This is a genomic window from Enterococcus timonensis (genome assembly GCF_900104595.1).
Classification (GTDB): Bacteria; Bacillota; Bacilli; order Lactobacillales; family Enterococcaceae; genus Enterococcus_J; species Enterococcus_J timonensis.
In genome coordinates this window covers 173,014-230,684 of the sequence record NZ_FNVY01000003.1, presented here as the reverse complement: position 1 = coordinate 230,684, position 57,671 = coordinate 173,014, and the positions used below count along the sequence as shown (strand labels likewise).

The window sequence follows — 57,671 nt, the reverse complement described above, 5'->3', positions numbered from 1 at the left end:
ATTTTCCGGTGGCGTTTCAATCACCGATAAATCACGCACGCCTAACATGGACATATGCAAAGTTCTGGGAATTGGGGTGGCCGTTAACGTTAAGACATCGACTTGCGCCCGCAATTGTTTCAGGCGCTCTTTATGTTTCACGCCAAAACGTTGCTCTTCGTCGACAATTAATAAGCCGAGATCCGCAAATTCTAGATCTTTAGATAATAAACGATGCGTCCCTACTACAATATCGACTTGACCGGTTTTTATTTTTTCCAACGTAACTTTTTGCTGTTTTTTCGTTCTAAAACGACTGAGCATATCGATTTGCACTGGATAATCATGGAACCGTTCCGTCATAGTGTCAAAATGTTGCTGCGCTAAAATGGTTGTTGGCACCAAAAAAGCCACTTGTTTATGATCTTCAATTGCTTTAAAGGCTGCTCTTAAGGCGACTTCCGTTTTCCCAAAACCAACATCGCCGACTAACAGGCGATCCATGGGGCGAGTGCGTTCCATATCTTTTTTAATTTCTTTAATACTTCGCAGTTGATCTTCAGTTTCTGGATATGGAAAATCTGCTTCAAATTGTTTTTGATACGCATCATCCGGTGAAAATGCATAACCAATTTCTGCTTCCCGTTTGGCATATAATTCGATTAATTCATCGGCGATATCTTCAATTTTGGCGGAGATTTTGGCTTTTGTTTTATGCCATTCACTGCCACCAAGTTTATTGATTTTTGGTTGTTTAGCCTCGGCGGCAACATATTTCTGAATTAAATTTAATTGCGTGACGGGAATAAATAATTTATCGGCATTTTGATACAAAATAGTAATGTAATCTTGATGGACGCCGTCAACTTCTAACGTTTGCATGCCAATATATTGACCAATCCCGTGATTGGCATGGACTACATAATCGCCAGGTTTTAAATCAGAATAATCTTTAATCCGCTCCGCATTGGTCATTTGCGTTGGGCGGCGCCGTCGTTTTGTAATCGTATGGAAAATTTCTTTTTCTGTTAACACTACTAAACGGTCTTCCAACATTTCAAACCCATTAGCTAACGTACCTTCTTGGATTTGTATTTGTTGGGGCAAGACGGTGTCGGTGACCAGTGCGGGGATTTCTACTTCTCGTAAGAGTGCTTCGACTTTAGCAAGTCGTTCTTTAGTGGGCACAAGAATAATTGTTGTTTGTTTTTGTTTGTGCCAGCGTTCCATTTCGGTTTTTAAAAGTGGGAGTTGGCCGAAAAATTGTTGCATCGCCCGCATTTGCACCGGGTGAATGGCTTCAAATTGTAAATTTCCCATTCCCTTTTGAAAAAGAGCAAAAAATGTTTGGGCTTCCCGCGTTCTTTTCAAAAATGACCGGAAATCAGCGTGCATAACTTGTTGAGGAAAGACAGCATTTTCCGATAGCTTTTGGGTGAACCATTCGGCGCTCTCTTGTTCCATTTGACTTTCGGTTTCGGAAATCCGTCCGAGGTCATCAACAAAAATCATCGGCTCTTTTAAATAATTGGCGATCGTTGTTTGCTCGCCGTATAAAAAGTCTGGAAATAATTTTACTTCTTCAGTCAACTCGCCATTATCCCAAGAAGTTGCCAGTGCTTCAAAGCGTTCCATCAAAGGTTTTTTCTCTTTTTGATGGGTTACTTTTAAACGAGCAGCTAGCGCTTGCCGTAATTTTTCAGCGGCTTTTTGCAGCGTCGGCAAATCGGCAATCATTTCGGTAATCGGCGCGATGGAAAAAGTTTCAATTTTTTCTACTGAGCGTTGTGTTGCTGGATCAAAGGTCCGCAATGAATCAATTTCCGTATCAAATAATTCTAAACGCACCGGATTTTCAGCATTCAAAGGAAAAATATCGACAATGCTGCCGCGAATGGCAAATTCACCAGGATTGCTAACTAACCCTTCGCGAGTGTAGCCGGCCATCACTAACTGACTCGGCAAATTCGCTAAATCTAGCTCGCCTCCGACGGTTATTTCTAATTGTGCAGCGTGCCATAACGCAGGGTTTGGCAGAAATTTTTTCACCCCGGCAACACTGGTCACAACAATACCAGGACTTCCGCTAATTAAAAAATTCAAAGTTGCCACTCGTTCAGCCCGCGCTTCCGGAGAAGCAAAAGCCATTTCCGCAGCCAATACTTCATCCACAGGGAATCCGTGAACTAAAGCCGGATCAAGAATATTTTGCAAGTCTTCTATTAATTGGTTAGCATAATATAAATTAGGCGTGACGACTAAAATTTGTCCTGGGTGCGCCACAAAAAAACTAGCCATCGCCAACGCCTTAGCAGAGCCTGAGACCCCGACAATTAATTGGCGCCCAGCAGGATCACGGAGCCATTTTTTTAAACTATCACTTTTGGCAAATGTTTCTAAAAGATTCATACAAACTCCTTACTCCTTAGCAGCAAAATTCATTGTTTCATTAAAGGTGTGCCCGCTGGCAAAATATAATGCGGTGTGTTGGGCTTTTTTTAACGCAGGATCAATATCGATTTGTTCATCCACAGAAAATGGAGCCAACACATGATGGACCACTTGGGTTTGACCTTCTTTTTTTGGCCGACCGATGCCGACTTTAATCCGCGGGAAATCCGTCGTTTTAAAATGAGCAATCAAACTTTTCAAACCATTGTGACCCCCAGCTGAGCCATGTTCTCGCAAACGAACTTTCCCCATTTGCATATCTAAATCGTCACAGACAATAATTGCCTCTTGCGGTGTCAAATTATAATAAGTCAAAAGCGGTCCGGCTGCTCGACCAGAATCATTCATAAACGTCAGTGGTTTAATGAGTAAAATCTTTTCCCCTTCGTAAAAAAAATCGCCCACCTCAGCTTCAAAAGTGTGTCGTTTCATAGTGACATTAAATTCTTTGGCAATGGCATCCACTACCATAAAACCGACATTGTGTTTTGTTTTTTCATATTTTTTCCCTGGATTACCCAGGCCAATAATTGCCCGCACGTTAAAATCTCCTTACAAATATTTTTTCTCAATCTCATGAGATGTTTTTCCACGCAAAATTACTGGCGGTTTTAAAAAACCCCCAGGATATACGAAAAAAAAATACTCTTAAATGACTAAATTCCTCTTAATTATAGCATAAATCGAAAAAAATTTGGCGAATTGCCTCTAGGTGGTTTCTTCAGGATTTTCATTTGCTCAATCGTTAGCATATTAAGTGACAGCGAGTTATTAAAGTGATAGCATTATTTTGAAAAAACTATTTATAGGGGGTAAATTATGACAACCAAATCCATTAAACATCAAAAAGTTATTTTAATTGGCGACGGGGCAGTCGGCTCGAGTTATGCCTTTGCGCTGGTGACCCAAGATATCGCCCAGGAAATCGGAATTGTTGATATTAATAAGAAGAAAACAGAAGGTGACGCTCAAGATTTATCCCATGCGTTAGCTTTTACCACCCCGAAAAAGATTTACTCAGCCGAATACTCAGATGCTAAAGATGCTGACCTTGTAGTAATTACCGCCGGCGCTCCACAAAAACCCGGTGAAACTCGTTTAGACTTAGTCAATAAAAATTTAAAAATTATTAAAAGTATCGTAGAAGAAGTCGTTGCTTCTGGCTTTAACGGCATCTTTTTAGTAGCGGCCAACCCCGTAGATATTTTAACTTATGCTGTCTGGAAATTTTCCGGCTTTCCAAAAGAAAGAGTTATTGGCTCAGGAACATCGTTAGATTCCGCTCGTTTCCGCCAAGCGATTGCCGAATTAGTTGGCGCCGACGCTCGTAATGTCCATGCTTATATTTTAGGCGAACACGGCGATACCGAATTTCCAGTTTGGAGTCACGCTAATGTGGCCGGCCTACAGATTTATGAATGGGTGAAAGATCGTCCCGAAGTTGACCAAGAGCAACTCGTTAATTTGTTCTTTGGCGTGCGAGATGCCGCTTATACAATTATCGAAAAAAAAGGCGCCACTTTTTACGGCATCGCCGTGGCTCTAGCTCGGATTACTAAAGCCATTTTAAATGATGAAAATTCTGTTTTGCCGCTCTCAGTTTATTTAGACGGACAATACGGCCAAGAAGGAATTTTTATCGGCGCACCTGCAATTCTCAATCGCGAAGGTATCCGTGAAGTAATCGAAATTCCTTTAAGTGATTCCGAACGCGACCGGATGGATGCTTCCGCCGCTCAGTTAAAAGAAGTCCTAGAATCCGCCTTCAAAAAATTAGAAGAAGACTAAGGATGTGTTTTGACCGTTAAGCAGTGTAGAAAATTAGGGAACTGGCAAATGAACGCTTGCGTTCAGAAGACATTTCATCTATTTTCCTAACTGCTGGTCAAAACACACCGTCAAACTAAGGATGTAGAGAAGGTGGGCTGTGATGTAGAGAATTAGGAAAATTTTTCGGAAATCCCGATTTTGGATTTTCAAAAATTTTATCTATTCTCCTAATCACAACCTTCGAGACACCGTCAAACTAAGGTTGTCGAAAGTGCGTTTAAGGACGTAGAAAAATGGGAATTCTGAAGGCGAATGGCTCATTCGCTAAAAGAATTATCTTTTTTCCTAATCCTTGCACGTGAGCCACCGCTAAACTAAGGATGTCGAAAGTGCGTTTAAGGACGTAGAAAAATAGGAATTCTGAAGGCGAATGGCTCATTCGCTAAAAGAATTATCTTTTTTCCTAGTCCTTGCACTTGAGACACCGCTAAAGTTTCGCTCAAAAAAATCAAAACAGCTCGTTCCAACTGTCTTTCTGGAACGAGCTGTTTTTTCTTTTGAATATTTATTTTCTCGTACGTTTTTTGAAAACAATAGGTTGATTTTACGCCGCTTTTTCACAGTTTTTAAAATTTTACCAACAAAAATCTTTCTATCTTTATTTTTTTTTGAAATGTGCTACAATGTGAAAGAACATTTGTTGCATTTACTTTATGCATTTATTCGCTATGCATTATTACATAAAGAGGAGTTATTCATGACGACAAGACATCGCAAGAAAAAAAAGAAAACATTACTTTTCACTCTGCTGATTGCACTAGGACTAATCGTGGCAGCTTATGGTTATGGCGTCTTTCATTATCAAAATCGATTTTTACCAAATACTAGCGTCAAGAGTCAAGAAATCGGTAATGAAGAAATCGCTACTGCCAATGAGCAAATTAAAAAAAGTATCCCCACCGAGTTATTTACTTTCACTGAAAATGGGCAAACTTTTAAAACCGTTACTTTAGCTGACCTTGGCAAAACGCCTGATTTCACCAGTGAATTAAATAAATTAATGAAAAAACAAAATGCTTGGTCATTTCCTTTAGCATTTTTCCAAAACCATTCGACATCTGTCGGTGATCTGACGGCCACCGATGAAGAATTGGCTGCTTATGTAGAAACCGTGACGCCTGAGTTCACTGCTTTAAATGAAGGACGGACCGACACGACTGACGCTACTTTGGTTTTTGCAGACGGCACTTTTACTATTCAGCCAGAAGTTCAAGGGACAAAGATCGACACTACAAAAATTTTGACTGATTTCACCACGAGCATCAAAGATGGGCAAACCACTTTAGAAATGGCTGATTACACAACGAAGCCTACTGTCACTAAAGACGATACTACTTTGCAAACCCAATTAGCCTCCGCTGAAAAAATCGCTGGTATTTCTGCGAACTATACTATTAACGAAAATTCTTTCACCATTCCAACTGAAACCATTCAATCGTGGCTGACATTTTCCGATGGTGCTGTGAATCTTGATCAAGAAAAAGTAAAATCTTATTTACAAAACATCGCTACTCAATATAATACTTCATCCGTTCCTTACACTTTCAATTCGACAAAACGCGGCCAAGTTTCAGTGCCCGCCGGTTCTTACGGCTGGTCGATCCAAGTAGAAACTGAAACGCAAGCATTGACGGAAGCTATTTTAACTGGTGAAGATTTTACCCGCACGCCCGTCGTTAAAGGATCAGGATCAGCCACTGGTGCTAGAGTGGGCAATACGTATATCGAAGTGGATATGCAAAATCAACATATGTGGTTTTATAAAGATGGCGCTTTGGTTCTAGAAACTGATGTTGTTACCGGTAAACCTACTTCAGCTACACCCGCTGGACTCTTTTATATTTGGAATAAAGAGTCGCCTTCTGTTTTGCGCGGGGCAAATGGTGATGGGACAAATTATGAAACACCAGTGAATTATTGGATGCCAATTGATTGGACTGGCGTCGGGATTCATGATTCCAGCTGGCAACCGACTTACGGTGGCGATTGGTATTTGGCTCACGGTTCCCATGGCTGTATCAACACACCGCCCGATGTTATGAAAAAATTGTACGAAGCCGTTAGTTCCGATACACCCGTTTTAGTATTTTAAAATTTTTAGAAATAATGAAACCAGAGTAGCCGTCGCTATTCTGGTTTTTTTTATTTTATTTAAAAAAAATAAAAATCGTCAAAGATTTGCTCTGTCGCAGATTTTTGGCGATTTTTCACTAGCGTACTAATTTTTAATCTTTGTATAAAATTCCTACTTGGTCTAGAGCTTTTTTAATTTCATTTAACTCTTTAACACTAGGGGTGACGATTGTGTGCAAATGAACGCCGCCAGTTAAAGTTGAAAGTAGGAGCTGCGGCTTTTTTTTAATTTCGCTAATAAAATGATCCACATCTTCTAGCGTTGACAGATATAATCCACCTTTCAGCTCGCCATACAACGGGTGCTCCACTAAAACATCTTGGACCGTTCCCCCGTGTTGGATAATCACTTGTAATTCTAAAGCGGTCTGATCAAAAGTATGCCGACAAGCAATTTGGCTGACAAGTCCGTCCGAGTTAGTTTCTAGCAAATAACCACGACCGGTGGCAATAATTTTTTCGCCGCTAGCTCTAAGTAACGCCACGTCGCCAACAATAATTTGCCGACTGACTTCTAGTTTTTTAGCAAGAGCGGTGGCCGAAGTGGCTGTTTCATTTTCCCGTAAAGCTGTTAAAATTTTTTCGCGGCGCGTATCACCGGTTAATTTATTTTTCATGGTGAGGATCCTTAATGATTTTCGCTTGATATTCTTTAGAAAGTCGCAAAATCTGTTCAAAATTTTCTTTCAAAAAAGGCGTCAGCGCAGCATCGTTACTAGGTACTAGACGCGCCAAAATTTCCTCTTCTCGCCCTTTGTTTAAAATTGGCAATTTGTGTTCAGCTTTATATTGAGCCACATCGCCAACAATTTGCAAACGTTTAGTGAGTAATTCTAGCAGTTGATCATCAATGTGATCGATTTTGGCACGAAGTCCGTCTAACGGATTGCTAGGTTCATTTTCAGTAATTTTTTTAATGACGCGCGCTGGATTGCCGCCTAAAACTACGTTGTCGCCAAATGATTTAGTAACGACACTGCCGGAACCTACCACCACATTATCGCCAAGCGTGACCCCTGGCAAAATCACCACGCCACCACCAAACCACGCATTATCGCCAATTTGAATCGGCTTGCCGTATTCCAAACCAGAATTACGTTTCACTGGTTCCAAGGGATGCGTGGCGGTATAAAGTTGAACATTAGGGCCAAACATAACATTGTCGCCAATAATAATCGGACAAGTATCGAGAAAAATATTATTAAAGTTACAGTAAAAATTTTCTCCCACATGAATGTTAAAACCATAGTCAAACGTAATGTTGGGTTCTACATATAGATGGTTTCCAGATGTGCCGAAAACTTCTTGGACTAGTTGTTGCCGCAGTTGATCGTCTTCTTGGGCATTAATTTTTTTCATTTGGCGCCGAGCTTCTTTACGAGAAGCCACCAGTTCAGTATCTTGGGCAAAATAAAATTGGCCAGCAATCATTTTTTCCTTTTCAGTTTGAGTCATGGGTCCTAACAACCTCCAATTATTTAATCAAAAATTATAGTAAACTTTTCCTTTTTCTTTCATTTATTTTACCATAAGTCATAGGGGGATTGTAGTTAATTCATACGGTAAATACTGGCGAAAAAAAACAGCCCTAGCTAAAAAAAGCTAATTGGGATATACCACAATTAGCTTTTCTAATACATTATTTATTTCACCGCTGCCGTTTTTTTAAAAAACTAGCTGAAACTAAAAGAAATAAGCCTAGAATGCTAGTAAAAAAGGTTATCGTTTCTCCAGTTTGTGGCAATGATCCATGTCCAGGTTTTTTTGGCGGTTGACTAGTTCCGGTTGATGGTAAATTAATTCGAGTCGGATGAAAGAGAAGTTGTGGGAGCTTAAAGCCGGTAGAATCCTCAATGATTGTCATCGTTTCTAAATTACCTTCTCGATTATAATAAGTGGTAAATGCTAACGTAATCTTTACTTCATCTTTTGGAAACACCGTGAAACTATTTTCTTTTGGCGTTAATTCATAAATATAATTACCCACCTGTTCAAATGTAAAATGTAAACCTTGACTAGAATTTCCCGTTAATTGAAAATCTCCCTCATTGTTTAATCCAGTAGGCAGAACTCCTTTAGAAAATGACTCTACATGATAACTAACCGTGAAACTTTGCTGTTTTTCCAGAATTTGTTGTACGTTTATGGATATTTCCGATTGATTTTCAGCAGCGAAGATTTTATTTCCTGGGAAAAAAAGTAAGGCAAAAATAAAGAAAGTAAATGCAAGCCATGATTTATTTTTTAGCATAAGGCCCTCCCTTCTTCGGGTGTTGCCGTTGATAAATTAAAAAGAGATACCAAGAAAGAAGCAGTAAAAAAGTGGCAACTAAAAGTCCAAAACGTTGTAGTTGTGAAAATTTTATTTCTTGAATAAAAGATGCTGCTTGCGTGGTAAATTGTTGGCCATTTTTTAAGTTAGATTCTTTTAAAGCTTCCGGAATTGAAAATGGTTGCTCTCTTAAGACACCCACTAAAATATAACGACCACTTGTAGAATCCTCTGCACACGTACTTAGCAAAATAATTCTATCCTCACTACTTATTGATGTTTCTCGATAATATTTTGCTTTTTCTTTAATATTGGTTAAATATTTCTCTTGATTTTCAGTACCAATAATTGGCGTGGAATAGACAGATTGATCTAACGCATCGACTTGCAAAAAGGCATAAAATTCTAGTCCATAATCACGTCCTTGGAAAAATAAATTCCCATAGCGATGATCTTCAAAAAAACTTTCCTCTTGAAACTTATCTAAATCACCAAACATCGCTGATTCAGCCATGTGATGCCCATAAATAATTGAACTAAAATCAGAAAAATTATTTTTATTCCGATAATCTAGAAACAAACTACCCGACATGGAGTAATTCCCAGTTACATTAGTATTCACGTATTTTTCGTTATCTTCACCTTGAGCTACTGGCAAATCAATACCTGTACCATAAACACTGAGCCAGGAAAAGACTTCGGGGTTTATTTTTTGGAGCTCTTGAAAAGAAAGTGAATTCTCCTCTTGGGGTTTATACGTTTCATACTGACTAGATTGTGCGCTAGTCAATACTTGCTGCCCGTCCCAAATACTGTAAATACCATACGTAAAGAAAATCATCAAAAAAAGGAGAATGAGTAAATTGACTGCTTTATCAAATACACAAATCAGTAATTTTCCAACTTTTTTTGTGCTACTAGAATGGTCATTCAATGTACTCTCCTCCTTTTTCATTTATTCAAAATTATGCGTGCCGACGTTTGTTAATTACATAAAAAGCAATCCCACCTAAACCAACGACAATCATCAAGACATAAGGCAAGTTATTCATAATAATCCCAGTAGGTGTAGTTTGATCCCATTTATTCGTGTAATCAACAATGTTTGCTTTTTCTCCTAAAATTCCAGAAGCACTAGTTGTACCTGCAGCTCCAGCAATACCATGATATTTTTGTGCTAAAGACGGTGTATATTCACCAATTTCACTTTCCACAACAGAAACATTAACACCTGTTGGCAAGTTTTTAATATATGCATCTTCATCGCCTTTCAAGTATAGAGTAACTACTTCTCCGACTTTAATTGTTTTTGCATTTGCTGAATTTGTATTTTTCGTTACGATTTGGTATTCATGTGCTTTATCAACAATTAAATCTGAATCATTCAAAGTTACAGTAAATTTAAATTCATCAGTTTTAGCTGAAAGAGAACCACTAACTACTTTGGTGACTTTCCAACTTGCATCGGGATCAGCAGGATCGGTTGGGTCGGTTGGATCGACTGGGTCAGTCGGATCGGTTGGATCAGTACCCGCATCAACTGTATAAATATTTTTAAAGTTAAAGCCATTTGGCGACTCTACTTCTCCAGGTCCACCAGGATTTGTTGGATCAACTGGATTTGGATCAACTTTATCTCCAGTAGGATCAGTCACTGTGCCAGTTACATCTTCTTCAACCGTACCACCGCCAACGCCGTCGCGACCAACATAAACACGTAAAGTATATTCTTGCGTATCATAAGTCAGATTCGTTTTATGATCAGCTGGTAAAGCTACGGTGTCCAGTGTTTCTTTTACACGATACATATAAATACCAGCTGGAGCACCAGTCCAGTCAACTAATTTTAGTAAATTTTCTGTTTGTTGATGAATCGTTAAGGCACCATTCGTGACCGTCCCTTGATCAGTCGTGAAAGTGAGAGTTTGGTCAGGAATTTCATATTTCGTATAATCGCCCGTTTGTTGAGTTCCGTTACTTAGGAAAAATTCCGGGGTAGTAAATTCAAAAGTAAATTTAATATTGGTTGGATAAGTTGCCAAGGCCGGATCTGGTCCAATAAAAGTTTTCGTAAGGCGAATATCATCCGTGTAATGCGTATCACCTTCTGCGGCAAAAGTTGTCAAAGCAAATGAGGCAGACGCTAAAATAATAATTGCGGCCCCTAAAGATTTCATTTTCGTGTTCATAAGTTTTCCTCTTTTCTTTTTTTAATAAAATAAATCGTAATAAAACTAATAAGTAACGCGCTCATGACTATTGTTAAAAATAAAGCAGATTTCAGTGGAGTCGTCACTCCAGTAATTGGTGGTGCAGGACTTTCCATTCTATTTTGAATTTGAATACTTCTTCCAGCTGAAATTTGAGTTCCAGTTACTGTATAATCTCCTTTAATTTCTGGCGGAAAGGTAATTTGATTATCTGTTGCATTTGGCGGTTTCGGTCCCGAGGTGAGATAACTTGTTTCATATTTTTGAGTAATTGTAAAAGTTGTTCCCACCGGAAGATTTTCAATCGATAATGTTTCAAATTCCTTCATCGTTAACTGAATTGAAGTTCCATCTAAAGCAATGGCAACGACTTGTCCGTTAGAAACTATCCCATTGATTGTTGTGCTAGGTAGTTCCATGCCCGCAGGAATTTTAAAACTCAAAACAAAGTCAAAGCCATCAGAAGTCGGATAGTTACTAATATCAGTTACCTCTAATTTAAAAGGTGCTTGCGGGTACTGATAAACATGCCGAAAATTTAAAATATGATCGGTTTGGACATTGCTTAGCGTAGGTGGATTACTTGGGCTGTATGTTTGCCATAGACCACCGTCTAGTTGATATTCTGTTTTGTATCCATTAATTTGTGTCACCTTAGTAACAAACCCGCCACCAACACTAGGTGTTAATGTTTGATCAAAAACGGTTGGGACTATTATTTGGCCTTGATTAGTAAGTGAAAAATTACCACTTGTGTCTAATACGGGATTCAGACGTTTTGGTTCTAAAAGATTTCCTTTTTCATCTACTGTTTGCATATTGTAAGAAAAATTGGGTTTACTTTGTCCAAGAGGTGCTCCGTAAACATAATTGTTAACCGTTAATTTTTTTTGCTCCAAGGGAATTAAAGAAAAATCAACGATGCCCCCAAACGGATAATTATCCCAACTGTATCGAGGAATTACCTCGCTTGGCGCCTTAATCTGCCAATCCCAAATAGCAATTGTATTATCTGCAGCATCAATACTCGTATTATCTTGACCGACATTAGAAGCTGGTAATCTAATTTTTGTAATGGCATTCGTAAAAGTTCGGCCAATACTTTGGACCCGCAACGTTCTCAATAAAGAATATTTCTGAGGTGCGCCAGTAATTGTTTGCCCAGTACCTATCCATCCCCCATTTATAAATATAGGTAGACTTCCTATTGGAAACAAAGTGGTGATATGATTTTGAGAAAATTGGAAAGTAGTTAACTTGGTCAGCGTTTTTAAAGGATCAACATTGTAAATATTATTTGTGTTAAGCCATAGCTCATTGAGATTAACTAATTTTGCAATATATTGCATGTTGGCATCGTTAATATTATCTTTTATGAGACTCAATTTCTTCAAAGTAGTAAATTTTACTAATGGCGATAAATCCGTAAAACCTGTTGCTTTATTTTCTTCAACATACAATTCTTCCAAAACTGGGAAAGTTCCTTTGCCAAAATCATTAAGCGCTTGTTGCGTGAGTGGGTTATCTTTTAAATAAACTTGTTTTAATTTCGGCATATTGGCTTCAGCTAATGGTGCTAAAGAAGAAATATTAGCATTTTGGAAACTAATTTTTTCAATATTATTTAAGTATTGAATCCCTTGCAAGTTACTGGCAATCCCAAACGACGCTTGTTCAGTCGGGTCAATATATACCGTTGGCGGCGTTCCACTAATGTTGTTTAGCATTGTTTGCGTTACTGAGTCATCTGAATTTATATTTTTTCCTAGGGCGCGGTTTACTGCTCGTCGCACGGCGATATCAGGAAAAATTGCTGACATTTTTTGTGATCCTGTAAAACTAGCTGCAAAACTTTTCGGCGTGGCTACCCAAAAGCTTAATAAAAAAAGGAAACTCACACCAAAAATAAGCCAAAACTTTATTTTTTTCATAGCTCCTCCTTTCTGACGTCTAAAGCCCAGTTTTTCGCAAACTTAAGAATAGTTGACCAGCGGTATCTTTGATTTTGACTGGTCCATAAGCACGAGAATCTTCAGCTTTTTGTCGATTATCTCCAAGAAGAAAAACTTCATCTTTTTTTAAAGTGAGAGGAAACTGAATTTCTCCTTTAAATGGCAAAGTTTCGCCGATTGTATAGGGACTTTCAATTCCAGTTTGCAACGCTCCATTAACAACTAAGCCGGCACTAGTTAGATCCACTACATCTCCAGGTAAAGCAAGGACACGCCTGACTTGCAGCTTACCGTTGACCTTTAGCGCTACAGCATCTAAAACGCGATACTTTTTGTCCAAGCGATAATACATAATTAAATCTTCTGCCTTAAAGTTTGGGGACATATCATTGTCTTGTACTTTACCAATTCCAAAAATAACTATAAATAAAAACCAAACGATAATAAAACTTCCCAAAATTTTTAAGACCAAATTGAGTAAATCCTCAGTTAAACTTCTCTTTGTATTTTTCACCTCTTTTGGGGGTTGATTTTTTTTATTTTTAAAAATTTTAATCATCTCCTTACGCCGAGAAATAATTTTCAAACTGAAAAAAATTCTCAGGTTTTTCTAGACACACAGATTATAATTCATAAAAAAGATAAAAAATTGTCAATTTTTCTTCAAAAATAAAAAATAATGATTTTTTTTGACGCTATTTTCTTTACAACTATTTTTTATTTAAAAACACAAAAAAACAGCAGCTGCTCATCACTTTCTGATGAACAATTGCTGTTTTTAGCAAGTCTTATTTAGCCGTCATAAAATCCTAAAATCGCAATGGCGATTAAAACGAAGAAGACGGCGGTATATTGCTTAGCACTTAATTTTTCTTTTAAGAAAATCCGGGCGAAGATAATCGAAACAACGGAATACGAGGAAATCAGTGGTGCAGCCACAATGGCGTTACCACTCATGGCATAAACATAGAAAAATTGCCCCAACGTTTCAAAAATTGCCGCCATCCCTTTGTCCCGCTCTTTAAAAATTTGGATTTTTTCTTTTTTAACAAAAGTCAGGTAAAGATAAACTAGCATTGCCACAATGAAAAAAGTCAGCTCATAACTCATATTCGCTTGATCTTCTGGTAAAATTTGCCGGTAGTCGAGATAAATGCCATCAAAGAAAGTACCCAGCCCGTCAATCACACAATAAAGGAGCGGAAAAATAATCGCCACTGCGCCAATTCGGTATTTTTTTTCAATCACCGCGCCGCTTTGTTTTAATTCGGCATTGGCTTGTTGTTTTTCAAAAAAAGAAAGGAAGAATAATCCCAACACAATCATGCCTACAGCTACCCACTGTAACGGCGCCATATTTTCTTTCATAATGAAAAAACTTAATAACACCACCACCGCACCTGACGAATTGCTAATCGGTGAGGATACTGATAATTCAATATAGCGCAAGCCCACATAACCTACCGCCATGGATAAAATGTACATGGACGACACTGGTAAGTACACGAGCAAATTTTTAAAATCATAGTCAATTTTTTCAATCAATCCATAATAAATAATCGCGTGCAGTCCCATCACCAGTCCGACCATCATAACTGTTTTTAGAGCGGAGTATCGATCGCGTTCATTATTTCCTTTTTTATAAAATAAATCCGCCGCCCCCCAAGCGACCAATGTAATTAATGCTGGTAAAAACCACATAACAAATCCTTCTTTTCTGTTTATTTTTTCTTCAAAGTCTACTTGAGTCGAGGGAATTCGTCAACACTTTTCCTGAAAAATATTTGTGAAATAATGCAGTCAAAAAATGACAAAACTCCTGATTTCTGTTAAACTATTCACGTATATCAAAAGTGAGGTGAAAAAATTGGTACCCTTCTTTATTTATTGGGCAATTATTTTAGTCTGCATCGTGTGGGCCGTATTTAGCTTAGGCATCTCTATTTTTTATTATGTACGGAGTGAAAATGGAAACTTATGGGCCTTCGCCTTATTTAACGTAATTGCGGCTATCGTTCTAGCGATTACTTTAGCCATTTATCGCACTTGGGGTTGGGGCATCACCCAATATTCGTCTTTAATTTATCTTGTTTTAGGCGTGTTGCTTGTCTTAACAGTTATCCAAGCCATTTTAGGCCGCGAGAAAAAAGTAGTTGCAGCAAAATAATTTATAAAAAAAATGCGCGTCAGTGTGTTGACTTGAAGTCGACACACTGACGCGTTTTTTGTTGTAAAATTTTCTTTTTCTAAAATCGATTTTTCAGTAACAAAAATAAAAAATACGGTGCGCCGATAATCGCGATAATAATCCCCGCTGGAATCTCTCCTGAAGTTAAAGAAATTCGCCCGATAATATCGGCAATTATCACTAACAAACTACCAATCGCGCCGCTTACTAAAAAACTTGTGCGGGTTTCTTGTTTTAGCCACGATTTACTAATATGAGGCGCCATTAGCCCAACAAAACCAAGGCTTCCAGTAAAGGCCACACTACTTGCTCCAAGTCCGACTGCTAAGCTTAATAAAATAATTCGTTGCCGATTGACTTTTACCCCAAGACTCATGGCCTGTTCTTCGCCAAAACCTAAAATCGCTAGCATCGGGATTTTTCGGTAAGCAAGGATTGTAAATAACAAAATAAATGGTACTAAAGTTAAAACCGCCGTCCAAGTCGTTCCCCAAATCGAACCGGCAAGCCACGAGTTTACAAATGAATAGCTGCCTTTAGAAATTTTAATCGTGACAAGCAACGTCAAGGCGCCAAAGCCGGCATTAACGGCGATACCTGCTAACAGAATTTTTTCCATCGATAAAAATTCTTTTCGTTTAAAGGCGATACCAAATACTAAAATAGCCGCGACAATTCCTCCGGCCATGGCAACAATTGGTAAGATCAAAAGCGATCCTTGAGCCAAAAACCCGAGATACAACATCACGAAAAATCCCGCGCCACTATTAATCCCAAGAATGCTGCCATCTGCTAAGTCATTTCGAATCGTTCCTTGCAATAAAAAGCCGGAAAATGCTAACCCACAACCGCCAATTAATCCCATTAAACTTCTCGGAAAACGAAAATTCCAAAAAACCAATTGTTGTGAGGCTGTCCCTTCATTAGTAAAAATCGCTGCGATATCTGAAAAACTTAAACTCGTTTTACCAATCATTAAACTGGCACAAAAAACAATAATCAAAAGACCCGCAACACCAATTATTTTTTTCTTCATCATGTCGTCCTCCTTACTTTGTACAGTAAGAATGGCACGCCAATCGCTGAAATCAATAATCCTAACGGCGTTTCAAAGGGTGGATTAATCATGCGGGAACAAAAATCTGCCAGCATTACTAAAAAACCACCTAGCAAAAGACTTAACGGGACAATTTTGCGATAACTTTCCGAAAAATAACGCGCCAAGTGAGGAATCATTAAGCCGATAAAACTAATCGGGCCCACCATAGTCACAGCCGTTCCTGCTAGTAACACAACAAAAAATAAAGAAATCCCGCGAATAAAAGTTGGATTTTTTCCAAGTCCAATAGCCGTTTCGTCCCCCAATGTTAAAACATTCAATTGGGCAGCCAAAAAAATACTCCCCATGATCGCCACAATAAAAAAAGGCAATAAATTAAAAAATCGATCCCAAGTAATTGCCGCTACACCACCTACAAACCAAAAAGCTAAATCTTGCTGCAAGTCAAAAACGAGCGATAAAGATTGACTCAAGGCTGTAAACAAAGAACTAATAGCTACTCCTGATAAAACTAAACGCACTGGTGAAATTCTAGCTCTTGAAAAACGAGTCAGTAAAAAAATAATCCCCGCCGCACCCGCTGCACCTAAAAAAGAAAAAACGATTGAGCTGTTTTCTTGGGTAGGAAAAAATGCAAAACTAATAGCTAAACCTAAAGAAGCGCCACTATTAATTCCTAACAAACCTGAATCAGCCAAAGGATTTTTGGTGATGGCCTGCATTAAAGCCCCGCTAACAGCAAAAGCTGCGCCAATCAAGAAAGCTGCCAATACTCTTGGCAGGCGTAAATTTCGAATAATTTGCTGCGTTTGATCTTGAGGATCAAATTGGAAAAGCGCATTGTAAATCGTCGCTCGAGAAATATTTACAGCGCCATTGGTCAACGAGAAATAAAATAAAATAAGACAAGCCAACAATAATCCGCCAGTAATGAGGAACATTTTATTTCGTTTCATCGGCAGTGCCTCGCAGTTCATAACTTATAATTAACGGCTTAGCGCTGTCAGGAAAAGTCCCCAAACAAGCATCAATGTCGAATAATTGTTGCAACCATTCATTGGTTAACACCTGTCCTGGCGTTCCGCAAGTCAGAATATCGCCCTCTTTTAAAGCGTATAAATAATCACAAAACCGAGAAGCTAAATTCATATCGTGAATGGACATGACAATCGTTTTTCCATATTTGCGATTAATTTTTTGAAGTAATTGTAAAATTTCCAATTGATGAGCAGGATCTAAAAACGTCGTGGGCTCATCTAAAATAACGATATCTGTATCTTGCGCTAAGGCCATGGCAATCCAAACCCGTTGCTTTTGTCCACCAGAAAGTGTTTTGATGGTTTTATCGGCTAAATTTTCCAATCCCGTAGCTTCAATCGCCCAGTGAATCGCTTCGTAATCCGCACTAGAAAGTTGCCCAAAACCTTTTTGATACGGAAAGCGCCCGTAAGAGATGATTTCTTCAATCGTTAAACCCATTGAACTGTCGCTGCTTTGAGAAAGCATGGCGATTTTTTTGGCCACTTCCTTAGTTTCAATCGTTTGAATGGCTTGATCATCTAAAAAAACATTGCCTTCATGAGGCAAGATAATGCGGGCTAAAGCTTTTAATAAAGTAGATTTTCCGCTGCCGTTAGGTCCAATTAAGCCAATGATTTGCCCTTGGGGAATTTTCAGCGTTAAATTTTTGATGATCATTTGTTTTTGATAACCGACTGATAAATCAATCGCTTTTAATTCCGTCATGAGTCTCTCCTATGTATTATTGACAACCGCTACTGATAACCATTCTCAATTATCCCTTTAATCTTTTCATTCGTCAATAGGCTTAAGTGGAAAATGAATTTCGCTGGCTGCTGCAAAAATTTTAGGTTGACTTTACCACTGAGTTTGTTAATACTGGTAATTGAGAATGATTTTCAATTAGGAAAGGAATTTACGATGAAAAAAATGACTAGAACGATGATTTTCCCGCTCCTTTTGTTAAGCACGTTTTTATTTGCCGGCTGTAGTTCGCAAAATAATAATTCTGCTGGTGAAAGTGAAACAAAAACAGACGCCTTAGATCATGAAGTGAGCGTTCCTGCTAATCCAAAACGAATCATCGCCAGCTACCTCGAAGATTATCTGGTGGCTCTTGATGTTAAACCAGTGGCGCAATGGACCGTTGGCAGTGGATCGATCCAAACTTATTTGCAAGAAGGATTAAAAGATGTCCCCACCATCAACTTTGATTTGCCTTATGAAGACGTCTTAGGTTTTGAGCCAGATTTGCTGCTGATTGACTCCAATTCCATGGTTGAAGGCGGAAAATATGCTGAATACAATAAAATCGCGCCAACTTATGTAGTGAAAAACGGCGACGATGTCTCTTGGCAAGAAAAATTAACAGATATTGCTAATGTCTTAGATAAAGATAAAAAAGGAGAACAAGTCATTGCTGATTACGAAGCACTTGTCAAAGAAGCCAAAGAAAACTTAGCAGATAAAATTGCTGGCAAATCGGCGGCTGTTTTATGGGTGACTAATAATTCTGCTTTTATGGTGGCTGAAAATCGCTCCAGCGGAAATTTACTTTATGAACAACTAGGCTTTGAAGTGCCTAATCTGACTAAAGAAATCAGTGCGTCGGCCACTTCCGATTGGTCGGCAGTCTCCTTAGAAAAACTTGCTCAACTTAATGCCGATTATCTGATTTTAGTAAATAGCGACAGCGGTGCTAGCATGTTTGATGATCAAATTTGGCAAAATATTCCGGCTGTGAAAAATAATAATTTGTGGACATTTGGACCTGAAACGAGTTGGCTTTATAACGGGCCAATCGCCTATACTAAGATGATTGAAAATATTCAAGATAAACTAAAATAAAATTTCTACTCAAAAAAATCCCGAAAAATGAATTCACATCATTTTTCGGGCTTTTTTATTGTAAAAATTTTAATAATTTTTGAATTTATTTTTGCAAAGGTAATTTTAACTGGGCTTGATCAAGGTCTAACGTATAAACAATTTCCTGATTGCCGCGAACAGTCATGCCAAAGTCCGTGGCGTAAACCACTAAGCCCAATTTATGACCTTTCGGCACTTTATAAATGGTCGGTTGCAGTTGTAAAGAAATTTCTACCATTTCATTTGCTTTTAAATCATCCACTTGATAAGCATTATGACGATTTTGCAAATTCAGATGTCCTTTAGTAATCATTTTAAAAGGTGTTTTTTCTGCCAGTTGAAATTCTCTTAGCGCATCGCTGCGCCATTGATAGCCGAGATGCAGACCTTTAGAAGAAAGCATTGCGGGTGTGACGCCTAAACGTTTTTTCTCACCATAATCTACCAATTGCACACTTAATAATCCGATGTTTTCGCTTGAAGAAACTTTTAGGCTGAGTTCTGGTGCCCCGCTTAAAAATAAATCTTCCGTTAAAGTCGCGGACTGAACTAAAAAGCGATTTTCAGTCATGGGCGAGGCAGCTTCCAATAATTCAGTGGCCCAAAGCTGGTTGTTTTTGGCATATTTTTCAAAAACTTTCGCTGGCAAATGGTCTTTAAATGTCACTTTCGCTGGTGCTAAAGGCGCGGTTTGTAATTGATCGGCCCCAAGGTACCAATTTTTTTTGTGTTCATTTTCCCAATTATCTAGTCCTTGCCATTTTTCAACTTCTAAATTATCTTCAAAAATCACTGGCGGTAAAATTTCTGTTGCTTGATTTTGGCAATCGTACAATTTTTCGCTGAGCCAGAGATTTACCACATCATGAAAATCAAACGACGGCATCCCGTTAATATAAATATGTTGCCCTTGATGCAAAATAATTTTTTTGGCGACATGTGCTTTTTCTAAGGCGTTCCACAGTTGATAAACTTGCCGAGGTTTGACATTCCAGTCATTTAAACCGTGAACTAAAAGCACGTCGCATTTGATATTTTTCACGTGTGGCAAATAATTCCGTTCATCCCAAAATGTATTGTAATTGCCGGTAATGCGATCTTGAGCACGTGCCATTGCTAGTTGTTTCTCGTCAAAAAAGTTTTTCATTTTCAAATAATCGCCTGCTTGCATAGAGCGAGAGAAAGTTTCTTCGGCTAATACGTCGCAATCTTCGCCGGGAAATCCACCGGGGGCCACCACCAAACCATTGTCGCGATAATATTGGTACCAATTGGAAATCGCCGCTTCTGAAATAATTGTTTCCAGTCCTTGTACGCCAGTTGTCGCCACAGCCGTTGCTAATGTTCCTAAGTAAGAACGACCGGTCATGGCAACTTTTCCATTTGACCAAGTAGCCGCAATTTCAATTTGATCCACCCGATTAGTAAATGCCCGCCGATTGCCGGCTAGCCACTCAACAATATTTTTCATGCTTTCCGTTTGTTCCACCGATCCGCAAGTTTGAATTCCGTCAGAATCTTTGGTGCCAATTCCAGCCGCATACACGCTAGCAAATCCGCGGGCCAACAAATAATCATTCAAGCTGTAGACTTTTTCTTCAAAGAAAGTTTCCGTCGCCTTTTCAGCGGTTCCTAAAACTTCACGTTCTGCCGGAAGTTCTACTGGCACTTTTCCAAATGCAATCTCTTCGTAAGAAACTTTCTGCGGCGTTTTGCGTGTTAAAGGTACATTGACCTCGTGCATTTTCGTATCCCCAGTCAAATGATTAATTCCTTGGTCATAAGGACTAGCAGTAAAAAGTACGGGCACTGGACTAATATCCGATTCTTTCGGGCGAATGATTTCTACTTTTAATAAATCCCGCACGCCGTCTTCATCAGAATCCAAACTAGACTCCACATAAACGACTTCCCGAATCACCCCAGTCATATCAAAAACGGCTTGGCTTTTGCCATTAAAAAAGTACGGCTGCGGTAAATTTTTCCCCGCCAAAAATCCGCGACTGGCTAACTCATCTAAGAAAGTTAATCCTTTCGTGTTATGGGTAGTAAGTAGCTGATACCAAGCTGTTAAGACCGTTTCGCTTTTTGTAAAATCACCATCGATAACCGACACACCAGAATCTTTAGCGGCCTTCAAGAAATCTTTGACTGTTAAAAAATTATCTTCATAAAACTCTAACAGTTGCAAAGCTACACAATAAAAAACTTCCTCTGATAAATTGGCATCACCGGCGAAAAAATCAGCCAAAGTTTCTTCTGTGCTAGCTAACATCCGGGTGAAATAATCTTCAATACTACTTTTATTTTGAAATTGAGGGAAACTTTTCTCTAAAAATTCCCGAAACAATTTTTTCCCGTCGATTGTGTCACTGGTTTCATTTGTTAAAAAACCAAGCTCACTTAGTTCTTTTTTAACCGTATCTAATGTTTCATTTTTTTGAGCAAATTGATTAATTCTCACGAAAAAAACTCCCTTCATTTTTGCAATGACTTACCTATTAGTATAGCAGAAAAAGTTAATATTCTTTAAATAAACCCAACGAAAAAACTCGCAAAAGTTAATTGTCATTTCAACTTTTACGAGCTTTTTTTATTATCTTAGTCAAGTATCATTTAAAAAGATCGGCATGCGATCCAGTTCGTTTGTGAAGTTGTCCTATAATCCAGCATCTTCTTGTCCAAGTGTTTGAGTTTTCATTTTTGCAAAATAATCATCTAGACTTTCCGTATTTGCAGCTGGTTTTTCTTGGATTATTTTGGCCGTTTCTGAAAATGCCTGCAAGCTTTCTTCGTTAAACTCTTTTTTAATAATTTTGATTTCGAAAGGAAATTCACCCGTTTGAACAAAGCGCGTTAAAAATATTTTTACTGCCGTAGCGGTATTCATTCCCACAGCTTCAAACATTTGATCGGCTTCTTGTTTTAAATCATCATCGACTCTAATATTAGACATTTCTCTCACCTCTGACTTTATTTTATCTCTTTTGCGTTCAAATGTATACTTTTTAACACATATGGGCACTTTTTTAATCGGAAAATAAACACGAAAAATGATTTTCTAAAATCATTTGACATTTATCATCATCTGGTTTATCGTAGTGACCATGATAACTAAATAGCTTGGAATTTCAAGGTAGAGGTTGCAGGGACCATGAAACTAGTGGAGCGTCAGTGTGCGCGGTGAAACTAGCAGAGGGGAACTTGCCGAAATGAGTTGCGGTCACTAACGTAATTTGTTGGGGTAAAGGAGAATATCTTTTACACTGTCTTAGTCTAAACAACTAAGGGGCGCTAATCTAGAATCCATTCATTCGAATGAATCAGTTTTGCAGCCTTTGTTTTTTCCCAAGGGCTGTTTTTTGTTGTCTAATAGATAACAGGAGGAGTTTATATGCGTAAAAAAAGTTTTATTTTTCTATTATTTACTTTAGTGGTGGGCGTTATTTTGCCGCTAACAAGTCTAAATGGTACCCATGTTTCTGCCGCTGAAAATAACGACGAGTTTCGGGTAGGACTGGAGGCTGCGTATGCGCCTTTTAACTGGACGCAAAAAACGGCTGAAAATGGTGGCGTCCAAATTTCTGGCGAGCCGGATTTTGCCAATGGTTACGACGTGCAAATCGCCCAAAAAATTGCCGATGCTCTAGATAAAAAATTGGTGATTGTCAAAAGTTCTTGGGACGGTCTCGTTCCTAGTTTAACTTCTAAAAAAATTGACGCGATTATCGCCGGCATGAGTCCCACTGCTGAACGGGAAAAAGAAATCGACTTTTCCGATAGCTACTGGACTAGCGATTTAATTGTGGTGGTGGAAGCTGACGGGCCGTACGCCTCAGCAACTTCATTAGATGATTTTGCCGATGCAAAAATTACTGCCCAATTAAATACATTCCATTATTCAGTCATCGATCAGATTTCCAATGTTAAAAAACAAACCGCGATGGAAGATTTTAATACGATGCGCGTGGCACTAGCTTCCGGTGTCATTGACGGCTACGTGGCGGAACGTCCTGAAGGGGTCACCGTTGAGGCTAAAGATGCTCAATATAAAATGATTGAATTTCCAGACGGCGCCGGCTTTGTCACCAATCCTGAAGATACCCAAATTTCAGTCGGCCTTAGAAAAAACGATCCCAACTTAGCGACCATTAATCAAGTAATTGCCGGTATTTCTGAAAACGATCAAAAAGCATTAATGGATCAAATGATTGCCGATCAACCTGGTCAAGAAGCCGAAGCAACCGAGGACAGTACTGGTCAAGAAACTAAAAACCGCAACACTTTTGTCGCCATCTTACAAGACAACTGGCAAATGCTTTTGCGCGGCACTGGCTACACTGTTTTAATTGCTATGGTAGGTACTGTGGTTGGTTTATTGATTGGACTTTTAATCGGGGTCTTCCGTTCAGCGCCGACACCTGATAATGGTTTCCGCCGTTTCTTCCACAAATTATTTGAAAAAATATTAATTGTTTATATTGAAGTTTTCCGCGGGACGCCCATGATGGTGCAAGCAATGGTTATTTATTACGGGCTGGCCCAATTTGCCGGAATCGATCTGAATCGAATTATCGCCGCGCTAATTATTGTTTCTATTAATACTGGGGCTTACATGTCTGAAATTGTCCGCGGTGGAATTTTTTCCATTGACGAAGGCCAGTTTGAAGGGGCCGAAGCCATTGGGATGACGCACGGTCAATCGATGCGCAAAGTCATTATGCCTCAAGTGATTCGCAATATTTTGCCAGTTACCGGGAATGAATTTGTAATTAATATTAAAGATACTTCTGTTTTGAGTGTGATTTCTGTTTCGGAATTATTTTTCGCCGGCCGGACGATTACCGGTTTTAATTTAAATTTTTATGAAACTTTCTTGATTATTAGCGCTATTTATTTGATTTTAACTTTGAGCATTACGCAAATTTTGCGCTTGGTTGAACGAAAACTAGACGGCCAAAATAACTACATTCCTTATGCCAACCAAGATCAAGTCACGCACATTAAAAAATAGGAGGAACCTTTGATGGAAAATATTATTGCAATTGAACATTTACAAAAAAAATTCGGCGAAAATGAAGTGCTGAAAGATATTAATTTAACGGTTGAAAAAGGCGAAGTGGTTACCATTATTGGCTCCTCCGGTTCTGGGAAATCCACCTTGCTGCGTTGCATTAATTTACTGGAAAAACCTAGTGCCGGCGATATTTTATATAAAGACGAAAGCATTTTGGCCGCTGATTTTAATTTGCCACAATACCGAACTCACGTGGGGATGGTTTTCCAACAATTTAATTTGTTCGCTAATTTAAATGTCTTGGAAAATTGCACCGCAGGCCAAACGGTTGTTTTGAAACGTTCCGAAGAAGAAGCTAAAAAAATTGCCTTAGAAAATTTGGAAAAAGTCGGCATGACACCATTTATCCAAGCGCGCCCTAGCCAATTATCTGGTGGCCAAAAACAACGGGTGGCCATCGCCCGCGCGTTATCCATGGATGCATCCGTGATGCTTTTTGACGAACCCACTTCAGCGCTAGATCCTGAAATGGTAGGCGAAGTGTTAGAAACTATGAAATCTCTAGCCCACACCGGACTGACCATGATTGTTGTGACTCACGAAATGGCGTTTGCCAAAGAAGTTTCCGATCGGGTTATCTTTATGGATCAAGGCGTAATTGCCGAAGAAGGCCGCCCAGAAGATATCTTTACACAACCAAAAGAAGAACGAACGCAAGAATTTCTTCAACGGGTTTTAAAATAATTACAAAAAAATCGTCGAATCCTAAAAAGGACTCGGCGATTTTTAATTTAAATTAGCATAAAGTTGATCTAATAAAAATTTCGTATATTGAATGCTGCCTTCTGGATTTGGATGAGTTAAATCATCATAAAACCAAGCGGGAGAATTAATACTATAATCATGCCAATTCAAAATGGTCAAATTAGGATAATCAGCGGCCAACCGATTCAAAGTATTATTTACCTCGTCTTGCCAACGAATCGAAGCTTTGACATTGATCCAAAAAACCTTTCGATTGGTCCCGATGACATCCATCACTTCTTTAAATCGTTCATCCGAAAAAGGTCCATTTGTCCCAAGGGCCATCACGATATTATCGGCTAATTTCCCTTGCGCGTTGAGTTCTTGGAGAACTGGCACGGTGCGATAAACTTGGCGAGAGATTTTTCCGTCGATCACTAGATTCGGAGAAATTTCTAATAAATCGGGTGCCGAGGCTAACAAGACTGAATCACCAACGGCCGTTAAAGATAAATTTTTCGCAAAATGAATTTCGTCAGCTGTCACTTGATATTTTTCTGCTAGGGCGGTGACGGTGGCGTCTTCTGTTGTTCCGCTGTTATCGGGAACCTTTGTTGAAGCATCTGTTGTTGTGGAACTTGTTGTTTCCTCACTTGTGTCAGTTACCGAGTGAGCGGTTGTTTCTGTTGTTGCTCCTTCAGATGTCGTGGTTTCTGTGGCGGCCGAACTTTCTGCAGTCTGCTGCGTTTTGTCGATCAATGCTTGATTTTGTTCCAGCTGTTCTTTTAATATTGCGCTGTCGTCTTTAACTTCTGCTTTAGGCGTACGGACTAGACCTGCCACCGACACGCCGAAAAATAAAACAACTGCTAACAAAGCTGCCACTAGCACCGGTTTTTTTGGTCGCTTCACCAAAACATTTAGCAGTCGAGTGGCCATTTCTGAAACAACTAAGACAATTACAAATTCAATCAAAGCGTGCCAGTACGCGTGCTCGGCGACATTGAATTTTGCTTCATAAAAAATCATCACCGGATACTGAAATAAATAAATCGCGTAACTACGACTCCCCAGCCAGCGAATGACCGGACCGTTGAACCATTTTTTAAAATTCGATTCCGGATGAACCACCATCATTAGCAAAACACCGGCCAGCAAACTATAGCCGTACATCCCGCCATAATAAATAAATGCGTGCTGATCAGAAAAAATAAACATCCCTACAATGACTAAAACTAAAGTCAATATTCCAGTTAGATTTAAAACTTTTTTAGTTTTAAGCGGAATTTTTTCTTTCAAGCGCACTTGCGGCCAAATCATCGCCACCATGGCACCAATCACAAAAGAAAAAGCCCGCGTGTCGGTGCCATAATAAGCCCGATTAGCATTTTCTGGTCGGAAAAAAATCGCCAGCAAAACTGCCGAAAGAACGCTAAGTCCTAGCAGTGTTAGAAATTTTTTCCCGTTGTGATTTTTGAAAATTTTCCTAAGCAAAATAAAAGTTAGTGGTACTAAAATATAAAGTTGCGCTTGGACTCCTAGAAACCACAAGTGGGTATACGGCGATTGATTGGAAAAACGATCGAAATACGAGGAGCCATTTAAAATTTGCCACCAGTTGTTGTACATCAGTAAAGTGGAAGCCACTGCCCCGCGAGCCGCAAGCAATAAATTTTTTTGAAAAAAGTACATATAAGTCAGACTTGAGCCAAACATCAACAGCAACATCGGATACAATCGTTTCACACGATGAGCGGCATAGCGCAGCCAATTTATTTTGCCATTTTCTACTTGCTCTTTGTGCAAATGATCGGTCAACAAATAACCGCTGGACACAAAAAACAGCACAACACCTAAGTAACCGCCCACCACATGATTGGGCAGCAAATGATACAAAATAACACCGAGCACCGCAATACTTTGATAACCCGCCAATCCTAAAATACGCCGAGATTTTTTGGGGAATTTATTTTCTGTCATTATTTTTCATCCTATAATATTTTCTTGAGTTCAGTTTAAGTCATTTATATTACAAAGTAAAGAGTTTTGTAACGGTTTTGTAATATTTTGATGAGTATGCTGAATGAGTCTCCAGATTAGCAGAAAAACATTTTTTTGAATACTTTTATGTTTCACAAAAAAGCTGTACCAAAAAATCCGGCTCAGCTTTTTTGAATTTATTTTCTACACTCCATAACACAATTTTTACAACCTTTTTTTATCGACAGATTAGTACGTCGCATTTGGCGTGGCGGACGACGTATTCGGAGATGGATCCTAATAACATCCGCTCGATGGCGTTTAAGCCGCTGGCACCTAACAGCAATAAGTCGATCCCGTATTTTTCAGGAATGTCGGTAGCGATGAGTTGCTTGGGCGACCCGTAAGAAATATTAATCTCGCAAGCCACACCGGCAGCCACGGCTTCGGCCACTAGCGGTTTTAAATAAGCCGAGGCGCTGCTATTGCTTTCTTCAATTAAAACGTCATCCAATTTTTCCATTTGCTGAAACGGTCGGGCATCGACTACAAAAACCAGCAGTAAAGTCCCGTGATTTCGTTGGGCTATTGCCACTCCTTTTTTATAAGCTTCATGCGCCTGGTTGGAGCCATCCATGGCCACCATAATTTTTTTATACGTGAACATTTTTACGTCCCCCATTTTTATTATTTTTATTTTTCTTGTTAATCCACCATAAACCTAGCGAAATGGCCGCCAGAATTCCCACAATAGTTAAAATAATCACCCACAGTTTGTGATTGCCCATTCCCGCTTGCAAGATTTCATGCTCTTCGGTGTAGGGAATCCGCACGCCCCGCACTAACAGGCGATGGGAATTTACCATGTACGGAGTGCAGGTCATCAAGGTGACGTAATCTTTTCCTTCCACTCGCAATAGGTCGTCCACGTCTGTTGGTTCAATTATTTTTATTTGATCGACTTGATAAGCCAACTTCTCACCCGCTACTTCTAAGAAAAAGACATCATCTTCTTCAACTTGTGGCAATTTGGAAAAAAGTTCAGCTTCCGGCATTCCGCGATGGGCCATGATCACCGCATGGTTGCCAAGGCCCCCAGTCGGCAGCGAAGATCCGTAAAGATGCGCCGCCCCCCGATTCAAGAATGCATCGGTGCCGGTGTCAAACACGGGCATCTCTCCTTTAATAGAAGGAATGGTTAAAATCGCCAGCGTCCGCTCCTCGAAAAAATCCAGCGTTGGCTCGACGTCAACCACCGTTTCTTCCGCTAAAAATTCTGTATCGGCTGGTCTGGCGTTTTCTTCGGCAATTCTTTTATTTTCCTCGGCAAATTTTTCCTGGAGTGCCACTAGTTCTTCTTCGTTGCGCTGAGCATTTTCCTTTTGGAATTGGCTGATTAAATATTGATCATAGGCTTTTTGCAGCGCATCTTGATAAAAAGGATAGGTGAAAATCCCCAAGCCAATCAAAAAGACTACTGATAAGATAATGTTTTTGTAATGTCGTTTTAAAAATTTCATAGCAACCTCCCGATTCAATTTTCTACTATGTAAAATTAGGGCGCTGGTCGGCGCCCTAATTTAAAATATTTATGCTGCTTTTTTCTTGTTCTTAGTAACCATTACCACTCCAGCCATAGCTAGTCCACCGATTAGGTAGAAGATAAGTGTTCCGATACCACCAGTTGAAGGTAGTGAACCTTTGGCGATATTGTCAATATCCATTAGATTATCTTCATTTGAAAATGAACCATAATAGACTGGGAAATCAAATCCTGTATCTGGTAAGATATAGCGATCACTAGGTGCTGCGAACTCTTGTAGAGTATAAGTTGTATACGGAACCTCTTCGCCGTCTGCATCTTCATCGTAATCTAAACCTTCTACTTGGAATAAGCCATTATCATCGGAAACAAATTTAGCAAGATGATAAATAACTGGAGCGTTGCCACCTACAGCGTGACCGACTTCTTCTGGTGGCATTCCATTTTCTAACTCCAAGATTGCTAACGGCAACCAATGATTTACTCCATCTATGCGGTAAAGAACTAATCCGTCATCTTCAACATAAAATTCAGCACCACTTAAAGTTTCATTAGAGTCAACATCGACTTTTTTAAATTTACGTCCACCAGTAAGAACTGTTTCACTGTCCTTATCTTTTTCATAACCAGTATCAATATTTGCGGTATTAAGTAACTCTACGTCTGCTACATCAGTAGTTTCACTTAAAACCAGAGTATAACTCATCGCGATTGTTGCACCAGCGTAATGAGCTAAGTTTTCAGCAGGATTTGTGAATTGTACTCCTAAGAAGTTATCAGTTACGTCCGTTGTTAAAGGTGCATTATGAATTTTTTGATACATACTTTGAATTGCTGCCCCTCTATCAAAGGAAACTACTACTGGTATTTGATTCAAACTAGTACTAGTTATAGCTGATGCCGTACGATCATTAGTTATTGGATCATACGCTACTGTTTCAAACGAAATTGAATCTTCATCAATGAAACTTAACGCTGGATTATGTTCATCTAGGATAAAGAAGTCTGTATATTTATAACCCTCGGCATCTTCATAGGCGATATCTATTGGTACATTAAACTCTACCGTATAGTTAATTTCACCAAACTCATTTACAACGTCTTCAACTGTTTTAATTGGACCTAACTCATTATTGATAATTGAGTTTGCAGCCGTTAGACTTGCTTTATACTCATTTTCTTCATTCAATGTGAATGGAATACTTCTATTTCCTTCTGGGATATCACCATCTAATATATCTCCAGTTGCAACCTCTTCTAAATACAAAATTGTTGGTTCATCAGAAGATCGCGGAATTCCGGAGAAACTATCTTTTCCGTTTTCGCCAGTTTTCATTTTAGCAAGAGTACCATCTTCTGATGGATTAGTAGAAGTAACCCATGAACGATTTCCATTAGCGGCTGGATCAGTTAAATATTCTTTTGTAGTACCGTTCAAACGATAAATAACAAATTCTGCTCCAGCGACGGTAGCTTGTTCACCGGCGACTGCTTGTAATCTCTTTTCAATTTCTACTGTACCTAAACCAGTTTCATTTTTTGGATAAAGGTGAATTACATCTAATTCCTTATCTGTATACTTGCCAGTGGCAGTATTATACTCATAAGCTGGTAAAGCGAGCAGCATTGGGATGGCAGTTGTAATGACGTTGGCTGGTAATGAGTCTTCATCTTCTAAAATCAAGTAGATGGCACCACGCTTAACAGTAATGCCCTCACCTTCATCAGTCCCAGTTACCAAGTCAACCTCTTTAGGAAGATCAACTGTAGACAATCCATTTATGTCTGTTGGGCCAGCATTTACCACTAAAGTTGCTGTTCCAACAGAGGCTTCATATAGCCTAACATCGCCTTCGTCGTCTACAGTAAGTTCACCGGATTGAACCACATTTTTAATCTCATCAACTGACAGCTCGGCTCGCAAATCATAATAAGCGGCTGAGATATCCCAGATATTAAAACTTACTCCGCCTAATGGTTTAGCTGTTGTTCCAAAAAGGTTATTTCCCATGATATTACCAGTATTTTGAACTAAACTAGATGGTAAATTCTCCATCTGTAATTTATGCAAATTAACCGTTACTGTTTCCACGGCTACTTCTGCTGATACTTGTTGAACACCACTAACAACGCCCAAAGCCATGGGGGCTAAGAGTAGAGATAGTGCTGCTGCTTGATAAGCTTTTTTCTTAAAATTCATAATTAATCTCCTTTTCATTTTTTTGGTTACTCTCAGCCATTTATTTTCTTTGTTTCAAAGTTTTAAAAGAGTATGTGCTCACTCCGACTAGGATGAAGAATAAGCCGAGTCCTAAGAGCCAATTCATGCTAGCTTCACCAGTACTTGGGAATCTTCCAGGTTTTCCTGGATCTACTGGTGGATCACTTAATTTGCGGTTACCAATAACGAGTCCGGCTGCGGGTTGACCGCCTACTGAGAAACTTCCGGCGCTAACACTAAATGCTACGGGCTCACTTAATAATTGGTAGCCTGCTGGTGCGATAATTTCTTGTAAGAAATAATCACCGTATGCTAAACCTTCGATAGCAAATGTGCCATCAGCAGCTGAAACAACTTTTTTCGCTTGATTTACATTAGTCGTCCAAATCGTTTCACCTTCAACGATTTGTAAAAATTCGCCGTTTGCATTTTGAATAGCAAACTCAGCGTTAGCTAATAGAGAACTTGGGCGTTCCATATCAACTTTTACAAAACGACGGCCACCGGTATAAACAATTTCTTCATCGGTGTCTACGGTATAATCGTAGTCGGCGTGTTTGTAAATCAGTTGAGCGACGTTTTCTAAAGCAACATCAGCTGGTGCACCTTCGTCGATCTTCATTTGATAAGCGAATACTAATTCTTGACCGGCAAATTCTGCCATATTCGCCTTTAAAAAGTCAATATCGATACTTGCTTGCCAACTAGAATTATTTGCTGCAACAGTAACACTCATCAAAGCATCTTGTTGTGCTTCCGTTAAGACGTTGCCATCAACACTAACTTGCATTGAACCTGGAATGAAGGAAAGATACTCATTGGCTGTATCACTCACCGTCATCTCCGTGAAAAATTCTGGAAACTGTGGCAAAATTAGCGACAATTCGTACTGAATGGACTCACCATAAGCAAAGTCTTCGCGATCTTCAGCGAGAATTTTATCAAGAATTAACATCCGATCATTGGTAACAATCGGAATACCTTCCCAAGATGGACTTTGCAAATTAGCATAATCCAAAGTGATTGCGGTCCAATCAGGTTCGGGTTCAAGCATTTCCTGTCCGTTGACCGTAACCGAATAATCCCATGTATCTGGAATGAATACTTCGACTGCGCGACTTTCGCCACTAATTAAATATTCTGGTGTTGCTTTAACTTCTTCAAAGTAATACGTTCCTGGAATGAGTAGCCCACCATCCATGGACACTACGCCATTTTCTTGCGATTCATAAATGGAGCGCTCTTGTCTGATTAAATCATCATAGTCGGCATGACCTAAATCATTTTGGATAACTTGTTTCCAGCTATGTTCACTCGGCATCTGTGTTGGATCTGCAATATAAACATATTCCTTCATATCGCCATTCATACGATATAGAGCAAATTCTGAACCAGCTAGTGGCACTGAATCTCCTGTTAACTCACGTCCGATTTTTACAAACCATGGGTCACGTGCGTAACCGAGATTTTTCGGATATAAGTGAAGATAAGAATCATCGAACAATCCTCCATCGTCATTAACGATTGGGAAAGCCACTAGCATTTTTTCTGCCCATTTAGTGAGGTCAACGTTCATTCCGTCAGCGATATTCGTTTCTACAATCATGTAAACTGCATTTTGACCATCGCTATACTTTGGCACACTTTCAAATAGCGCCAAACCTTTATCTTCTTCGAGTTCACCAATTTTCTGCGTGCTAGTTGTTTGTACGTCGATAACAGTACCTACTGTTCTTCCGTTGTCCAAAACAACATCGCTATCTTTTTCAGCATCATAAACAGATCGGGGAATATCTTGTAAATCTTGTGTTACTTGTTCTAAGCCAACTTCATATCGTCCGTCATGATAAAACGCCGTAACATCTACCAAGACGAATTTCGCACCATTTAACCCATCAGAAAGTCCTAGAAAATCCGGGTTAGAAGCGCCAGTAACAATTTTACCGTCATTTTGAAATTGCGCTCCTTTGAACTCTTCCACATACTCGCGATCGCGGAAAATTCGTTTGTGAAGGACAATATCTTGGATATCTATTGGTGCTGTTTGGGAAAAAATAGTTTGTACTCCGGTAACTAAACTCAACAGTAAGGGAACCACTAGCAAGATGCTAAAGAGAATTCCTGTGATTTTCTTCTTAGTCATATTAGTATGCCCCCTTCCGATTGCGATTTTTCTCGAAGATAACAATACCAAAAGTACCCGTCAGAACTAACGCACCGATGATAAGGTACTGATAGATCCCTGATCCTCCGGTTGATGGGAGAGGGCTCATGGCTGTGTTATCGATAGTTATTGCAAGAGAAACGTCATTTCCATCTGGATTGAACGCATAATTAGGTTCAGTTCCAACCCAAACTATTTTCCCGTCAATACCTACTGTGAACTGATAGACTTCATCACTAGCGATATATCCGGTTGGTGCGCTTGTTTCTTTAAGATAATACGTTTTACCAATTTCTAGTTCGGTTTCAAATTTAATTTGACCGTCTTTATCAGTTGGTAGACTTTCAAGAACTGTGCCATTAAAAGCGTTAGAATCACTTAAAGTAAATGTTGCTCCAGCTAGTGGTAACTGACTATCACGATCGATTTTTTTAATTTCTAGATTTAATGGTAAGGTCTTGTTAAGCAAATCCAAATCATCTTGACCTGTAATCGTAGCAACCACGCTATTCTGTGCGTTACGACCAACGACTAAATCCCACGTGCCAGCAGCTACTAATGGGTTACCAGTATCTTCCGTGGTTTTGTAAGAACCGACAGCTAGACCTTCTAGCTTTAATTGGTCCTTATCGCTTAAAGTAAGATCACTTCTATCATCAGATACTGTACCTGTGTATGCTAAATCAAACGTTGGAGAAAATCCAGTAGGTAACGGAGCTCCGTTTAACAATTTAGTCAATGTCGCAGCTGCTTTGTTAACATCTAAACTATGGTTGACGTCTTTTTCAACAACATTATCTACACCAAGAATGTTTTCTACTTCACTTCCTCGTTCAGAATCATCAGCATACTCTTTTGCTTTGCCGTCTGCATCATCAATAGTAATTGTTTCTGCGGAAGCTCTGAAAGTTCCTGTGTTTTTATTTTCAACTGATTCCTCTGGATAAGCTTCGACATCCCCCTCAAAGCTACCAGCTACAAACCCAATTTCTGGATAGCTATCTACAGGTGATACAGTTGGTTTTTCAACTTTGTTTGTCCAATTAGTGATTATAGTCGGTTCATCTTGAGCACTTTCGCCCCAATAAATTTCTTCCCTTGTATCTGTAACTTTAAAAGGAAGTAAGCGAACATTTACGTAAGGAGTTGGAAAGTTTTTGGTGGTTACGCCATCAATCATGATTCCTGATTTATCAGCTACATTTGTTGGCACAACATTTCCGCCGGCGAACTTGTCTTTAGCCCGAACGTTAATTGATGTTGTATATTTCACCGTTCCATCAACTTTTTTTGTTGGCCAAACGAGAGTTGTTGTTCCGTCATTATTAACATCAACTGTCAAACCTTCATCTCTTAGCCGCTTTATTTCGTCTGCAGTTAACTCAAATCGAGCATCAATCGTATCTTGAATAGCAACTGAACTAATTTGGCTCGCAATATCATCAAAAATTTTCTTTAAGTCATCTGGATCACTTGCTAAAAGAGAATGATCCGCACTACTCGCTAAGCCTTCCATAAAGGATTCAGCGCTCGTTGCATAACTCTTAGCTTGCTGAATAGCGTAAATCCGCTCATCTACATTTAATAGTGGATTAACTTCTGTTATTGCAGCTATATGGCTCGCGACATCGACAGACGGTCCATAATCTTTGTTCCAGGCCCCATAGGAAATTTCTTGAGTTTTCACATTAGTAAAGCTCCCTTTGTAAGTAAGTCGAGTAAACCAAGAAAAAGGTTCTGAAAATTCTACATTTTGAGTAAGTTCCTCGCTACTTAGATCCAGCTGATATCGCAAACGTCCTAGCTGAGCAGTTGTAGGAGTGGTTGAATTTGAACTCCATGTGCCATTTCCTGCCCAGGTATCAGTCCTTGTATAAAACGAACCGTCAACAAGATCACCAGTAGTTTCTGATGCAATATTTCCTTTAATCATCGAACTCCAGCTCTGCGCCCCCGCGGCGACATTTTCAGAAAATGAATTAGAAGTAGTTGGAACTCCATCTGATAAAAAGATAACAAATAGTGGTCGCCCATCATCACTTTGGAGAGTTTTAGCTTGCTTATAAGCTAACTCCATTCCTAAATCAGAGCGCGTAGCTCCATCAGCTACTAAGCCAGCAATACTTCTATTTAAACTAGTAACATTATCGTCATTTAATGATAAAAAGTCGCTTACTAGTGTTGAACTATCTGCATAACTGACTAAGCTCACTTGACTACTGGGTGCTTTTTTTTGTACATCGGCGATGAATTCTGTTGCCGTGATTTTCAAAATGTCTAGTCTACTTGGATCTTCTCCAGTAGGATTCCTATCATGCTCGAGATCATATGCCATACTCCCTGAGACATCCATCACCAAGATGACATTTGCTCCACCAGCTTGGGCTAGACCATCTACTTCAGCTTCGATATCAATTCGATATTCACGCTTGTCCCAGTCGGTGAGATAAGCATCTTTTTTAAAAGTTTTTACCGTAACATCTCCTGAATCATTTTCAAATGGCTCTGATAGTAAAGAGCCATTATTAAAGAATCCATCCTCTGAAGCAGAGTCTTCAATATTTTCTTCTTCAATTGCTTCTACAGATGAAGATTCAGTAGTTACTTCTTCTGCTGGTGTTTCTACCACTGGCGCTTCTTCTACTTCTCCTGGTGCTACCACGTTCAATGTTGCTTCATCTAAAGCAATCTCGTGGGGTCCGGCAACTTCTTCAGCTAAGATGTCGAAGTTTTCCGTTTCGTTTACTGTCAAAGATTCTGGTACAACTTCGACTTCAACGGCTACTTCATCAATAAGTTGCGTTTCCAACTCTGCTGGTACGACAACTTCTTCAATAATTTTTTCATCCACTTGGAAAGTCACGTGGACTTTTTGCTCGCCAACCTCATAATTAACTAGGTCGGTGGCAAAAGTGATCACACCTTCTTCAACTTCGGATGAATATGTATTTCCTAATACATACCAACCGTCGCTTTCTCCTTCGCCGTCATAATTTAAATTGCGAACACTTCCTAGACCAGTGCCGGCGACGTCAATTTGTACTTTCAAACGTCGTGGATTGATCTGACTGCTCGCTTTTTTCTCATATGAGATTTCCCATTGGATTTCATATTCGGAAACTTCATATGAAACGTCAGCTTTCACTTCTTCTGCGTCCACAATATTTTCCATGACGGTTACCGGTGCTGTCTTGGCGGTAACTTCAATGGCCGGGATCATTCCGGTCAAGTACGGAATTAAAATACCGAGGAGCATCAGCAAGGCTAGGCCTTTTTTGTTTCTCGTAGTATTCAAATCTTTTCCCTCCTTTATTTTTGAGCATAGGTTCCCCGCTCTTAATTCAAGTTTCTTACGGTTGAGATTATAAGGCAAATCTAATCTCTTTATCATTGAAAACAAATTTAATTTTTTTCAAACGTTGATAAGACAGGATTTGCGTGAATTTTTTTTCTGTCTGCTAGAAAATATCTCACAAATAAAAAATATTTCTGTGGAAATTGAGACAAAAGAGAGGCTCTATTGCTCGGAATTGTTCATCGATTTTTCTCCACGCAAAAAATCCGCCCAAAAATTTTGGGCGGATCTTAAAGGAGCTTTTATTTTGTTTTTTTATCGTAGAGGGCGCGCAAGGCGGACAAAATAGAAATCGTGTCGATACCTTCTTGTAAAAAGGCGCCCACTAAAGTCGGGATGAAGCCAAATGCGGCAATAATTTCTAAGATAATACAAATGGCAATGCCGATTAAAACCGATTGGCGGGCGATAACCATGGTTCGTTTAGAAATTTTTACCGCTTCAGCGACGGGTTCTAGACTGTCAGCTAAGACAACAGCATCGGCGGATTCCGAGGCGGCGGTGGCGCCGTGTTTGCCCATGGCGATTCCCACATCGGCTAAAGCTAAAGCCGGCGCATCATTGATGCCGTCTCCTACCATCGCCACTGGATGTTTTTCGGCCGGCAAATTTTTCAAGAAATTTAATTTTTCTTGCGGTAATAATTGGGCGTGAACATTTTCTGGTGCCAAGCCAATTTTCCCGGCAATTAGTTCTGCTTGGGCTTGATGGTCGCCGGTAAGCATCACCGTTTCTAGTCCAGCCTCGTGAATATTTTTCAAAACTCCCGCGGCTTCTGGGCGCAGTTCATCGGAAAAAGTAATCGCTCCGACAAATTGATCATCAAAAGAAATATAAATCGCCGTGGCGTCTTCTTGTTTTGGGGCATTAGTAAAGCTTGCTTTGCCAACTTTGACTTTTTTATCTAAGACAGTCGCCTCAACGCCGACGCCAGGAATTTCTGAAACATTTTCCGCTGGGACAACCCGTGAAAAATGATTTAGCAACGAGTGAGCTAGAACATGATTAGAATTTTGCTCCGCACTGGCGGCATAACAAAGTAATTCTTCTTCAGTGACTGGCGAGACTGGAATTATTTCCGCCACTTGCAAGACGCCTTTAGTTAAGGTGCCCGTTTTATCAAAGGCCATCGTTTTACTTTGCGCTAATTTTTCTAGCGCGGTGCCATTTTTAATGACGATCTGATTGCGGCTAGCTCTAGATAATCCGGCCACCAAAGCAATCGGGGCAGCTAAAATCAGCGGACAAGGCGAGGCCACCACTAAAACTTGGGCGAAACGAGTCGGGTCGCCAGAAATTGCCCAAGCAAGTCCGGCAATTAAAAAACTTACTATTGTAAAAGGCACCGCGTAACGATCGGCCATCCGGACAAAATGCGCCGGCTGACTGTTGGCTTCTTTCACCAGTTTAACAATCGATTGATATTGGGAATTGTCGCTAGTGGCGGTGACTTTCATAGTGACGGCGGCTTCCCCATTTAAAGTGCCTGATAATAATTCATCGCCGACTTTTTTTTCAATCGGGCGCGCTTCACCAGTTAAAGAACTTTCATCAAAGGTCGATTCGCCGCTGAAGACCACGCCATCCACTGGCACCACTTCTAACGGGCGCACCGAAACAATATCACCGACAATAATTTTTTCCACGGGCAAATCTTGAATTTCTTCGCCGACGATTTTGTGGGCCATTTGCGGGGCGTTGTTTAATAATTCCGTTAAGTCGCCGCTGGCTTTGGTGCGGGCGTAATCTTCTAGCGAGTCGCCACCGGTGAGCATAATTAAAATAATTAATGAAGCAAAATATTCTCCCACCGCTAAAGTGGCGACAATGGCGGTGATGGCCAAGAGGTCCACCCCGTATTGTCCGTTTCTTAGCGTTTTAATCATATCGACAAACATCGAAAGGGCAATAATCGAGCCGGCGACAATAATTAATCCTGCCGACCAATTATCTAAATGCAAAATAAATCTTAAAATAAGAGCGATAATGCCGACTACCATAGTCAAGACAAATTTGGTGAAATTTTTCATAGGAACTCCTCCTTGCCTCAAGACTAATCGTTTTAAAAAAATTTTTAAACTAAAGCGACTTAAACGACAATGATAGTTATTCTCAATAAAAAATTTGTCTGAAAATGATATTCAAAACCAAAAGAGACCACCAAATTAAATTGGCGGCCTCTTTTTATTTTCTTTAGCTATTTTTCAGATTTTCTTCTGACAAGATTTTCGCTGTCCGTTCCATCATTATTTTTTTCGACAATTTGTGCTTACCTTCAAATAACAGATTGTCAGTGAACTGAAGCAAATATTTTTTTGTCTTTACAGGTGCTGATACATTGGCCAGAATTAATGCATCCCTAAAAAACTCGGAATGACTTTTAAAAACTTCATTATCTAATTCAAACCCTAACGATCTCAAATATTTGATAGCAAATACCGCCATTGTTCTTGTATTACCTTCCCGAAATGGATGGATTTGCCATATGTTAGAAACAAAATCCATCACGTGTTCCCCTTTTTGCGTTTTGCTCAAATTTTCAACATGAAATTCTTTTTCCAGATCAAAATCATATTTTAAAGTCTCTTTAATCATAAAGTGACTGGCGTATTGAACCGTTTCGCCATTTAACACGTCTTCTTTTTTGGTGATGTTCTGATCCCTGAATTTTCCTACTGGGATATTAGTGAAGACGTCTTTAAATAAATGCCCGTGAATAGCTAATAACGTAGCCGGACTTAAGGAAAAGTAATCGTCTGATAGCAATTCGTTGATTCGCAAGGACACTATATCGGCTTCTTTAGTATCGTTGCTCATTTCATCCGTGGCATAGTATTTTTTAATCGCCGTTTCTACTTCTTGATAAGTTTTTTTACCTTGCGCCTGTTCTTTTGCTAAGCCAACCATATATTTTGACGGTTTTAAACCATCAACAGCTTGTAAACCAAAAGCAGTTTGCCAAAGATCTAATTTTGTTTGATAAGGCAATTCAGTTTCATCAATTTCATAAGGTCTTTCATCAAATTTCATGATAATTCCTTTCCTGTTTAATTTTTTTATCTCACAGATATACTTTATCTTTTAATTTTACACTTTTTAAAATTGTTATTCAAACGGGCGCATACCTCTTTTTATTAAAGGACGTCGATTGAAATTGATTTTTATTAAAATCAGATTCAGAAATATAAAAAATCAAACTAATAAAAAGACCAAGGACCAAAGCCTGCATTTTGCTGCGCCATGGTATAATTAATGAAGAAAGATTTCATTTAAAATCGGTTGGGAGGGGATTTTTTGTTTTTAGAATTATTTTTGGAGCCGGCGGAAAAACCAAGTTGGATTTTTTTCAACAATTGGCCAGCTCGCCACCTGGGTCATATTCCATTCATTCGTTTGAAAAAAATTTGGCGGCAAGTTACGCTAAAATTCAAAAAATCGTTACTGAACTTCACGGCGATTTGAAGAAAATGACTGGTTATTCTTTGGTGGATTCTCGTGGCAAATTGACCTTGAATGACCAGCTGCCAACGCTGGATCGCTACCGGCAATATTTAGTGGAGCATTCTTTATTGATTCGCGTGCTGGAATATTCTCTGACGCACCCTAAAAAAAATATCCACGACTTTTGTCAGGAAAATTTCCTTTCTCGAGCGACAGTTTTCCGCCGTCTGGTACCGATGGAAAAAATTTTAGCGCCTTATCATATTTATTTTCAACCGTCGAAACTTACTTTAACCGGTTCTGAGCAGTCGATTCGTTATTTTCTATGTAATGTTTTGTGGTATTTAAGTTCGGGGGAGTTTGCCAGAGTCGTGGCCGGATTTCCCCAATTAGCCCAGTTGGCCCACCAATTTTCCCGAACATTTCCGCTTAGCACCCAGTGGAGCATGGACGAAAAATTAACGATGGCCTTAGTAATTAGCCATTTACGGCGAGAAGCCGGCTTTTATGTAGCAGAATTATTACCTGCCGCAGAAATCTTGCTCCCTCAAGCAGTTCAAGACACGTGGCAAGAACAACTAAGTCCTTTTTTAAATAACACGCCAGAAAGATTTTTTTTAAGCGAGTTGCGCTTTAGTTGTTTTTTAATTTATTCAGGGGCGATTTACACCGATCTGGCCGCTGATAATTTTAACTATTTGCAACAATGGCGGACTGGCAATACTTTGCAAGAAAAAGTGGTCGCTGAATTTAGTAAATCAATGGTGGCCAATCTTTTTTACGGGCAGGAACCGGCCAACTTTCCGCTAATTTGCGCTAATTTTTTAGGGATGTTCAATACCGCTTTTCTTTTAAATGATACGCCACCGACCCTTTCTACTTTTGTCGGAGGGTATTTGGAAAATCCGGCGACGGCTTTTAGTGATTTACTTTATTTTTGCCAACGATTTTTCCAAAAAATTGTGCGGCGCAAAGAGCTGAATTTTTTAGCTGCGGCCGTTCCATCTCTGGCCAAAAATTTCGCTTATTGCTTGTGGCCGACTTACTACAGCTTTTTGCAAACAAAAAAAATTAAAGTCAGCCTCTTACTCGATGCCAACTTTAATTTATCGCAAGCCGTGGAGCAATTTTTAAATAGTCTGCCCTTTGTAGAAATCGTTCCTCAAAGAAATCAGTGCGATTTGCTCATTGTGCAGCACGCTTTTTTAGTGCCGGAAGATTATAATGGGCCGCTTTATGTTTACAACTATACTTCGATTGGTGAGGATTTTAGTCATTTGGAAGAAACGTTAGACAAATTGCACCAACAATCGCTTAGTTAATTTGTGGGAATTTTAAGTACGTCGCCAAATTTTCTTGAATTATTTAACGACTGTGTATTCGTCAATTGTTTTGCCATCAGCATCTTTTAAAACTAGCCAGCCATTAGTGTTGGCATAATAGAGAAAAATTCCCAATTCGTTGACGCTTTTAAAGACTAAATCCTGTGTGGTGGTGAAGTCTTCAATGGCGTCTTTTTCTTTTTCCCGCATCATTTCGGTAAATTTCGCCGAATAACCCACCGAACCGTCTTTGTTTAAAGGCATCTCGCGCGTCAACTTGGCCCCTTTTAATAAACGCAACTGATCGCGTTTTTCCCAAATGGCTGTGCCCGTCGAACCATTCCAATCAATCGAAAATTCAACTTTAGCCACCTCTTGATTCCAGCGGTGCGCGGCTTTGGCTGGTTTTTTTTGAACTTTTGCCATCGGATAGCCAAATAAAATCAAAATTGCAAAAAGATTTTTTTGTGCTTTGGCCAGGTCTTTTTGTTGCGATTTTGGAATTTCCAAATCGACAATCGTAGCCGGAACTTCTACGGTTAATTTATTTTTGGTCCAGATTTTTTGAAATTGGGCCGCCAAATAATTTTTTTCAATTTCAAACGGTACGGTAATGGCGGCAACTTGATCATAATCGCCGTCTGTTTCCGTGGGGGTAAAGCGGGCTTCTTGAATCTTTTTCTCTTTAAAATAAAGAAAAATATCCCCCGTTTCACTGCCAACTCCGCTAATTGTCATTTTTAAATTATCGCTAGTTATATTTAGCTGCTCTTTTTCAATGGTCGTTGTAAAAGTTGTCATAAGTTAGTCCCCTTTTTGCCCTAGAATTTTTTTCGTGTCCCGATCAAGTAAAACCAGCGCCGCTTGTGAAATCTGACCCCGATAAAACATCCACTCTAATGGTTTTTCAGTGAGCATTTTTAAGAATTCTTCCGGATCGACAGTGCCCGTTTCCAATAAATATTCTTTTAAATCCGCCAATAATTGCGCGGCGGCATAAGCTTCAATATTTATCGGATCTTCAAAACTTTGCGCTTTTAGCAAAAAATCTAAAAATGAAATATCTGAATAATAAAAGAGCTCCACTAATTTCGCCCGATATTCCAAATGAACTGGCGTTAAATCATGATAATAAGCATCGATTTGATGCTGGGTTTCATGCTTTAATAAAGAAATTTGAAACTTCGGTTGCGTCAAAACATCTTGATACACTTCTTTTAAACAATAAATTTCCTGATCTTGCACCCAGCCGCCGACACTAATAGTGGAGTTGGACAAAAAATCCAACCAACCTTTCGCCAAAAATTCCGTCATAAAATGAACCCGCACTTTTTCAGTGGAATGAGGCATCGCCACTTGATAATCTTCCACTGTTTCATTTTTCCAAACAAAAGGCGATAAATAGCGGCCACTTTTTGAAACTTTAGAATACCAACCGATTTGCGCGACGCGATTTTGAAAAATTTCTGTCAGTTCAACTAAATCTTCTTCATTAGGCGCTAGAATTTCTTGTAATTTTTTCGTTAATGTTTCTCGGGCCACTAGTTCCAACAATTCCGCTTCTTTAATATCGGAAGATTGATTTTTCAAAAGCGGCGCCAAACAATCTCTTAAATACTCGTAGTAAGCCGTCAAACTTTCGTTCAACCACGGATGCGGCGTGTCAAACGTCCGCGGCACATTAATTTTTTTCAATAATTCATCCGCCTGTTGAATCTGATCGGTCCGTACCAAATAACGCCACGCCTCCAACACGTCGGCTTGTACCAAAAATCCTTTAAACACATTCTCCACAAATTCTGCCAATTTCCCACCTAAACCGTTTCGTCAGACAGGGGTTGGCGTCATTTCTGGCACCAGCCCCTGTCTTTTTTATTTAATTTCTACTTGAAAATAATAATCGACGTACTCATTATCTTCATAGCGCCCCTCCACTAGATAACGATAAATCCCCGCCACATTGGGCATAGTTAAAGGCGCATTTACCAAAATTTGTTCTTCAAGGGGCCACTGCTGCCAAATAACTTCTTGTGGCCTTTCAGAAAAAACTACCGTCACTTCACTGCCAGCTGCCACAACATTATTTTCTAACTCCGCTTCGTCTGGATTAACCGCATCAGCAACAGTGCCTCGCCACTGATAACCGGCGGCCTCAGCTTTTAAAGTTTCATCGCCAATGGAAAATGTCGCTGTCGGTAATTTTCCGGAATTTGTCTGTTGGCCAACTTGACTGCACCCAGCTAAAAGTAAGGTCACCAAAATAAGCGCGCCACTTATTTTTTTTAACACAGTCGCTGGCTCCTTTCATCAAGTTCGTACTTTTTTATTTCCCTTTTTACTACTCGGCTTTACTTGAACTATCTTTTTTTCGTTTACTTTTTTTGCCATCTTCATCGTCGTCATTGCCGTCGCCTTTTTTCTTGCGCGGTTTAGCATCATTTTCCAGTTGCTTAGCTAAAAGTTGAATTTTCTTAAATAGTAGCGAATCTTCATTTTTATACCAATCATCATCTGAGTTCATTAGTCGCAACATTTCTTTACGAATCGTAATCATATGCACATTGCGAACTTTTTTTTCGTGTTCCTCTTCTTCTTTAGTCAAGAGTGGTTCTTTTTCTTTTTCTTTGCTAGCCACTTTGTCACTCCCATTTCTATGCTTTCCAAACAATATCCAAAAAGTTTGGGTACCTACTAGAATATTACTAAATTTAGCGCCAAAAGGAAACTGTTAACCCTTGCAAGGCAAAAACGACAGAATTTCCATTGTGTCAAAAAAAGTTTTAGAAGAAATTGTCTTTACTGGACGATTTTACTGATCTTTTTTACAGTGAAAGTAAATAGAAAGGAAGATGTCTGATGGAAACTGTTTTAATATTAGGCGCCAATGGGAAAATTGCTCGAATTGTAGCGGAAAATTTAAAAAAAGAACCTTGGCAAGCTGTTTTATTTTTACGAAAATCCAACCGCTTAGCAACTCTGGCCCAAGAGAAAAAATTTACACTATTTGAAGGCGACGCCGCTTATGTGGAAGATTTGAAAAAAGCTATGACAGGTGTATCTACGGTTTATGCTAATTTGGCCGGCAAAAATATTGAACAACTTGCAAAAAATGTGGTGGAAGCCATGCAAGAAGCGCAAGTCAAACGTTTAATCTGGATTTCAACTTTAGGAATTTATGACGAGGTCCCCGGAAAATTTGGCCAATGGAATCACGAAATGTTAGACGGCGGTTATCTAGAAACTTATGCGGCCGCCGCTGATGTGATTGAAAAAAGTCATTTGGACTGGACCATTATTCGCCCCGCTTGGCTATCGGATCAACCAGAAATCGCTTATGAAACTACCACTCGGATGGAAAATTTCAAAGGAACCGAAGTCAGTCGCGCTAGTGTCGCCGATCTTGTGGTTCATTTGTTGAATCACCCGCAAGAAGAAATCCACGAATCTTTAGGCGTCAATAAACCAAATACCGATGGCGATAAACCTTCTTGGTATTAAATTTTAAGTCGGGATATTAAAAATTACAGACAATCTGCCAAAATTTCATGATGATCTTTAAAAATCCTCAGTTTTCGCTAGGAGAACGCTTTTATCTTTGTTAAAATTAAAGTAACGAATAAACAAATGATATGGCGGAGGTGGCTGATGAAACTTTGGTGGGGCTTGTTTGTAGTGATAAGTATTTTTTTCGCTAGTTTTTTGCGTTTGTTTTTTTTAGAGATCGATACCGCGTACGAAATCTTATTGCTGTTAAAAATTGTCACCGGCGCCAGTTTGTGCCTGGCCATGACTTTAGCGCTAGTAAAAATTTGGCAATATGATCATTATTTATCTAAAGAAAAGATTGTCTTAAAAAAATCTAGAAAAAAATTTTGAAGTTGCTGAACTTTAGTGTTGATGCTTACAATAAGCATCAACACTTTTTTTGCGAAAAAATAAAAAAGAAGCACCGAAATGCTTCTTAAGTTCATGCTTTTAACATATCGTTTTCAACTATTTCGTGGTTATTGCTTGAATCACCGTTGTGCCGTTTGCGCCCGGATTTGCTAGATAAACAGTCGGCGCCAAATTTTTTGTGGCCACACAAAAAGTAAATTCAACATTGGTGGCCACACCCCAATTGCCCTGATGATCCATAGCAATTAACGACATGGCGCCGGATTTGCCATACGCTTTTGCTAATTTTTCGGAAAAATCATACACGACAGTATCGCATGCTTCTTGCGGTGTTAAACCGGCGCGCATTTTTTCAACAATCGCAAAAGACAAAACGCCTTTCATCAAATCTTCCCCTAAACCGGTGGCACATGCGCCGCCGACCTGGCTATCGACATAAAATCCGGAACCGGCCAGCGGTGAATCGCCCACGCGTCCTGGTTTTTTCATAAATAATCCTGACGTTGACGTGCCGCACGTCATGGCATCGCCACTTAAAGTCACCACGCCCACTGTGTCGTGGCCATCGTAAGGGGACAAATTATTTTTTGCTACTTCTTTGACTCGTTCTTGCCATTTTTTTGCCGCGTCATCAGTTAACATGTTTTGCATTTTGAAATTATTATTTTTGGCATATGCGGTAGCTCCGGCGCCTACTAAAAAACTATTAAATGTTTCGCTGCTTAATTTGCGGGCCACGGCGATGGGATTTTTACCGTCGGTGATCCCGGCGACCGCGCCAACTGCAAACGTATTGCCATTCATAAATGCGGCGTCCATTTCTACAATGCCTGCTTCATTGGGTAATCCGCCAAAGCCCACGCTTTGAAATTCCGGATTATTTTCCACATCTTCGATCGCTACTTGCAATGCATCAGCGGCACTGGCGCCATTTTTTAATTTTTCGCTGGCCAAATGCACACCTTCTGCAGCCATTTCCCAAGTTGCAATTACACCCCACATAAACATTCCTCCTCGTTTTTTTCCAGTATAACTTAAAAATCAGTAAAGAAAAATATTTTAGCCGAAGTTTTATTGTTTATCGATAAATTTTCTGTTAAGCTTTTATCGATAAACAATAAATGGAGGTTCGATGATGAAATTTAAAACATTATTTTTGCGGGCAGCTTTACTATTTTTAGTGGCGGCCGTCAGCTTGTTAGGTATTTTTTGGTTTTGGCAAATTGTTAAAAAAATGCTGCAAATTTATCCTGGCATTGGTTGGGCCGCTATTGTATTTGGCGTTGCGATCTATGTTTCGGCTTTATTATTTTTCGGGGCGGTTTTTTATGCTTGGAAAATTTTAAATTTAGTCGATCAAGAAAATACTTTTTCCGCAGCAGCTCTTGTTGATTTACGGCGCTTAAAATTATTTATTTTAGGAATGGCCGCTGCTTACGCTTGTTTTTTACCAGCCATTTTTGTGGTGGGCGATCAAGAAGATGCGCCAGGAATTATTTTAATGTTTGGCTTATTAGTGGGACTGCCCTTAGTGGTGGCCACTTTTATCGGCATTTTGGAAAAATTATTGCAACGCGCCCTTTTTTTGCAAGTAGAAAATGACTTAACGGTCTGAGGTGGACGATGGAAATTATAATTAATTTAGATCAAATGCTGGAAAAACGCGCCATGACTTTAACTGAGCTCTCAGATATTGTCGGCATCACTATGGCCAATTTGTCGATTTTAAAAACCGGCAAAGCTAAAGCGATTCGCTTTTCTACTTTGGCTGCATTATGTGCCGCGCTTGACTGTCAACCGGGCGACCTGATTGCCTATCAATGATTTAAAAAAAGAGACGGAAATTTTTTCCGTCCCTTTTTTTGTGCAAATTCCACGGTTAAAAGTGATATACTAGTTTTGTAATTCACGAAAGGAAGTTTAATCATGCAAACCATTGAAAACGAATTTCTAACTGTCGAAATTGCCGAAACTGGCGCCCAACTCCATGCGATTACCGATAAAAAAACCGGCCAACAATATTTATGGGATGGCAATCCTGATGTTTGGCCAAAACAAGCACCAAATTTATTTCCATCGATTGGTAAAACTTTTAACGATCACTATTTGTATAACGGGAAAACTTACGAAATGCCTCATCACGGTTTTGTAGCTGAAGAAGTTTTTAGCGCTGAAAAAAATTCCGAAAATGCCGTTACCATGAGCACTAGTGCCAACGACCGGACACGCGCCTTTTTCCCTTTTGCTTTTAAACTCTCTTTAACTTATGAACTTAGCGGCCGCGATTTGTCTTTAACCTCCCATGTTATTAATCAAGACAATAAAGATTTTTCTTTTTCCCTTGGCGCCCATCCTGGATTTGCCTTGCCAGTGAGCGACGACATTTCTTTTGAAGATTTTTATTTGACATTCGCACCAACACAAGAAAAACTAAGCTACCATGAAATTGCTTTTCACGATAATTTTCCTTATCGCTCAGGCCAATTAAAAAATGTCGCCGAATTTACTAACGACCGTCTGCCTTTAACTCGCCCACTTTTTAACGACGGCTTAATTATTTTAGCTGCGGAAAATCATTTGACTCAAGTGACACTCAAATCAGATAAAAGTGATTATCAAGTGACGGTTGATTTAGGAAATTATCCCGAATGTTGCATTTGGACCAAAACAGATCCAGCTGCTACTTTTATTTGCATCGAGCCTTTTTATGGTCGGCCTGACACTTACGCCCAACAAGAACTGCTGGCAAAACCCGGCAATGCGTTACTGAAGGCCCATAATAGTCGCCAATTTTTCACAAAGTTTTCCTTTTAATTCATTTTTTCTAAACATTTTTCATAAGAATTGACCATTAGCATCGATTGTTTCATAATTAGTGATGAAGTCAAATTAACAAGGGAGATTCATCATGCAAACAATTGCGTCAAATTTATATCTTGGAGCCTGCGATCCGGGGATTAAAGATTGCATTAGCGTCTTAAAAAAAGAGGGTCTCATTGAAAATGACGTTCCCACCGCTTTAGTCTCTGAGCATCTTCACGGTCTCGGCGACAATCCCCATTTGAAAAATGAAGCCGACGTATTGGAACACTTGCAACAAGTAGCAGATCTTTATGAAAAATTCCCCGGCCAAAAATTACTCGTTGCCGGCGATCACGCGCTAGGCATTCCGACTGTCGCTGATTCTTTGAAGCGCGTCGATAATTTGGGTGTCGTCTGGATTGATGCGCACGCTGATATTAATACTGACAAAATCACCAACTCTGGTCATATTCATGGGATGCCCGTTGCTAGTTTATTAGGACTAGGTGAAAAAAAACTGACTGATTTTGTACCAGCTGGTCGTCAATTAAAACCGGAAAATATTGTTTATCTTGGTTTGCGAGATGTGGAACCCGAAGAACAAAATTTATTAGATCAACTAAATATTTTAAATTTTCCAGCTGAAAAAATTCGCCAACTAGGTATGTCTAATGTGTTAAAACAAGTTGAAGAACATTTTAAAAAACAAAATGTCACAACGATTCACTTATCTTACGACTTAGATTCCGCCGATCCCGCTTTGGTACCCGGGGTAACAACTGCTGTGCCTCGCGGTTTTACTTGGGACGAAACGATGGCGATGTTAGAATTTTTCACCAAAAATTATACATTGTCTAATGCCGACATTGTCGAATTCAATGTCGCCAATGATGTCAACAATCAAACGCTGGCTTGGTTAGAAAAAGTTTATCATTTCTTACAAGCCAACAGCTAAATTTACAGCAAAAAATCAGCGCTCACAAACGCTGATTTTTTTCGTTTATTAAAATACTCCCTTAATACGCAATATGAATCAAGCAATCCATCACAATCGCCAGCGCTAAAATAAATGGTTCTTCAAGTGCGGTCAAGGTTGTCACCGTAAAAGTCACTTCCGGATCATCTTGCACTTTTTCAATCACCGCCACCAAAACTTGCCCGGAAAATAATTCCATCTTCCGCATCGTTAACTGCGGCAAAAGTTCGCCTAAAAAATTACCACCATTTACCGTCATATGATACGAATGAATCGCCTCTTGCCAAAATAAAATCCGTCCCAAATCGCCTTTTAAAACAAATTTTTCTTTTCCAACACCGGCTTTTTGATATAAAATATTTTTTCCATCACTAAAAACAAACTGGTGAGGAAAAATAATAAACCCCGCTAGACTACGATTTAAAATCGGCAAAAAATGGTGGCCTTCCGCCGTTAATAACACTCGCCCTTCTTTTTTTAAGGTATAACTATGGCCCAATAAGGTTTTGCGAACAATTAAATAGCGCAAGCGCTCACCTTCTCTCTTAATAAAATTTTAGCATGCCTGGCGCCAATTTTGCAAAATAACCCCCTGCGCCTCAAAATTATGCTACAATAAAACCGCGGAAACAAAAGCAAAAACTGTTTTTTCAGCTGATTTACGCGTTCAAATTTTTTAATTTATACAATGAACTACATTACAATGTTCAAGGAGGACTTACATATGATTACTATGGATGACATTATTCGCGAAGGTCACCCCACGCTGCGCCGCGTCGCTGATGAAGTGACTTTCCCCTTAAGTGACGAAGAAATTCAAACTGGCGAAGAGATGCTGACTTTTTTAAAAAATTCCCAAGATCCTGAGCTCGCTGAAAAATTAAATTTGCGCGGTGGCGTTGGACTTGCCGCCCCTCAAATTAATATTTCCAAACGTTTTACAGCTTTACATGTGCCAGGAGAAGAAGGGCAAGCGCCAACTTTAAGTACCGTGATGTACAATCCAAAAATTATTAGCCATTCCGTTCAAGATGCCGCTATGGCTGATGGCGAGGGCTGTTTATCTGTTGATCGCGAGGTGCCCGGTTACGTGGTGCGCCACGCCCGCGTTACCGTAACTTATGTCGATGCGAAAGGTCAAAATCAAAAAATTAAACTCAAAGGCTACGAAGCAATCGTTGTTCAACACGAAATCGATCATTTAAACGGCGTAATGTTTTACGATCACATTAACACCGATGCGCCATTTAAAATCGACCGCGGCGTTTTAATTGTCGAATAAAATAAAAAATCCACGAGAAAAAATTTTCTCGCGGATTTTTTTTATTTTATTCAAAAGGGAGAATTTCCTGCCGGCTACCGGCTTCAAAAATAATTTCCATTAAATGTAAAACCCGCAACACTTCTTCATTTTTTACAATTCGTTGGCCCTTATTTTCGATAACTTCATAAATATTTTCATAAATACTTACCGGTAGCGCCTCGCCTTTTGGTAATGGCAAGCGCCGCATAGCTCCTTCAGTAGGGGGCGCCATCGTTTTGGTCAGACCAACTCCTGCTTGAATGGGTTTAGGCGCTGCGGTATCAATACCGGTTGCTTGCACCATTTCACCAGTTAAATCCCAATCAATAATTTCTGCCGTTCCTTTTAATCCTTTTAAATACCAGCGCGGAAGTTTCAAATAATTACTCGTCCCCACTTCCACTAAAACCGTCAAACCATTTTCAAAATACAAAGTTGTGTTAAAACCGTCATCCACATCATTGCCTAAAACATAACTCAAATCCGCTTGGACTTTTTCGATTTTGCCAGGGACTAAAAATAACATCTGATCTAGCAAATGAACGCCCCAGTCCAGCACCATCCCGCCACCTTGCGCTTTGTAATGGCGCCAGTCGCCAGGAATTCCGTTGGCTCCGTGAACACGAGATTCGATTTTAAAAATAGCGCCAATCTCTTGTTGATTGAAAATTTCACTAATTATCCGAAAATCTTCATCCCAGCGCCGATTTTGATGAACAAAAAATTCCCGCTGATTTTTTTCAGCAATGGCTAAGACTTCTTCTAGTTCAGTGGCATTCATCATGGCCGGTTTTTCCGTCAAGACATGCTTTTTGCTATTTAAAGCTGTCACAGCCAATTCTTTATGGGTATCATTAGGTGTAGCAATCAAAATTAATTCAATCTCCGGATCATCTAACAGCGCCTGATAACTTTCGTAAGCCAGATATCCCGCTTCTTTTAAAGCACTTTGCCGCTGGGGCAAAATATCAAATCCACCTTTTAATTGAAATTTTTCTTCATTTTTAATTAGTTCACGCACATGATAACTGCCCATCCCACCGTATCCGACGATTCCCATAGTTATTTTTTTCATGATTAACTTCCTTTGCTCAATTTGAAATCTACTTTAAAATTCACTTTAAATCGTATCGCCAGTCCACCACATTGTCCCTGGCGAATCTTTAATTAACACGCTCTGCAAATTTTTCACCGCTTGTCCTAAGCCTTCATCGACTGACATTAACGGATCTTCATGCTCAATGGACACGACATAATCGTAACCATACAAACGCAAAGCCGACATCATATCGCTCCAAGTTTTCATATCATGACCATAACCCACCGACCGAAAACTCCAAGCCCGACTTTTCACTTTGTCATAAGGCTGCATATCGGTTAATCCATATAAATTAATATTATCTTGATCCAAATACGTATCTTTAGCATGAAAATGATGAAGTGCGCCAGCTTCTCCTAGAATTTTTATCGCCGCGACCGGATCAATTCCCTGCCACCACATATGCGAAGGATCCAAATTACAACCAATCGCTTTACCGGTAGCTTCTCGCAATTTCAACATCGTGTAAGGCGTGTGACACAAAAAACCACCATGTAATTCAATTCCGATTTTCACACCAGCATCAACGGCAATATGATTAATATCTTTCCAATAAGGAATCAATCGTTTCTCCCATTGAAAATTGTAATTATCATTGTATTCAAGCGGCCACGGTAAAGTTGGCCAATTAATTTGCGTATCGGTAGCATTTCCCCCTGAAATTCCGGAAAATTCATTCACCACTGGCACATTCATTAATTCTGCTAAACGAATTGTTTTGCGCAAAGTCTCGTCAGCTTTTTGAGCCACATCAACTAAAGGTGAAATAGGATTATTATGACAACTAAAAGCCGAAATAATTAAGCCGTGATTTTCAACTTGCGCCAAATATTCATGCCGTTTTTGGCTACTTGCCAAAAGTTCATCAAGATTTAAATGCGCATCGCCAGGATTGCCACCGGTGCCAATTTCCACTGCTTCTAAGCCAAGTTTTTCAGCGCGGTCTAGCATTTCAGGAAAAGTTAAATTATTAAAAACGGGGGTAAAAACACCTAATTTCATTTTCCTACCTCCTGAATCAATTGATTAATGATTTCAGCGTTGTACTGAGCCGCTGCTAACGGTTGCCGATTAGAAAATTGTTCTTGCTCTACTACGAGATAAGGAATTTTTTTATGCTGGGCGAAGATGGCAATTTCTTTTAATGGTAAAATTCCTGTCCCTAGTTCACAACTTTCTTTTTCGCCAAATTTTTCGGTCAAATCTTTCATATGAATCAAGGCAACTTTTTCCTGATGCTCAACAAGCCAAGCGGAAATATTTTTGCCAGCAAAAGCTAACCAGTAAACATCCACTTCAAAGCTCACTTGCGTTGTTTCGCGCGCCATCTTGTCTAAAATATCAATTCCCGGAAAATTTAAAAATTCATGCCCATGATTGTGATAAATCAGCTGACAATTTTTTTTTGCAAGTTTTGCGCCGATTTCTTCCAAAGTTGCAAAAGCATTTTCCCATTCAGGAATCGTTTCAAAATTTAGCCAAGGAATAATAACACGCTTGTTGCCAATCTCTTCTTCAAAAGCCAACATTTCATCAAAATGCTCGGTAACTAATTCATAACTTAAATGACTACCGGCAACGGACAAGTGAAATTTATCTAACATCGCTTTAACTTCTTTGGCGCTATGACCAAAGTAACCCGTAAACTCCACGGCTTGATAGCCCATTTCGCTGACTTTTTCCAAGGTGGCTGCTAAATCTTTTTGCATTTCATCTTTAATGCTCCATAATTGCAGTGCTGATTTCATATTGATTAATCCTCCAATGGTTGGAAATGTCCGTAAACGCGCGGCCGAGAATTTTTTGGAGCGCACCAACGAACCGCATTTTGAATCACTTTTTGCACTTCTTGATTGTAATAACTTGGATACGTTTCATGCCCTGGTTGGAAATAAAAAATTCGCCCATTGCCACGGTGATACGTTACGCCGGAACGAAATACTTCGCCCTTTGGAAACCAACTGACAAAAACTAATTCATCGGGAGCCGGAATATCAAAATGTTCGCCGTACATTTCTTCTTGCTCTAACTCGATGCAATCGCTAATTCCATCGGCAATCGGATGGGCTGGATTGACATTCCAAATCCGCGCATGCTGACCATCTTCCCGCCATTTTAAATCACAACTAGTGCCCATTAGTTTTCTAAAAATTTTTGAAAAGTGACCCGAATGTAAAACAATTAAGCCCATGCCATCTAACACGCGTTGATACACGCGCTCAACAATTTCATCCTTCACCTCGTCGTGGGCCATATGTCCCCACCAAATCAGGACATCGGTTTTCGCCAAAACGTCTGTAGTTAACCCATGTTCTGCTTCATCTAAAGTCGCCGTGCCCACAGAGATTTCAGGCGTTTCTATAAAAGAAGCAATTTGTTGGTGAATCCCTTCAGGATAAACGGCTCGCACTTTTTCTTCAGATAATTCATGACGATACTCATTCCAAACGGTAACGTGCATTATTTTTTTCCTCCTTGATTAAAGAAGATTGGCTGATTTTCTTTAGAAGATTTGTAAATCGCCTCTAAAATTTCTGTTACCACTAATGCTTGTTCCGGCAAAACGACAGGATCAGTATCATTTAAAATCGCATTGATCCAACTATGGGCTTCATTTAAAGACGAGTCGTTGCCATTATCGCCTTCAAAAAAATCAGCTCCGCCAATTGATAAATCAATTTCTTTTTGGTAAAGCATTTGATGATCTTCCCCATTAATAGTCAATCCGTGATTCATATCCGCTCCGCCAAGTGTGCCGCATAATGTCGTTTTGGCCTCTTTGACATCAAGTGAATTCAGCGCCCAACTAGACTCAAGAAAAATCGTCGATCCGTCTTCCATGACGATATAACCAAAAGCCGAATCTTCCACCGTATATTTTTTCGGATCCCATGGACCAAATGCGTTAGCCGCATTTTCTTGATCAGCTAATTTGCGATAAGCATTGCCCACTACATATTTTGGCCGATAATTATTCGTCATCCACAAAGTTAAATCCAGCGCGTGCGTCCCAATATCAATTAACGGACCGCCACCTTGCGCCTCTTCATCAAGAAAAACACCCCAAGTAGGTACTGCCCGACGACGAATAGCGTGCGCTTTGGCAAAATAAATTTCCCCGAGTTCTCCTTGTGAACAAACTTCATGCAAATATTGAGAATCTTTGCGGAAACGATTTTGATAACCAATTGTTAATTTTTTGCCAGATTTTTTCGCTGCGGCAATCATCGCCCGTGCTTCGGCCGCAGTTTTAGCCATGGGTTTTTCACACATCACGTGATTGCCCGCTTCAAGAGCTGCAATCGTCAATGGCGCGTGAGAAGAGTTCGGCGTACAGACATGAACAATATCCAAGTCTTCTTTTAACATTTCTTGATAATCAGTAAACACTTTAGCATCAGCGCTACCAAATTCTTTGGCATCTTTTATCGCCCGTTCTTCATTTAAATCACAAAAAGCAACGACTTCGACTTCTTTTATTTTTGATAAAGCTGGCAAATGTTTGCCATTAGCAATGCCACCACAACCGATAATTCCAATTTTTAAGGTCATTTAAATTCCTTCTTTCTATTTTGAATTCGCTTTTATTATAGGTGAAAATCATAGCGTTTTCTCCCATATTCTAGTATGAAAAGTTCCCGAATAATGACATTTAAAAACAAAAAAAATTCCCGCCAACGTTGGCGAGAATTTAAATTAAAGTCTAGAAACATAAGCACGACTTACTATTCTAAGTCTTCTAGTTGCTTGCGATATTTTAATGGTGAAACACCAAAATGTTCTTTAAACGTATGCTGAAAGTTTTTCGTGCTGGAAAATCCAGACATCTCCGCCACATCGGCCATCGGTTTTTTTTCTTCGCTTAATAAAAAACTAGCCTTCATTAAACGATACTCATTGAGAAAAGTAATAAAAGTGGTGCCCGTATTTTCTTTAAAAAAGCGGGTAAAATATTGCGGATTAAAACCCACTTCATCCGCCACATCTGGCAAGGTAATCGTCTCATAATAATGATTTTCAATATAGTCATAGACTTTATTGAGCTGCTGAATTGTATCTTTGTAACGACCTTTAGAAAAATTTTTCTGCAAAACAGGACGATCTTCTGTCACCGGCAACTGCTGCTTGAAAAACCAGAGCAGTTGATATAATAAAGCAACCGTGGGCAAGTTTGACGATTCTTTTTGCCAACTAATAAAAATATCCGCTAATAAATCGTTCAATTTTTTTTCTGTCGCTTGGGGCCAATGATGAGAGTAGCGCACTTTATCTTCAAAAATTAGCACCAATTCGCTAGCCGACATATTTAAAAGTTGCAGATCAAATAAATTCAAATCAAACTGAAAAACACTCCGCAAGCTATTAGCAGAAGGCAAAAAATAATGAGGCTCCCCGCTAGAAAAGAAATGTATTTCTCCAGCCGAAAGTTCAATAATTTCGTCAGCCACACCAATTTTGGTCACACCTTTGAGTCCTTGAATGATTTCAATTTCCTTATGCCAATGAGGATAAGTGGCTACCGTACCATCATTGACAAAAGTACGAAAGGCCATCTTTTCAGACCAACGGGGAATTTCTAGATAAACGCTCATAAGAGAGTCCTTTCTGATACGTTGTTAGGGTTTATTATATGTAAGTTCTTAGTGACTATTATATAACAATAAAATTCACTTGAAAAGAAATGAAGCGTGACTCAAATGGTGATTAAGTCACGCTAATTTTCCTTAAATAAGTAATTTATTTTAAAAAAATTTATCCGCCAAAATCTCTAAATTTTTTCTAGCGTTAGATTATAACAAGCTTTTATACAACGCAATAATTTCTGGTACAGAAGTTTCCCGCGGATTCCCTGGGGTGCAGACGTCTTTTAAGGCATCTTCAGCAATTGCAGCCATATCACTTTCTTTAACGCCAAGTTCTGAAATAGTTGCTGGAATACCTACAGATTTACTTAAGCGATCAATTTCTCCACAAGCTGCTTCACGAGCTTCTTCAATAGTCATTTCTTTAGCACCAGGAATATTTAAAGCTACAGCGATGTTGCGATATTTTTCGCCGGTGTATTCTTTGTTGTATTTCATAATCGTTGGTAACAACGAAGCACAAGCCACGCCATGAGGGATATTGTACCAAGCACTTAATGGATGCGCCATGCCGTGAACTAAACCTAGGCCAACATTTGAAAAACCCATTCCGGCAATATATTGACCTAAAGCCATTTCTTCCCGAGCTTTTTGATCACCTTTTACAGAAGCTTCTAAAGATTTGCCAATAATTTCAATGGCTTTAATGTGTAACATGTCAGACATTTCCCAAGCGCCAGGTGTAATGTAGCCTTCGATAGCGTGCGTCATGGCGTCCATTCCCGTTGAAGCGGCAAGTTTTGCTGGCATGCCCATCATCATATCTGAATCGACAAAAGCGACAAGCGGAATATCATGAGGATCCACACAAACAAATTTACGATGGTGCTCTGCATCGGTAATTACATAATTAATCGTTACTTCAGCAGCTGTTCCAGAAGTAGTTGGCACGGCCAAAATTGGTAAGGATGGATTTTTAGTTTCAGCTACGCCTTCTAAACTCAAGACATCAGAAAATTCCGGATTAGCAATAATAATTCCGATTGCTTTAGCAGTATCTTGCGGAGATCCTCCACCGATAGCTACTAAGGCATCAGCTCCTGCTGATTTAACAAACGCCACGCCGTCTTTCACATTTTGAATAGTTGGATTAGGAACAATTCCGTCATAAATGGTGAAATCTACATTGGCCGCTTTTAATAAATCAGTGACTTTTGTTGCGACACCAAATTTAATTAAATCTTTATCGGTGACCACCACAACTTTTTTAAAGCCCCGGCGTGCAATTTCCGGAACAATTTCTTGAATCGCTCCTTTTCCAAAATACGATGTTTCATTTAAAATCATTCGATTTGCCATGTTACTTCCTCCTTTATAGTAGTGAATCTTTAAAATCCAAAGTAAAAACATTTTTTAAATCAACCGAAACTGGTGAATGATCAGGATTTGTTTCCATAATATCTTCCATATAATCCCACCACTTACGATTAATTTTTGTGTCAGCCATTTTAGCCCACAGTTCTTCATCTTCAATTTCTAAATAGCCAAATAACTGATTCGTTTCTTTTTGTAAAAAAATTGAATAGGATAAAACACCATGATTTTTTAACTCTGTTTTCATTTCCGGCCATAATGCTTCATGGCGTCGTTGATATTCCGCGTGATCTTTCGGATTGACTGTCATTACAAAGGCTTTGCGAATCATTTTTCATCCTCTAAGTAGCCAGGATGAGGAGTAATTCCAAAAGCATGGGCTAATTTCCATAAGTTTTCATCAGTCAAAGTTTGCAAAATTGGACCTTGAGCTTTGACATAAGTGAAGACTTGCGCTGCTTTTTCGGCGGTTTCAATTAAGCCAAATGCTTCGTCCATTGTTTCGCCAGCGCCATAAACTCCATGTTGTGGCCATAAAACAAGACGCGTTTCTTTCATTTTTTCAGCAGTGGCGATCCCAATTTCATTCGTTCCTGGAACAAGCCATGGAATAATGGAAATCCCTTCTGGAAAAACGACTAAACATTCGGTACACATTTGCCATAAAGTCCGCGTAAAAGCACGTTCGTCAAGTTCATGAGTAAAGGTCATCGCTAACAAATGGCTCGCATGATTGTGCATAATGATTCTGTTTTTAGGATTAACCGATAAACGAGACAAATGACTCATAAAATGACTTGGCAATTCACTAGTCGGTACAGCGTCGTTTTCTAAACCCCATAAAAGATCTAAAGTTTTGCCGTCTTCAGCAATCCGGATAATTCCC

The 57,671-nt window shown here is 39.4% G+C and carries 51 protein-coding genes, 1 pseudogene and 1 riboswitch (2 of these 53 only partly in view); of the genes and pseudogenes, 14 read left to right on the top strand and 38 right to left on the bottom strand.

Annotated features, from left to right (window positions below; genetic code table 11):
* Positions 1-2,388: the 5' portion of a transcription-repair coupling factor gene (gene mfd, locus BQ5341_RS02825; RefSeq protein WP_071130560.1), read on the bottom strand. Its footprint begins 1,104 nt before the window's first position; 2,388 of the gene's 3,492 nt are visible here — the first part of the coding sequence; it begins with the start codon at positions 2,386-2,388; the stop codon falls past the left edge of the window.
* A gap of 9 nt (positions 2,389-2,397) precedes the next feature.
* Positions 2,398-2,970 carry an aminoacyl-tRNA hydrolase gene (gene pth, locus BQ5341_RS02820; protein WP_071130559.1) on the bottom strand — a complete coding sequence of 191 codons (573 nt, stop codon included), beginning with the start codon at positions 2,968-2,970 and terminating at the stop codon, positions 2,398-2,400.
* Positions 2,971-3,249: 279 nt separating this feature from the next.
* Between pth and BQ5341_RS02815 the strand changes: the two genes are divergently transcribed.
* A complete protein-coding gene (locus tag BQ5341_RS02815) occupies positions 3,250-4,218 on the top strand; it encodes an L-lactate dehydrogenase (RefSeq protein WP_071130558.1) in 969 nt (322 codons plus the stop codon).
* 739 nt (positions 4,219-4,957) lie between these two features.
* A complete protein-coding gene (locus BQ5341_RS02810; RefSeq protein ID WP_071130846.1) occupies positions 4,958-6,352 on the top strand; it encodes a L,D-transpeptidase family protein in 1,395 nt (464 codons plus the stop codon).
* Positions 6,353-6,485: 133 nt separating this feature from the next.
* On the opposite strand, the gene BQ5341_RS02805 is transcribed toward BQ5341_RS02810, so the two are convergent.
* The 8 genes from BQ5341_RS02805 to BQ5341_RS02770 all read right to left on the bottom strand — a co-directional run bounded on the left by BQ5341_RS02805 (position 6,486) and on the right by BQ5341_RS02770 (position 14,528).
* Positions 6,486-7,010, bottom strand: a complete 525-nt coding sequence (locus tag BQ5341_RS02805) for a transcription repressor NadR (RefSeq protein WP_071130557.1) — start codon at positions 7,008-7,010, stop codon at positions 6,486-6,488.
* On the bottom strand, positions 7,000-7,848 hold the full coding sequence (locus tag BQ5341_RS02800; protein WP_071130556.1) for a chorismate mutase: 849 nt from the start codon (positions 7,846-7,848) through the stop codon (positions 7,000-7,002). Before BQ5341_RS02800 ends, BQ5341_RS02805 begins: the two co-directional genes overlap by 11 nt.
* Positions 7,849-8,041: 193 nt before the next feature.
* Positions 8,042-8,644: an LPXTG cell wall anchor domain-containing protein gene (locus BQ5341_RS02795; protein ID WP_071130555.1), complete on the bottom strand. Its 603-nt coding sequence runs from the start codon at positions 8,642-8,644 to the stop codon at positions 8,042-8,044.
* On the bottom strand, positions 8,631-9,599 hold the full coding sequence (srtB, locus tag BQ5341_RS02790) for a class B sortase (protein ID WP_235836362.1): 969 nt from the start codon (positions 9,597-9,599) through the stop codon (positions 8,631-8,633). The genes BQ5341_RS02795 and srtB overlap by 14 nt, the downstream gene beginning before the upstream one ends.
* A 31-nt stretch (positions 9,600-9,630) precedes the next feature.
* Entirely contained in the window at positions 9,631-10,854 is a 1,224-nt protein-coding gene (locus BQ5341_RS02785) for a DUF7601 domain-containing protein (protein WP_071130553.1), read from the bottom strand.
* A complete protein-coding gene (locus BQ5341_RS02780) occupies positions 10,851-12,806 on the bottom strand; it encodes a leucine-rich repeat domain-containing protein (protein ID WP_071130552.1) in 1,956 nt (651 codons plus the stop codon). The genes BQ5341_RS02785 and BQ5341_RS02780 overlap by 4 nt, the downstream gene beginning before the upstream one ends.
* A 19-nt stretch (positions 12,807-12,825) precedes the next feature.
* Entirely contained in the window at positions 12,826-13,386 is a 561-nt protein-coding gene (gene lepB / locus BQ5341_RS02775) for a signal peptidase I (RefSeq protein ID WP_083378572.1), read from the bottom strand.
* Positions 13,387-13,619: 233 nt separating this feature from the next.
* A complete protein-coding gene (locus tag BQ5341_RS02770) occupies positions 13,620-14,528 on the bottom strand; it encodes an EamA family transporter (RefSeq protein ID WP_071130551.1) in 909 nt (302 codons plus the stop codon).
* A gap of 166 nt (positions 14,529-14,694) precedes the next feature.
* Between BQ5341_RS02770 and BQ5341_RS02765 the strand changes: the two genes are divergently transcribed.
* Positions 14,695-14,994, top strand: a complete 300-nt coding sequence (locus BQ5341_RS02765) for a hypothetical protein (RefSeq protein ID WP_071130550.1) — start codon at positions 14,695-14,697, stop codon at positions 14,992-14,994.
* Positions 14,995-15,073: 79 nt separating this feature from the next.
* On the opposite strand, the gene BQ5341_RS02760 is transcribed toward BQ5341_RS02765, so the two are convergent.
* From BQ5341_RS02760 to BQ5341_RS02750, 3 genes and pseudogenes are all read right to left on the bottom strand, one after another.
* On the bottom strand, positions 15,074-16,051 hold the full coding sequence (locus BQ5341_RS02760; RefSeq protein WP_071130549.1) for a FecCD family ABC transporter permease: 978 nt from the start codon (positions 16,049-16,051) through the stop codon (positions 15,074-15,076).
* On the bottom strand, positions 16,051-17,031 hold the full coding sequence (locus BQ5341_RS02755; RefSeq protein ID WP_071130548.1) for a FecCD family ABC transporter permease: 981 nt from the start codon (positions 17,029-17,031) through the stop codon (positions 16,051-16,053). The genes BQ5341_RS02760 and BQ5341_RS02755 overlap by 1 nt, the downstream gene beginning before the upstream one ends.
* Positions 17,018-17,755 (bottom strand): annotated as a pseudogene (locus tag BQ5341_RS02750) (ABC transporter ATP-binding protein); the annotation flags it as partial. The gene BQ5341_RS02755 and the pseudogene BQ5341_RS02750, both read right to left, overlap by 14 nt.
* Before the next feature lie 261 nt (positions 17,756-18,016).
* Here BQ5341_RS02750 and BQ5341_RS02745 point away from each other — a divergent pair.
* Positions 18,017-18,943 carry an ABC transporter substrate-binding protein gene (locus tag BQ5341_RS02745; RefSeq protein WP_071130546.1) on the top strand — a complete coding sequence of 309 codons (927 nt, stop codon included), beginning with the start codon at positions 18,017-18,019 and terminating at the stop codon, positions 18,941-18,943.
* 85 nt (positions 18,944-19,028) lie between these two features.
* Here BQ5341_RS02745 and BQ5341_RS02740 read toward each other — a convergent pair whose 3' ends face one another.
* Both BQ5341_RS02740 and BQ5341_RS02735 read right to left on the bottom strand, forming a co-directional pair.
* Positions 19,029-21,428, bottom strand: coding sequence for a Xaa-Pro dipeptidyl-peptidase (locus BQ5341_RS02740; RefSeq protein ID WP_071130545.1), 2,400 nt, complete (start codon positions 21,426-21,428; stop codon positions 19,029-19,031).
* Between the two features lie 195 nt (positions 21,429-21,623).
* The gene (locus tag BQ5341_RS02735; RefSeq protein ID WP_071130544.1) at positions 21,624-21,920 is read right to left on the bottom strand and encodes a type II toxin-antitoxin system RelB/DinJ family antitoxin; all 297 of its coding nucleotides are present in this window, start codon (positions 21,918-21,920) and stop codon (positions 21,624-21,626) included.
* A 173-nt stretch (positions 21,921-22,093) separates the two neighbouring features.
* A riboswitch (Lysine riboswitch) is annotated at positions 22,094-22,269 on the top strand.
* Between the two features lie 89 nt (positions 22,270-22,358).
* Here BQ5341_RS02735 and BQ5341_RS02730 point away from each other — a divergent pair.
* Positions 22,359-23,978, top strand: a complete 1,620-nt coding sequence (locus BQ5341_RS02730; RefSeq protein WP_071130543.1) for an ABC transporter substrate-binding protein/permease — start codon at positions 22,359-22,361, stop codon at positions 23,976-23,978.
* 12 nt (positions 23,979-23,990) lie between these two features.
* Positions 23,991-24,725, top strand: coding sequence for an amino acid ABC transporter ATP-binding protein (locus BQ5341_RS02725; RefSeq protein ID WP_071130542.1), 735 nt, complete (start codon positions 23,991-23,993; stop codon positions 24,723-24,725).
* 42 nt (positions 24,726-24,767) lie between these two features.
* Here the strand turns inward: BQ5341_RS02725 and BQ5341_RS02720 are convergent, their stop codons facing one another.
* The 8 genes from BQ5341_RS02720 to BQ5341_RS02685 form a co-directional block, all read right to left on the bottom strand.
* Positions 24,768-26,705, bottom strand: a complete 1,938-nt coding sequence (locus BQ5341_RS02720) for an acyltransferase family protein (protein ID WP_071130541.1) — start codon at positions 26,703-26,705, stop codon at positions 24,768-24,770.
* A gap of 238 nt (positions 26,706-26,943) precedes the next feature.
* On the bottom strand, positions 26,944-27,372 hold the full coding sequence (locus tag BQ5341_RS02715; protein WP_071130540.1) for a universal stress protein: 429 nt from the start codon (positions 27,370-27,372) through the stop codon (positions 26,944-26,946).
* The gene (locus BQ5341_RS02710; protein ID WP_071130539.1) at positions 27,359-28,225 is read right to left on the bottom strand and encodes a class C sortase; all 867 of its coding nucleotides are present in this window, start codon (positions 28,223-28,225) and stop codon (positions 27,359-27,361) included. The genes BQ5341_RS02715 and BQ5341_RS02710 overlap by 14 nt, the downstream gene beginning before the upstream one ends.
* Before the next feature lie 69 nt (positions 28,226-28,294).
* Entirely contained in the window at positions 28,295-30,448 is a 2,154-nt protein-coding gene (locus BQ5341_RS02705; RefSeq protein ID WP_071130538.1) for a pilin N-terminal domain-containing protein, read from the bottom strand.
* A gap of 40 nt (positions 30,449-30,488) precedes the next feature.
* Positions 30,489-32,612 (bottom strand): pilin N-terminal domain-containing protein, encoded by a 2,124-nt coding sequence (locus BQ5341_RS02700; RefSeq protein ID WP_071130537.1) that lies wholly within the window; start codon positions 32,610-32,612, stop codon positions 30,489-30,491.
* A 1-nt stretch (position 32,613) separates the two neighbouring features.
* Positions 32,614-35,928: a SpaA isopeptide-forming pilin-related protein gene (locus BQ5341_RS02695; RefSeq protein ID WP_071130536.1), complete on the bottom strand. Its 3,315-nt coding sequence runs from the start codon at positions 35,926-35,928 to the stop codon at positions 32,614-32,616.
* 302 nt (positions 35,929-36,230) lie between these two features.
* On the bottom strand, positions 36,231-38,018 hold the full coding sequence (locus tag BQ5341_RS02690) for a heavy metal translocating P-type ATPase (protein WP_071130535.1): 1,788 nt from the start codon (positions 38,016-38,018) through the stop codon (positions 36,231-36,233).
* A gap of 163 nt (positions 38,019-38,181) precedes the next feature.
* Positions 38,182-39,018 (bottom strand): Fic family protein, encoded by an 837-nt coding sequence (locus BQ5341_RS02685; RefSeq protein ID WP_071130534.1) that lies wholly within the window; start codon positions 39,016-39,018, stop codon positions 38,182-38,184.
* A 305-nt stretch (positions 39,019-39,323) separates the two neighbouring features.
* On the opposite strand from BQ5341_RS02685, the gene BQ5341_RS02680 reads away from it, so the two are divergent.
* Positions 39,324-40,751 (top strand): helix-turn-helix domain-containing protein, encoded by a 1,428-nt coding sequence (locus BQ5341_RS02680; protein ID WP_158661729.1) that lies wholly within the window; start codon positions 39,324-39,326, stop codon positions 40,749-40,751.
* A 39-nt stretch (positions 40,752-40,790) separates the two neighbouring features.
* Here BQ5341_RS02680 and BQ5341_RS02675 read toward each other — a convergent pair whose 3' ends face one another.
* From BQ5341_RS02675 to BQ5341_RS02660, 4 genes are all read right to left on the bottom strand, one after another.
* Positions 40,791-41,552, bottom strand: a complete 762-nt coding sequence (locus tag BQ5341_RS02675; RefSeq protein WP_071130532.1) for a DUF4357 domain-containing protein — start codon at positions 41,550-41,552, stop codon at positions 40,791-40,793.
* 3 nt (positions 41,553-41,555) lie between these two features.
* Complete coding sequence (locus BQ5341_RS02670; RefSeq protein ID WP_071130531.1) at positions 41,556-42,557, bottom strand: hypothetical protein; 1,002 nt, start codon at positions 42,555-42,557, stop codon at positions 41,556-41,558.
* A 66-nt stretch (positions 42,558-42,623) separates the two neighbouring features.
* Positions 42,624-43,040 (bottom strand): hypothetical protein, encoded by a 417-nt coding sequence (locus BQ5341_RS02665; protein ID WP_071130530.1) that lies wholly within the window; start codon positions 43,038-43,040, stop codon positions 42,624-42,626.
* A 49-nt stretch (positions 43,041-43,089) separates the two neighbouring features.
* Positions 43,090-43,386: a hypothetical protein gene (locus tag BQ5341_RS02660; RefSeq protein ID WP_071130529.1), complete on the bottom strand. Its 297-nt coding sequence runs from the start codon at positions 43,384-43,386 to the stop codon at positions 43,090-43,092.
* Positions 43,387-43,607: 221 nt separating this feature from the next.
* On the opposite strand from BQ5341_RS02660, the gene BQ5341_RS02655 reads away from it, so the two are divergent.
* Positions 43,608-44,249 (top strand): NAD(P)H-binding protein, encoded by a 642-nt coding sequence (locus BQ5341_RS02655; protein WP_071130528.1) that lies wholly within the window; start codon positions 43,608-43,610, stop codon positions 44,247-44,249.
* A 147-nt stretch (positions 44,250-44,396) separates the two neighbouring features.
* Positions 44,397-44,627: a hypothetical protein gene (locus tag BQ5341_RS02650; protein WP_071130527.1), complete on the top strand. Its 231-nt coding sequence runs from the start codon at positions 44,397-44,399 to the stop codon at positions 44,625-44,627.
* A 117-nt stretch (positions 44,628-44,744) separates the two neighbouring features.
* Here the strand turns inward: BQ5341_RS02650 and BQ5341_RS02645 are convergent, their stop codons facing one another.
* On the bottom strand, positions 44,745-45,650 hold the full coding sequence (locus BQ5341_RS02645; protein WP_071130526.1) for a glycosylasparaginase: 906 nt from the start codon (positions 45,648-45,650) through the stop codon (positions 44,745-44,747).
* Positions 45,651-45,780: 130 nt separating this feature from the next.
* Between BQ5341_RS02645 and BQ5341_RS02640 the strand changes: the two genes are divergently transcribed.
* From BQ5341_RS02640 to BQ5341_RS02625, 4 genes are all read left to right on the top strand, one after another.
* Positions 45,781-46,263, top strand: a complete 483-nt coding sequence (locus BQ5341_RS02640) for a DUF2975 domain-containing protein (RefSeq protein WP_071130525.1) — start codon at positions 45,781-45,783, stop codon at positions 46,261-46,263.
* Between the two features lie 8 nt (positions 46,264-46,271).
* Entirely contained in the window at positions 46,272-46,472 is a 201-nt protein-coding gene (locus BQ5341_RS02635) for a helix-turn-helix domain-containing protein (RefSeq protein WP_071130524.1), read from the top strand.
* A 102-nt stretch (positions 46,473-46,574) separates the two neighbouring features.
* On the top strand, positions 46,575-47,462 hold the full coding sequence (locus BQ5341_RS02630; RefSeq protein ID WP_071130523.1) for an aldose 1-epimerase family protein: 888 nt from the start codon (positions 46,575-46,577) through the stop codon (positions 47,460-47,462).
* A 94-nt stretch (positions 47,463-47,556) separates the two neighbouring features.
* Entirely contained in the window at positions 47,557-48,405 is an 849-nt protein-coding gene (locus BQ5341_RS02625) for an arginase family protein (RefSeq protein ID WP_071130522.1), read from the top strand.
* Between the two features lie 61 nt (positions 48,406-48,466).
* Here the strand turns inward: BQ5341_RS02625 and BQ5341_RS02620 are convergent, their stop codons facing one another.
* On the bottom strand, positions 48,467-48,955 hold the full coding sequence (locus tag BQ5341_RS02620) for a hypothetical protein (RefSeq protein WP_071130521.1): 489 nt from the start codon (positions 48,953-48,955) through the stop codon (positions 48,467-48,469).
* Between the two features lie 195 nt (positions 48,956-49,150).
* On the opposite strand from BQ5341_RS02620, the gene def reads away from it, so the two are divergent.
* Positions 49,151-49,708, top strand: coding sequence for a peptide deformylase (gene def / locus BQ5341_RS02615; RefSeq protein ID WP_071130520.1), 558 nt, complete (start codon positions 49,151-49,153; stop codon positions 49,706-49,708).
* Positions 49,709-49,754: 46 nt separating this feature from the next.
* Here the strand turns inward: def and BQ5341_RS02610 are convergent, their stop codons facing one another.
* The 9 genes from BQ5341_RS02610 to rhaD all read right to left on the bottom strand — a co-directional run.
* Positions 49,755-50,804 (bottom strand): Gfo/Idh/MocA family oxidoreductase, encoded by a 1,050-nt coding sequence (locus tag BQ5341_RS02610; RefSeq protein ID WP_071130519.1) that lies wholly within the window; start codon positions 50,802-50,804, stop codon positions 49,755-49,757.
* 45 nt (positions 50,805-50,849) lie between these two features.
* Positions 50,850-51,830 carry a sugar phosphate isomerase/epimerase family protein gene (locus BQ5341_RS02605; protein ID WP_071130518.1) on the bottom strand — a complete coding sequence of 327 codons (981 nt, stop codon included), beginning with the start codon at positions 51,828-51,830 and terminating at the stop codon, positions 50,850-50,852.
* Entirely contained in the window at positions 51,827-52,576 is a 750-nt protein-coding gene (locus BQ5341_RS02600; protein WP_071130517.1) for a sugar phosphate isomerase/epimerase family protein, read from the bottom strand. Before BQ5341_RS02600 ends, BQ5341_RS02605 begins: the two co-directional genes overlap by 4 nt.
* Positions 52,577-52,581: 5 nt before the next feature.
* Positions 52,582-53,292, bottom strand: coding sequence for a ThuA domain-containing protein (locus tag BQ5341_RS02595; RefSeq protein WP_071130516.1), 711 nt, complete (start codon positions 53,290-53,292; stop codon positions 52,582-52,584).
* Entirely contained in the window at positions 53,289-54,380 is a 1,092-nt protein-coding gene (locus BQ5341_RS02590) for a Gfo/Idh/MocA family protein (protein WP_071130515.1), read from the bottom strand. The genes BQ5341_RS02595 and BQ5341_RS02590 overlap by 4 nt, the downstream gene beginning before the upstream one ends.
* 173 nt (positions 54,381-54,553) lie before the next feature.
* Positions 54,554-55,420, bottom strand: coding sequence for an AraC family transcriptional regulator (locus BQ5341_RS02585; protein WP_071130514.1), 867 nt, complete (start codon positions 55,418-55,420; stop codon positions 54,554-54,556).
* A 198-nt stretch (positions 55,421-55,618) separates the two neighbouring features.
* On the bottom strand, positions 55,619-56,770 hold the full coding sequence (gene fucO, locus BQ5341_RS02580) for a lactaldehyde reductase (protein ID WP_071130513.1): 1,152 nt from the start codon (positions 56,768-56,770) through the stop codon (positions 55,619-55,621).
* A gap of 13 nt (positions 56,771-56,783) precedes the next feature.
* Positions 56,784-57,116, bottom strand: coding sequence for an L-rhamnose mutarotase (gene rhaM, locus BQ5341_RS02575; RefSeq protein WP_071130512.1), 333 nt, complete (start codon positions 57,114-57,116; stop codon positions 56,784-56,786).
* On the bottom strand, positions 57,113-57,671 hold the 3' portion of the coding sequence (gene rhaD / locus BQ5341_RS02570; RefSeq protein WP_071130511.1) for a rhamnulose-1-phosphate aldolase. It continues 272 nt past the right edge of the window; only the last 559 of its 831 coding nucleotides appear in the window; the start codon falls outside the window, past its right edge; it ends in the stop codon at positions 57,113-57,115. The genes rhaM and rhaD overlap by 4 nt, the downstream gene beginning before the upstream one ends.

Coding starts and splice junctions, on each gene's coding strand:
- BQ5341_RS02815 (WP_071130558.1), top strand. CDS start 3,250: ATGACAACCAAATCCATTAAACATCAAAAAGTTATTTTAATTGGCGAC.
- BQ5341_RS02810 (WP_071130846.1), top strand. CDS start 4,958: ATGACGACAAGACATCGCAAGAAAAAAAAGAAAACATTACTTTTCACT.
- BQ5341_RS02805 (WP_071130557.1), bottom strand. CDS start 7,010: ATGAAAAATAAATTAACCGGTGATACGCGCCGCGAAAAAATTTTAACA.
- BQ5341_RS02800 (WP_071130556.1), bottom strand. CDS start 7,848: ATGACTCAAACTGAAAAGGAAAAAATGATTGCTGGCCAATTTTATTTT.
- BQ5341_RS02795 (WP_071130555.1), bottom strand. CDS start 8,644: ATGCTAAAAAATAAATCATGGCTTGCATTTACTTTCTTTATTTTTGCC.
- BQ5341_RS02785 (WP_071130553.1), bottom strand. CDS start 10,854: ATGAACACGAAAATGAAATCTTTAGGGGCCGCAATTATTATTTTAGCG.
- BQ5341_RS02780 (WP_071130552.1), bottom strand. CDS start 12,806: ATGAAAAAAATAAAGTTTTGGCTTATTTTTGGTGTGAGTTTCCTTTTT.
- lepB (WP_083378572.1), bottom strand. CDS start 13,386: ATGATTAAAATTTTTAAAAATAAAAAAAATCAACCCCCAAAAGAGGTG.
- BQ5341_RS02770 (WP_071130551.1), bottom strand. CDS start 14,528: ATGTGGTTTTTACCAGCATTAATTACATTGGTCGCTTGGGGGGCGGCG.
- BQ5341_RS02760 (WP_071130549.1), bottom strand. CDS start 16,051: ATGAAGAAAAAAATAATTGGTGTTGCGGGTCTTTTGATTATTGTTTTT.
- BQ5341_RS02755 (WP_071130548.1), bottom strand. CDS start 17,031: ATGAAACGAAATAAAATGTTCCTCATTACTGGCGGATTATTGTTGGCT.
- BQ5341_RS02745 (WP_071130546.1), top strand. CDS start 18,017: ATGAAAAAAATGACTAGAACGATGATTTTCCCGCTCCTTTTGTTAAGC.
- BQ5341_RS02735 (WP_071130544.1), bottom strand. CDS start 21,920: ATGTCTAATATTAGAGTCGATGATGATTTAAAACAAGAAGCCGATCAA.
- BQ5341_RS02730 (WP_071130543.1), top strand. CDS start 22,359: ATGCGTAAAAAAAGTTTTATTTTTCTATTATTTACTTTAGTGGTGGGC.
- BQ5341_RS02725 (WP_071130542.1), top strand. CDS start 23,991: ATGGAAAATATTATTGCAATTGAACATTTACAAAAAAAATTCGGCGAA.
- BQ5341_RS02720 (WP_071130541.1), bottom strand. CDS start 26,705: ATGACAGAAAATAAATTCCCCAAAAAATCTCGGCGTATTTTAGGATTG.
- BQ5341_RS02715 (WP_071130540.1), bottom strand. CDS start 27,372: ATGTTCACGTATAAAAAAATTATGGTGGCCATGGATGGCTCCAACCAG.
- BQ5341_RS02710 (WP_071130539.1), bottom strand. CDS start 28,225: ATGAAATTTTTAAAACGACATTACAAAAACATTATCTTATCAGTAGTC.
- BQ5341_RS02705 (WP_071130538.1), bottom strand. CDS start 30,448: ATGAATTTTAAGAAAAAAGCTTATCAAGCAGCAGCACTATCTCTACTC.
- BQ5341_RS02700 (WP_071130537.1), bottom strand. CDS start 32,612: ATGACTAAGAAGAAAATCACAGGAATTCTCTTTAGCATCTTGCTAGTG.
- BQ5341_RS02690 (WP_071130535.1), bottom strand. CDS start 38,018: ATGAAAAATTTCACCAAATTTGTCTTGACTATGGTAGTCGGCATTATC.
- BQ5341_RS02685 (WP_071130534.1), bottom strand. CDS start 39,018: ATGAAATTTGATGAAAGACCTTATGAAATTGATGAAACTGAATTGCCT.
- BQ5341_RS02675 (WP_071130532.1), bottom strand. CDS start 41,552: ATGACAACTTTTACAACGACCATTGAAAAAGAGCAGCTAAATATAACT.
- BQ5341_RS02655 (WP_071130528.1), top strand. CDS start 43,608: ATGGAAACTGTTTTAATATTAGGCGCCAATGGGAAAATTGCTCGAATT.
- BQ5341_RS02650 (WP_071130527.1), top strand. CDS start 44,397: ATGAAACTTTGGTGGGGCTTGTTTGTAGTGATAAGTATTTTTTTCGCT.
- BQ5341_RS02645 (WP_071130526.1), bottom strand. CDS start 45,650: ATGTGGGGTGTAATTGCAACTTGGGAAATGGCTGCAGAAGGTGTGCAT.
- BQ5341_RS02640 (WP_071130525.1), top strand. CDS start 45,781: ATGATGAAATTTAAAACATTATTTTTGCGGGCAGCTTTACTATTTTTA.
- BQ5341_RS02635 (WP_071130524.1), top strand. CDS start 46,272: ATGGAAATTATAATTAATTTAGATCAAATGCTGGAAAAACGCGCCATG.
- BQ5341_RS02630 (WP_071130523.1), top strand. CDS start 46,575: ATGCAAACCATTGAAAACGAATTTCTAACTGTCGAAATTGCCGAAACT.
- BQ5341_RS02625 (WP_071130522.1), top strand. CDS start 47,557: ATGCAAACAATTGCGTCAAATTTATATCTTGGAGCCTGCGATCCGGGG.
- def (WP_071130520.1), top strand. CDS start 49,151: ATGATTACTATGGATGACATTATTCGCGAAGGTCACCCCACGCTGCGC.
- BQ5341_RS02610 (WP_071130519.1), bottom strand. CDS start 50,804: ATGAAAAAAATAACTATGGGAATCGTCGGATACGGTGGGATGGGCAGT.
- BQ5341_RS02605 (WP_071130518.1), bottom strand. CDS start 51,830: ATGAAATTAGGTGTTTTTACCCCCGTTTTTAATAATTTAACTTTTCCT.
- BQ5341_RS02600 (WP_071130517.1), bottom strand. CDS start 52,576: ATGAAATCAGCACTGCAATTATGGAGCATTAAAGATGAAATGCAAAAA.
- BQ5341_RS02590 (WP_071130515.1), bottom strand. CDS start 54,380: ATGACCTTAAAAATTGGAATTATCGGTTGTGGTGGCATTGCTAATGGC.
- BQ5341_RS02585 (WP_071130514.1), bottom strand. CDS start 55,420: ATGAGCGTTTATCTAGAAATTCCCCGTTGGTCTGAAAAGATGGCCTTT.
- fucO (WP_071130513.1), bottom strand. CDS start 56,770: ATGGCAAATCGAATGATTTTAAATGAAACATCGTATTTTGGAAAAGGA.
- rhaM (WP_071130512.1), bottom strand. CDS start 57,116: ATGATTCGCAAAGCCTTTGTAATGACAGTCAATCCGAAAGATCACGCG.